Source organism: Cohnella cellulosilytica, from assembly GCF_042431195.1.
Classification (GTDB): domain Bacteria; phylum Bacillota; class Bacilli; order Paenibacillales; family Paenibacillaceae; genus Cohnella; species Cohnella cellulosilytica.
The window spans coordinates 1-46,409 of the sequence record NZ_JBHMDN010000069.1 but is presented as its reverse complement, the minus strand read 5'-3'; the positions used below and the strand labels follow the sequence as shown (position 1 = coordinate 46,409).

The 46,409-nt window shown below is 58.6% G+C and carries 42 protein-coding genes; 13 read left to right on the top strand and 29 right to left on the bottom strand.

Annotated elements, in window-relative coordinates; all coding sequences use genetic code 11:
- The 10 genes from ACFFT4_RS30475 to ACFFT4_RS30430 all read right to left on the bottom strand — a co-directional run.
- On the bottom strand, positions 1-509 hold a 509-nt coding region (locus tag ACFFT4_RS30475), incomplete at its 3' end, for an RpnC/YadD family protein (protein WP_512699944.1).
- Between the two features lie 199 nt (positions 510-708).
- Complete coding sequence (locus tag ACFFT4_RS30470; protein ID WP_378052901.1) at positions 709-1,998, bottom strand: adenylosuccinate synthase; 1,290 nt, start codon at positions 1,996-1,998, stop codon at positions 709-711.
- Positions 1,999-2,178: 180 nt separating this feature from the next.
- The gene (gene dnaB, locus ACFFT4_RS30465; RefSeq protein ID WP_378052900.1) at positions 2,179-3,555 is read right to left on the bottom strand and encodes a replicative DNA helicase; all 1,377 of its coding nucleotides are present in this window, start codon (positions 3,553-3,555) and stop codon (positions 2,179-2,181) included.
- Between the two features lie 4 nt (positions 3,556-3,559).
- The gene (rplI, locus tag ACFFT4_RS30460; RefSeq protein ID WP_378052899.1) at positions 3,560-4,003 is read right to left on the bottom strand and encodes a 50S ribosomal protein L9; all 444 of its coding nucleotides are present in this window, start codon (positions 4,001-4,003) and stop codon (positions 3,560-3,562) included.
- Positions 4,000-5,964, bottom strand: a complete 1,965-nt coding sequence (locus ACFFT4_RS30455; protein WP_378052898.1) for a DHH family phosphoesterase — start codon at positions 5,962-5,964, stop codon at positions 4,000-4,002. Before ACFFT4_RS30455 ends, rplI begins: the two co-directional genes overlap by 4 nt.
- A 70-nt stretch (positions 5,965-6,034) precedes the next feature.
- Positions 6,035-7,012 (bottom strand): DUF2232 domain-containing protein, encoded by a 978-nt coding sequence (locus tag ACFFT4_RS30450; RefSeq protein ID WP_378053058.1) that lies wholly within the window; start codon positions 7,010-7,012, stop codon positions 6,035-6,037.
- Positions 7,013-7,023: 11 nt separating this feature from the next.
- A complete protein-coding gene (locus tag ACFFT4_RS30445; protein WP_378052897.1) occupies positions 7,024-7,326 on the bottom strand; it encodes a MazG-like family protein in 303 nt (100 codons plus the stop codon).
- 159 nt (positions 7,327-7,485) lie between these two features.
- A complete protein-coding gene (locus ACFFT4_RS30440; protein WP_378052896.1) occupies positions 7,486-9,480 on the bottom strand; it encodes an amidohydrolase family protein in 1,995 nt (664 codons plus the stop codon).
- 191 nt (positions 9,481-9,671) lie between these two features.
- Positions 9,672-10,112: a CBS domain-containing protein gene (locus tag ACFFT4_RS30435; protein WP_378052895.1), complete on the bottom strand. Its 441-nt coding sequence runs from the start codon at positions 10,110-10,112 to the stop codon at positions 9,672-9,674.
- 109 nt (positions 10,113-10,221) lie between these two features.
- Positions 10,222-11,256 (bottom strand): LCP family protein, encoded by a 1,035-nt coding sequence (locus ACFFT4_RS30430; RefSeq protein WP_378052894.1) that lies wholly within the window; start codon positions 11,254-11,256, stop codon positions 10,222-10,224.
- A 292-nt stretch (positions 11,257-11,548) separates the two neighbouring features.
- Here ACFFT4_RS30430 and ACFFT4_RS30425 point away from each other — a divergent pair, with 292 nt between their 5' ends.
- Together ACFFT4_RS30425 and ACFFT4_RS30420 are read left to right on the top strand one after the other, a co-directional pair.
- Entirely contained in the window at positions 11,549-12,469 is a 921-nt protein-coding gene (locus ACFFT4_RS30425) for an ABC transporter ATP-binding protein (RefSeq protein ID WP_378052893.1), read from the top strand.
- Complete coding sequence (locus ACFFT4_RS30420) at positions 12,462-13,418, top strand: ABC transporter permease (protein ID WP_378052892.1); 957 nt, start codon at positions 12,462-12,464, stop codon at positions 13,416-13,418. The genes ACFFT4_RS30425 and ACFFT4_RS30420 overlap by 8 nt, the downstream gene beginning before the upstream one ends.
- Before the next feature lie 294 nt (positions 13,419-13,712).
- On the opposite strand, the gene ACFFT4_RS30415 is transcribed toward ACFFT4_RS30420, so the two are convergent.
- The 4 genes from ACFFT4_RS30415 to ACFFT4_RS30400 all read right to left on the bottom strand — a co-directional run bounded on the left by ACFFT4_RS30415 (position 13,713) and on the right by ACFFT4_RS30400 (position 19,088).
- Positions 13,713-15,905: an exo-alpha-sialidase gene (locus ACFFT4_RS30415; protein WP_378052891.1), complete on the bottom strand. Its 2,193-nt coding sequence runs from the start codon at positions 15,903-15,905 to the stop codon at positions 13,713-13,715.
- A gap of 18 nt (positions 15,906-15,923) precedes the next feature.
- Positions 15,924-16,766: a carbohydrate ABC transporter permease gene (locus ACFFT4_RS30410; RefSeq protein WP_378052890.1), complete on the bottom strand. Its 843-nt coding sequence runs from the start codon at positions 16,764-16,766 to the stop codon at positions 15,924-15,926.
- A 19-nt stretch (positions 16,767-16,785) separates the two neighbouring features.
- Positions 16,786-17,673 (bottom strand): carbohydrate ABC transporter permease, encoded by an 888-nt coding sequence (locus tag ACFFT4_RS30405; protein WP_378052889.1) that lies wholly within the window; start codon positions 17,671-17,673, stop codon positions 16,786-16,788.
- Between the two features lie 77 nt (positions 17,674-17,750).
- Positions 17,751-19,088 carry an ABC transporter substrate-binding protein gene (locus ACFFT4_RS30400; protein ID WP_378052888.1) on the bottom strand — a complete coding sequence of 446 codons (1,338 nt, stop codon included), beginning with the start codon at positions 19,086-19,088 and terminating at the stop codon, positions 17,751-17,753.
- 202 nt (positions 19,089-19,290) lie between these two features.
- Between ACFFT4_RS30400 and ACFFT4_RS30395 the strand changes: the two genes are divergently transcribed.
- Positions 19,291-20,394: a GntR family transcriptional regulator gene (locus ACFFT4_RS30395; RefSeq protein ID WP_378052887.1), complete on the top strand. Its 1,104-nt coding sequence runs from the start codon at positions 19,291-19,293 to the stop codon at positions 20,392-20,394.
- A 103-nt stretch (positions 20,395-20,497) separates the two neighbouring features.
- Here the strand turns inward: ACFFT4_RS30395 and ACFFT4_RS30390 are convergent, their stop codons facing one another.
- Positions 20,498-22,264: a glycoside hydrolase family 2 protein gene (locus tag ACFFT4_RS30390; RefSeq protein ID WP_378052886.1), complete on the bottom strand. Its 1,767-nt coding sequence runs from the start codon at positions 22,262-22,264 to the stop codon at positions 20,498-20,500.
- Positions 22,265-22,491: 227 nt separating this feature from the next.
- Here ACFFT4_RS30390 and ACFFT4_RS30385 point away from each other — a divergent pair, with 227 nt between their 5' ends.
- Entirely contained in the window at positions 22,492-23,610 is a 1,119-nt protein-coding gene (locus ACFFT4_RS30385; RefSeq protein WP_378052885.1) for a GntR family transcriptional regulator, read from the top strand.
- 159 nt (positions 23,611-23,769) lie between these two features.
- Here the strand turns inward: ACFFT4_RS30385 and ACFFT4_RS30380 are convergent, their stop codons facing one another.
- From ACFFT4_RS30380 to ACFFT4_RS30360, 5 genes are all read right to left on the bottom strand, one after another.
- Complete coding sequence (locus tag ACFFT4_RS30380) at positions 23,770-24,363, bottom strand: glutathione peroxidase (protein ID WP_378052884.1); 594 nt, start codon at positions 24,361-24,363, stop codon at positions 23,770-23,772.
- Positions 24,364-24,456: 93 nt separating this feature from the next.
- The gene (gene rpsR, locus ACFFT4_RS30375; RefSeq protein ID WP_378052883.1) at positions 24,457-24,798 is read right to left on the bottom strand and encodes a 30S ribosomal protein S18; all 342 of its coding nucleotides are present in this window, start codon (positions 24,796-24,798) and stop codon (positions 24,457-24,459) included.
- A 20-nt stretch (positions 24,799-24,818) separates the two neighbouring features.
- Positions 24,819-25,337, bottom strand: a complete 519-nt coding sequence (gene ssb / locus ACFFT4_RS30370) for a single-stranded DNA-binding protein (protein ID WP_378052882.1) — start codon at positions 25,335-25,337, stop codon at positions 24,819-24,821.
- Between the two features lie 69 nt (positions 25,338-25,406).
- Positions 25,407-25,694 carry a 30S ribosomal protein S6 gene (gene rpsF, locus ACFFT4_RS30365; protein ID WP_378052881.1) on the bottom strand — a complete coding sequence of 96 codons (288 nt, stop codon included), beginning with the start codon at positions 25,692-25,694 and terminating at the stop codon, positions 25,407-25,409.
- Between the two features lie 201 nt (positions 25,695-25,895).
- Complete coding sequence (locus tag ACFFT4_RS30360; RefSeq protein ID WP_378052880.1) at positions 25,896-26,783, bottom strand: LysR family transcriptional regulator; 888 nt, start codon at positions 26,781-26,783, stop codon at positions 25,896-25,898.
- Between the two features lie 267 nt (positions 26,784-27,050).
- Here ACFFT4_RS30360 and ACFFT4_RS30355 point away from each other — a divergent pair, with 267 nt between their 5' ends.
- The 9 genes from ACFFT4_RS30355 to ACFFT4_RS30315 all read left to right on the top strand — a co-directional run bounded on the left by ACFFT4_RS30355 (position 27,051) and on the right by ACFFT4_RS30315 (position 36,963).
- Positions 27,051-28,646: an ABC transporter substrate-binding protein gene (locus ACFFT4_RS30355; RefSeq protein WP_378052879.1), complete on the top strand. Its 1,596-nt coding sequence runs from the start codon at positions 27,051-27,053 to the stop codon at positions 28,644-28,646.
- A 93-nt stretch (positions 28,647-28,739) separates the two neighbouring features.
- Complete coding sequence (locus ACFFT4_RS30350) at positions 28,740-29,687, top strand: ABC transporter permease (RefSeq protein ID WP_378052878.1); 948 nt, start codon at positions 28,740-28,742, stop codon at positions 29,685-29,687.
- 15 nt (positions 29,688-29,702) lie between these two features.
- Positions 29,703-30,593, top strand: a complete 891-nt coding sequence (locus ACFFT4_RS30345; protein ID WP_378052877.1) for an ABC transporter permease — start codon at positions 29,703-29,705, stop codon at positions 30,591-30,593.
- An 88-nt stretch (positions 30,594-30,681) separates the two neighbouring features.
- A complete protein-coding gene (locus tag ACFFT4_RS30340; protein ID WP_378052876.1) occupies positions 30,682-32,730 on the top strand; it encodes an ABC transporter ATP-binding protein in 2,049 nt (682 codons plus the stop codon).
- Positions 32,731-32,747: 17 nt separating this feature from the next.
- Positions 32,748-34,007: an MFS transporter gene (locus ACFFT4_RS30335; RefSeq protein ID WP_378052875.1), complete on the top strand. Its 1,260-nt coding sequence runs from the start codon at positions 32,748-32,750 to the stop codon at positions 34,005-34,007.
- Entirely contained in the window at positions 34,004-34,711 is a 708-nt protein-coding gene (locus ACFFT4_RS30330) for an isochorismatase family protein (RefSeq protein WP_378052874.1), read from the top strand. The genes ACFFT4_RS30335 and ACFFT4_RS30330 overlap by 4 nt, the downstream gene beginning before the upstream one ends.
- A gap of 30 nt (positions 34,712-34,741) precedes the next feature.
- On the top strand, positions 34,742-35,470 hold the full coding sequence (locus tag ACFFT4_RS30325; RefSeq protein WP_378052873.1) for an isochorismatase family protein: 729 nt from the start codon (positions 34,742-34,744) through the stop codon (positions 35,468-35,470).
- A 5-nt stretch (positions 35,471-35,475) separates the two neighbouring features.
- Complete coding sequence (locus ACFFT4_RS30320; RefSeq protein WP_378052872.1) at positions 35,476-36,708, top strand: MFS transporter; 1,233 nt, start codon at positions 35,476-35,478, stop codon at positions 36,706-36,708.
- Between the two features lie 66 nt (positions 36,709-36,774).
- Positions 36,775-36,963, top strand: coding sequence for a YjzC family protein (locus ACFFT4_RS30315; protein ID WP_378052871.1), 189 nt, complete (start codon positions 36,775-36,777; stop codon positions 36,961-36,963).
- A gap of 286 nt (positions 36,964-37,249) precedes the next feature.
- Here ACFFT4_RS30315 and ACFFT4_RS30310 read toward each other — a convergent pair whose 3' ends face one another.
- The 9 genes from ACFFT4_RS30310 to ACFFT4_RS30270 form a co-directional block, all read right to left on the bottom strand.
- On the bottom strand, positions 37,250-38,875 hold the full coding sequence (locus ACFFT4_RS30310) for a PucR family transcriptional regulator (protein ID WP_378052870.1): 1,626 nt from the start codon (positions 38,873-38,875) through the stop codon (positions 37,250-37,252).
- Positions 38,876-38,914: 39 nt separating this feature from the next.
- Positions 38,915-39,586 (bottom strand): cysteine hydrolase family protein, encoded by a 672-nt coding sequence (locus tag ACFFT4_RS30305; RefSeq protein WP_378052869.1) that lies wholly within the window; start codon positions 39,584-39,586, stop codon positions 38,915-38,917.
- A 17-nt stretch (positions 39,587-39,603) separates the two neighbouring features.
- Positions 39,604-40,035, bottom strand: coding sequence for a cupin domain-containing protein (locus ACFFT4_RS30300; protein ID WP_378052868.1), 432 nt, complete (start codon positions 40,033-40,035; stop codon positions 39,604-39,606).
- Complete coding sequence (locus ACFFT4_RS30295) at positions 40,032-41,039, bottom strand: formamidase (RefSeq protein WP_378052867.1); 1,008 nt, start codon at positions 41,037-41,039, stop codon at positions 40,032-40,034. Before ACFFT4_RS30295 ends, ACFFT4_RS30300 begins: the two co-directional genes overlap by 4 nt.
- Before the next feature lie 27 nt (positions 41,040-41,066).
- Positions 41,067-42,239, bottom strand: a complete 1,173-nt coding sequence (locus ACFFT4_RS30290) for a BMP family ABC transporter substrate-binding protein (RefSeq protein ID WP_378052866.1) — start codon at positions 42,237-42,239, stop codon at positions 41,067-41,069.
- 70 nt (positions 42,240-42,309) lie between these two features.
- Positions 42,310-43,224 carry an ABC transporter permease gene (locus tag ACFFT4_RS30285; protein ID WP_378052865.1) on the bottom strand — a complete coding sequence of 305 codons (915 nt, stop codon included), beginning with the start codon at positions 43,222-43,224 and terminating at the stop codon, positions 42,310-42,312.
- A complete protein-coding gene (locus tag ACFFT4_RS30280; protein WP_378052864.1) occupies positions 43,221-44,279 on the bottom strand; it encodes an ABC transporter permease in 1,059 nt (352 codons plus the stop codon). The genes ACFFT4_RS30285 and ACFFT4_RS30280 overlap by 4 nt, the downstream gene beginning before the upstream one ends.
- Positions 44,276-45,379, bottom strand: coding sequence for an ATP-binding cassette domain-containing protein (locus ACFFT4_RS30275; RefSeq protein WP_378052863.1), 1,104 nt, complete (start codon positions 45,377-45,379; stop codon positions 44,276-44,278). The genes ACFFT4_RS30280 and ACFFT4_RS30275 overlap by 4 nt, the downstream gene beginning before the upstream one ends.
- Entirely contained in the window at positions 45,333-45,788 is a 456-nt protein-coding gene (locus ACFFT4_RS30270; RefSeq protein WP_378052862.1) for an ATP-binding cassette domain-containing protein, read from the bottom strand. The genes ACFFT4_RS30275 and ACFFT4_RS30270 overlap by 47 nt, the downstream gene beginning before the upstream one ends.
- Positions 45,789-46,409 lie beyond the last annotated feature (621 nt).

Genomic DNA, 46,409 nt, shown 5'->3' with positions numbered 1-46,409 from the left:
GCAGCTACCGGGTTGTCGCGGCTCGCATATTCACGCCACTGCAGCTTGCGCAGCTCAAGCGAATAATAACGAAAACGCAGCACATCGAGAAAAGGCAGCGTGACCTTGAACTCCTCCGGCTCGGTCACCCGCGGATAACCGTCATAGCTGAAGATGGCGATGGGCACAATACGACGGCGATACTTCTCGTACAAGCGGCTGAAATACACAAACAACCGTTCCGGAAACTCCGTCTGCCGCTTCGCTTGCGATTCCGGGTGGATAATGATCAGCCCTTCTTCGCCCGTATCTTCACCCCGCAGCTTCGTCTCCACGAGCAGATCGACTTTCCGCTTTTCCCCGGCAGTCACATCGGTGAATACTTCCTGCTGCAGGAACTTGACGTGACCAAAATCGATCGCGGCCGCAACTTGCGGGAAGAACAGCTCGATAAAATCCTGAAAAAAGGTAGCGAGCAATTCCTTAAATAATCGATCATGATCGATTGGCGGAAGAGCCTGTTCCTTCATCTTTCCCTCGACTCCCTTCAGAACGCAAAAAAACGCAAATCCGCGGCGGTATTCCGCCAACCAGATTTGCGTGCTTCGCAAATAGATTCGTTTATGGCTCAATTGTATCGGAAGATTCGGCTGAACTCAAGTATATTGCAGCAAGCAAAACCGCCAAAGAGCAAAATCCGCTCCCGACGGTTTTTGTAGGATTCGCCTTTTATTCTCCGTAAATCTGGGCGACCTGGTTCGTCTGCTCGCGATTGCGGCCGACCGAGAAGATAGCGATCGGAATGCCGGTCAGCTCGGTAATGCGCTGGATGAAGCGCTGGGTCGTCTCCGGCAAGTCGCCGATCCGCTTCGCGCCGGAAATGTCCTCATGCCAGCCCGGAAGCTCCTCGTATACCGCCTCGCACTCCTCCAGCAGCTTGAGGTTGGCCGGGTAGTGTTCCATCAGATCGCCGCGGAATTTGTAGGCCGTGCAGATTTTCACCGTATCCAGCCCGGTCAGCACGTCCAGCGAGTTCAGGCTTAAGCCGGTGATGCCGCTGACGCGGCGGGCATGGCGGACGACAACCGAGTCGAACCAGCCGACGCGGCGAGGACGTCCCGTGACGGTGCCGTACTCGTGCCCCTTGTCGCGAATCCATTGGCCAATCTCGTTGTCCAGCTCGGTCGGGAACGGGCCGTCGCCGACGCGAGTCGTATAAGCTTTCGCGACGCCGATGACTTCCTTGATCTTCGAAGGACCGACGCCGGAGCCGATGCACACTCCGCCTGCGGAAGGATTCGAGCTGGTCACGTACGGATACGTGCCCTGGTCGATATCGAGCATGACGCCTTGCGCGCCTTCGAACAGCACCTTCTTGCCGCCGTCGATGGCGTCGTTCAAGACAACAGACGTATCGGTGACGTAAGGGCGAAGCTGCTCGGCCAGCGCCAAGTAATCGCCGATGATGCCGTCCGCGTCGAGGGCTTCTCCGCCGTACATTTGGGTAATGACTTGATTTTTGTCCGCGATAATGGCGCGGGCCTTCTCCTCGAACGCCTCCGGCACCATCAGGTCGGCGATGCGAATGCCGTTGCGCGCCGCTTTATCCATATAGCAAGGACCGATGCCTTTGCGCGTCGTGCCGATCTTGTTGTCCGCCTTGCGGTCTTCCTCCAGGGCGTCGAGCACCAAATGATACGGCATAATGACGTGAGCGCGGTCGCTGATCTTCAAATTGTCGGTGGAAAACCCGTTATCCTGAATGTACTGAATCTCTTCCACGAGAGCGGCCGGATTGATGACCATCCCGTTTCCGATGACGCAGAGCTTGTTCTGATTAAAGATGCCGGATGGAACCATTGTTAACTTGTACTTCTTGTTATCTATAAGGATAGTATGTCCGGCGTTATTGCCGCCTTGATAACGAGCGACGACATCCGCCTTCTCGGCCAGATAGTCGGTGATCTTCCCTTTGCCCTCGTCTCCCCATTGCGTACCTACGACAACGACTGTTGACAATGCAATCCCTCCATCCGAATGCGCCATGCGCACATCGGCATGATAATGCCGCCCGATATCGCAAATCGCGATCAGGCAGCATGATTAGTTTATCAACTGTACCGGGGGAAGTCAACGGAAAAGCGAACAATACCGCAACCGCCTAAATGAATGTTCGGAATTCGATCATACAAGACGACGTTATGCGCTGCCGGCATAGGCTTCGCCATGCGATCGGTCCAGACTGACGAACTTGTTGAAATTCTTCAGGAACACCAGCTCGACCGTCCCGACCGGTCCGTTCCGCTGCTTGGCGATGATGATCTCGATAATGTTCTTCTTCTCGGACTCCTTATCGTAATAGTCGTCCCGATACAGGAACGCGACGATATCGGCATCCTGCTCGATCGAGCCCGACTCCCGGAGGTCGGACATCATCGGACGTTTGTCCTGACGCTGCTCGACGCCGCGGGAAAGCTGGGACAGCGCGATAACCGGCACTTCCAGCTCGCGCGCGATCTGCTTCAGCGTCCGAGAAATTTCGGAGACCTCCTGCTGCCGGTTCTCGCCGGCTTTGCCCCGGCCCTGAATCAACTGCAGGTAGTCGATCAGAATCATTCCCAGTCCTTTTTCCTTCTTCAGGCGGCGGCATTTCGCCCGAATGTCGGACACGGTAATGCCCGGCGTATCGTCGATGTAGATTTGCGCTTCCGATAGCGAGCCGATCGCCATCGACAGCTTCTCCCAATCGTCGCCTTCGAGATGCCCCGTTCTCATGCGCTGCGCGTCCACATTCGATTCGGCGCAGATAATCCGCTGCACGAGCTGCGCGGCGGACATCTCGAGACTGAAGATCGCCACCGTCTCCGAGGCGCGAACGGCAACGTTCTGCGCGACATTCAGCGCGAAGGCCGTTTTCCCTACGGACGGACGGGCGGCGACGATAATCAAGTCGTTCTTCTGAAATCCGGCGGTCATCCGGTCGAGATCGACGAATCCGGAAGGAATGCCGGTTACGCCTCCCCGGTTGTTAAACAGAAACTCGACGCGCTCGAACACTTCCATCAGCACGTCGCGAATGCTGATGAACCCGGTGGAGGTGCGCCTGCTGGAGATTTCCATAATGCGCGTCTCGGCGTCGTTCAGCAGCACGCTTACGTCGTCTTCGGTCGCGTAGCCGTTGGAGACGATCTGCGTCGCCGTGCGGATCAGACGGCGCAGAATCGACTTCTCCTCGACGATCGTTGCATAGTATTCCACATTCGCCGCCGTGGGAACCGCGTTGGCGAGCTTCGTCAAATAAATAATTCCCCCGACCTCTTCCATCTGCCCCAGGTCTTGAAGCCGGGAGGCCAGCGTAACGAGGTCGATCGGTTGATTGTCGTCGTTCAAGGAGACCATCGCATCGAAGATGCGCTGGTGAGCCACGCTGTAGAAATCCTCCGATTTTACGCGTTCCATGGCGGAGACGAGAGCTTCGGCTTCCAACAGAATCGCGCCGAGCACGGCCTGCTCCGCTTCCATATTTTGCGGCGGGACGCGGTCGTACAGCATCTGCTGCTCCACGTTTCCGTTCATCGGATCATTCCTCCACGACTTGTACGCTTAATGTGCCCTTTACGTCAGGATACAGCTTAACCGTCACTTGCGTAACGCCCAGCATTCGAATCGGATCGTCCAGCTCGATTTTCCTTTTGTCGACCGAAATCTTTTCCTTCTCCAGCGCCTCGGAGATCTGCTTGCTCGTAATCGCGCCGAACAGACGGCCGCCCTCTCCCGCTTTCGCTTTGATGACGACTTTCATTTCGCTAAGACGGGCGGCAAGCTCCTGCGCGGACTTCTTCTCGTTATCCTTCTTCTTCTGGGCGGACGCGGTCTGCTGGTCCAGCGCCTTCTTCGCGCCTTCGGTGGCGATCTGAACGACGCCCTTCGGCAGCAGGAAATTGCGCGCGTAGCCTTCCGACACTTCCTTGATTTCGCCTTTTTTCCCCTGGCCCTTCACGTCTTGCAAGAAGATGACTTTCATTCGAATAACCCCTCTTCCTTCTCAAGTTCTTGTAACACTTGCTTAAGCTTGCCCGAGACTTCCGCAATGGTGCCTTGCAGCTGAGTCGCGGCGTTCGTGAAATGCCCGCCGCCGCCCAGCCGCTCCATCACGATCTGCACGTTGATCTGGCCCAGGGATCGGGCGCTGACGCCAATCAGCCCGTCCGGCCGCGCGCCGATGACGAAGGACGCCTTGATTCCCGTCATATTGAGCAGCGTATCCGCGGCCTGCGCGATCAGCAGCTGCGGCACCTGCTTGCCGGGCTCGGCCGCCGCGATCGCGATGCAATTGCGGAACGTCTCCGCGTGCCGGATCAGTTCCGCCTTGCGAATGTATTCGTCCAGGTCCTCCTTCAGCATCCGCTGAATCAGGGCCGAATCGGCGCCGTTGCGGCGCAGGAAGGAAGCGGCCTCGAAGGTGCGGGAACCTGTGCGGAAAGCGAAGCTTTTCGTATCGACGGTAATGCCCGCCAACAGCGCCGTCGCCTCCCGCATATCGAGCACGACGCGCTCGTGTATATATTGCAGCAGTTCGGTTACCAGCTCGCAGGTTGACGAAGCGTAAGGTTCCATGTAGACGAGCACCGCTTCGTCGATAAACTCCTCGCTGCGCCGATGATGGTCGACGATAACGATCCGCTCCGTCGCCTGCAGCAGCCGCGGCTCGGCGACCATCGTCGCCCTGTGCGTGTCCACGACGACGGCCAGGGAGCGCTTGCCCATCAGGCCGAGCGCATGATCCGGGGAGATGAACCTTTTCGTCAGCTTCTCGTCTTCCTTCAGCATATCCATCATCCGCTGGATCGAAGGATTGACGCCTTCGAGCACGATGTAGGCTTCCCTGCCGTACAGCTGCGCCGCCTTCAGAACTCCGATCGCCGCGCCGATGGCGTCCATATCCGGCTGCTTGTGGCCCATGACGATAATGTTGTCGCTTTCCTTCATCAGATCCCGCAGCGCGTGCGCAATGACCCGGGCGCGAACCCTCGTCCGCTTCTCCACCGCGTTGCTCTTGCCGCCGTAGAAGCTCTGGCGCTGTCCGAACTTGACGACCGCCTGATCGCCTCCTCGTCCGAGCGCGATATCCAGGCTGCCTTGAACGAGATGGCCGAGCTCGATCACGTCGTCAGAACCCGACGCGAAGCCGATGCTCAGCGTCATCGGCAGCTTCTGGTCGACCGTAATCTCCCGCACGTCGTCCAACAGCTCGAACCGGGATTGCTCCAGCGCCTTCAAGGTACCCTGCTTCGTGACCACCATATAGCGGTCCGAAGACAGCCGCCGCAGCATCAGGCCGTATTTTAACGCCCATTCGTTGATCTCTCCGGTCACCTTGGACAGCATCAACGCGCGCTGCTGCTCGTCCATGCCTTGGGCCACCTCTTCGAGATTGTCCATCATCACGATGCCCAGCGCCAGCTTCTCTTCCTCGTACCGCTTCTTCAGCATCGAGCGTTCGGTAATGTCCACGACGTACAGAACGCGCTCGCTCTGCCGCAGCTGAAGCTCGAATATTTTGCCGCCGATCGTAATCTCGCTGCCCGGCTCCTTGTCCTTGCCCGCCGGCTGCAGCACCGGAAAAGTCGTAAACAACGACTCCCCGACAATCGAGGATTTGCCGGTCATTGACGCGATCAGGCCGTTGTGCCACTGAATCTCGTTATCCTCGTCGAAAATGACGATGCCGATAGGAAGATTGCCGACGACGTCGTTGCCCACGCTCTTGATCCGATAGGACAGCGTCAGCACGTAATCGTCCAGATCCCGCCGGAACGCCTTCTCCGCGAAAATACCGTACACGGCGACGATCCCGCCCAGCACCAGGCCCAGCAATCCCAGCAGCCACTGATACCAAGCGAGAGCGACCGTCATCATAAATATAAGCACCAGCGCCCAGACAATATGCATGCCGTGCCAGCGCTGCACGAGAAACTTGGGCATATCCGCTCCGCTCCCGTCTAATGTTTATCGGAACGGGCTCCCCTTAAGAGCCCCCGATCCGATGAACGCCTTATTTCTCGAAAGATTTCCGTATTGGAAACGCCGTGTCCAATAGTCCGATGATAAACATGGAAGGAATCAACAATATCGGCAAACACAGCAGCAGAGAAATCGCCCTCGGCCATTTCTTGAGGTCCGATAGGAAGAAGACGAAACCGATCGCCTGAATCGTGAACGCAAGCTCCAGAATCGGAACGAGGTTCGAGATCGCAATCCGCCAATAGCCGCTGGATTCCTCCGACATGGCGGCAACCGCGATGAGCGCGATTACGAAATAAAGCACCAGGCTCTTCGGCAGCCTCCACGTCTTCGCCTGCGGCAGCGCCGGGGCATCGAAGGGGACGCTGCGGAGCGCAAGCCGCGATAGCGCGTGCGAAATAACGACGAACAGAAAAATAAAGACAAACAGCAGCGTGGGAAGGATCGACACCCCGAAGCCGATGTAGGTCGAAGCGGCCTCTGCGGCCCATCCCGTTTCAGGCAGCTGGTTCATCATGAGCAGCGACTTGAACAGACTGCTGAATCCGGCCGCCGACTCCGCGGTCCAGCCCGCTTCGATCAGCCGGGCCGTGTCGAATTGCTGGAAATAATCCGCAAGCTTTGCTGTCAATTGAGCTTTTATATCGATGTCGAGCATCAAGGAGAACAGAACGAGCACAAACAAGATCTGGGCCAACACAATGACGAACCCGGCCGTAACCGCGGACTTGGCCAAGCTGCCCCGCTTGTACAAATGCCCCATGGCGATAGCCGGCACGAGGAAGTACAAAGCCGCCGTAACCAATAGCGGCCCGAGCGCCCCGGACAGCAAGAATGCGATCAGCCCGATCGGAAGAAGATGCAGTACGAACGATTTCCAATCCAACATCGCGTATAGAACGACGAAGGGGGTCATGACGAGGAATACCGTAATGAAATTCAAGGGCGTTGCCAACGTCAGCAACAAAACAATCGCCGCCGCGCTCCACGCCAGCGACTTCCAGCTCACCTTCAACCGATTCACCTCTTGCGGATATGTTCGGACAGTTCGGACAGATCCTTGTAGAGATCCTCCAGCTGATGTCCCTCTTGTCTAAGTTTGGCTAGCTTGTCCGCAATGGCGCCGTCCAAATCCCGATAGGAGATGCCGAGCCGCCGGCCCAAAATATAAGCGCTGGCGACCAGCCCCGCCAGGCTGTCGATGACCCGCGACGTGCTTCCGTCCCAGATCGCCTTGAACAATCGGGACATCTGATCCACGACTTCGGTTTTCAGCCACTCGATCATACGCGTTCGAGTCGCAACGTCCAAATCTCGTTCCATCGCTATTCCTCCTATGCTTCGACTGTACCTGGATGCATAAGCCCGGAAAGCTGCAAATTCCATTATATCATAACTCCCGCTTCTCGCCGCAAGCAATCGCAGAGAACCCGGCTGCGGCAATCGCAACCGGGTTCCCGATATTTCCGCTCGGCTTGGCTGCTAGGATTTCGTCAGCTCGAAGGCCTGTCCGTTCTTCGTCAGCTTCCAGCCGCGACTCTCCAGCGCCGACAGCGGCACGTAATTCCGCTCGCCGACGGACAGCAGCTCGGTGCGGCTGCCGTCCTCCCAGACGAGCCGATGGCCCCGCTCCAGAATCAGCTCTCCGACAGCAGGTCCGGGCACGGACGCTTGCGACAGAGCCGCCCCCGCCGAGACCGAAGCGGTCCGCCGGTCCTTGTCCCACTGCATCGCATAGCCTTGCCCCTCCAGCGCCGCCAGATCGACGTAATCGGAGCCGCGATATTCCAGCAGCGTCAGCTTGCTTCCGCCCCAAGCGAGGGACGGGCCGCCTTGCTTCACGCGCACGAACTCGCTCTTGATCGGCTGGCCGGCGCGGATATCCCGATGGAGGCCTTCCTCGTCCAGGGCGACCTGGCCGTTAATGAGCACGTACTTGATGCCGGCAGAGACGAGCTCCGGATGGGCTACCGTGGAGAGATCGCTGATCTCGTCGAAGTCGAAGACGACGATGTCGGCGTCCATGCCCTTGGCGAGCCGCCCCTTCTTCTTCAGGGCGGGCGCCTGCTTCTCCAGCCGCTGCGCCGGCAGAAGAGACATCTTGGCGATCGCGTCGGACAGCGAGACGACCTGCTGCTCGCGAACGTAGAGGCCGATCGTTCTGGCGAACGTTCCGGAGGCGCGAGGATGATTGTTGAACCCCGGCTCCAGAATCGCGTCGCTGCCGATCATGACGAACGGCGCTTTCAGCGAGTCGACCACGTCTTCCTTCGGAATCGCATAGGCGACCGCCAGCTTGCCTTCCTTCTGATACTTCCGGAACGTGTATTCCGTCAGCCGCTCTTCCGTGCCGGCGATCTGCAGGTCCTCATAGGAGATGCGGAAGCGCTCCTGCCAGCCCTCGTCGAAGCGCGCCGAGTTGAGATACGTGCCCCAGTAGTCGTAAGGATAGATACAGGCGGTAATGTCCAGCCCTTCCTCGATCGCGTCGGCTACCATCTGCAGCGACTGCCGCATCGAGAATGTGCCTCCGGTGCTGTTGATGTGGTCGATATGTACGGCCGCGCCCGAAGCGCGGGCGTAGCCGATCAATTCGTTGAGCGCGTCGATGTTCGTGCCCGGCTCTTCCATGTCCGAATATCTGGCGTGAAAATAAACCGGGACGTTGTACCGTTGCGCCAGCTTCATCAAGGGCAAAATTTCCTTCTCGTTCACGCCCGGAACGTATTCCAGGCTGAACGAAATGCCGAGAGCGCCGTCGTTCAGCGCTTGCTCGGCTTGTTCCGCAAGCTGCTGCGTCTGCTCCGGCTTGGCCGTGTCGTACCGGCTCAGCTTGAACGGATTGCGCGCCTGCGTGTAAAAGAACGATGCCCCGAAGTGCAGGGGGGTCTTGTTGCGTTCATAGTAGGGATACCATTTCTCCGGATTGGCGGTTCCGCCGTGCATGGCGATGTTCGCCGTTACGCCGTCGGCGATCTTGTTCCAGACGCCGACCGGGTTGGGATCGTAGGACAGGTTGTCGATAAAGCCCGGAGCTACGATGAGCCCCTTCGCGTCGATGACCCGCTTACCCTTAAGAGCCTTGTCCGTCACGAGCGCAACTCGACCGTCCTGGACGGCCACGTTTAAACCTTCCCGGTCCAGCTTCGTCTCGGGATTGATGACACGGCCGCCGGCAATCACCAGCTCGTACGTCGCGTCGAGCTCCGCGGCGGTCGGCGTATCGAGGGCGCCTTCAGGCTCTTCCGCCGCGATCGGCGGGGAAGCCTGGGGACTCTCGCCGTCCTCCGGACCTGCCGAGCTCCCTTCCGCTCTATAACCGTTCCCGTTCGACGGAGCAGCCGGCAATTCACCGCCGCCTCCGTCCTTGAACAGCGAGGAAGCCGCCCATATGCCGCCCGCAATCACCAGCATGGAGATCGCGATCAGGATAGGATAGATCGTTCGAATGCGTGAATTGTCCCGACGATTGGTCATCGTTCCTCCGCCATTGTCCAGTATCTTCTTAGGGCGTGTATGCAAACCCGCTCAGGGGCATCTATCACCGCCTTTTCGCCCCCTGCTGCGTCACTTTTGCTTGACGTACCCCCGGTACGCCTTCACAAAAGTTCCTGGCATGGAACGAAAATTCGGCAATATCTGCTGTCCTCGGAGGTTGCATACACGCCCTAGGCTTCCCGTATCAGTCCTTTTTCATTCGGTCCGGCGTTCGGGAGCAGCTTCTCGGTATAATCGATTATGTCGCTGCGCCGCACGATGCCGATAAAATGGTTCATGTCGTCCACGACCGGGACAAAGTTTTGCGTCTTCGCCAAAGAGATCAGATCGACCATATTCGCATCGATGCGAACCGGCAAATTTTTCAGTCTAAGCGGTACTTCGCCGAGCCGTACACGGTGAAGCTGGTCAAAGCTCAAATCCGGATTCGCCTTCAAGTACCAGAGCAAATCCCCTTCCGTGACCGTCGCCTTGTACTCGCCCTTCTCGCTGATGACGGGGACGGCCGTATAGCGGTGCCGCTCCATCCGCTCCAGCGTCTGGCGCAACGTCGCCTCTTCGCTGACGCTCACGACTTCCTGCTTGGGCAGTAGAAAAAAAGCGATATTCATAAAATCCTCCTTCGCAATAACGAAAGACCCGCAAATTCCGAGCGCGGCACTTCCATTATAGCACGGCAAGCCGATGCTTCACCATGGAGCATTGCTGCTTTTTGTCTTCCTACAGCGAACGGTCGGGGGACGACCCGGCCGGCTCTTCGTTCTCCTGGCCGGGCACCGTCAGCAGGCTTTCCGGAGTATCCGCGTCGAGCCACGTCGAGATCGTCGCGCGAACTTCGGCCAGATCCTCTTCGTCGCCGACGAAATACCACAGGTTCTGGGCGCCCATCCGCTTGCCCTCGCCCTTCAGCGTGTAGCTCTGGATTTCATGCCCCGCCTGCAGGAACTTCTTGGCCAGCTCGTTGATCGAGGACGGAAGCAGGTCCGTCTGAAAATTGTCGCCCACGATGTCCAGCACTTCGGGAATTTTGTTCCATTGCTGCAGCGACGACGCTTTGTGGATCAGCTCCTCCAGGAACACGCGGTTGCGGTCCGCCCGGGCCATATCGCCTCCGGCGTCTTCGCGGTACCGGACATAGTTCAGCGCCTCGACTCCCGTGTAGCTGTCCTTGTTCGCTTTGACCGTGAATTTTTCGTGATCCGCGCCTTTGTTCACGATATCCTTGCCGATCGGCAGATGAATGCCCCCCAGCGTATCGATGACCTGCACGAAGCCTTGAAAATTGATGGAAGCATAATGATCGATCTTCGCGTCGAGCAGCTTCTCCACGCTGTTGACGGCCATCTCCGGCCCTCCGAATGCGTAAGCGTGGGTGATTTTATCCTTCGTATCCCTGCCCACAATATCGGCATACGTATCCCGCGGGATCGACACCATCAGAACGTTGCCGTCCTCGGGACGAATGACCGTATAGATCAGCGTGTCCGAGCGGCCGCGCTCCTTCGCTCTCGCGTCGACCCCCATCAACAGCATGCTGAACGGTTTTTCGACCTTGGCTTCCGGCTCCTCCACGATCGGCCGGTCGGTGAGCGGCTGATAGGAATTGGCGAAGCTCGATTCTACTTTATCCGACAGGAAAATATCGTACCCGAGCGCCGACAGGGCTCCCCGGTTCGCATAGCCGATGCCCGCCAAGACGAGCAGCAGCGCAACCGAGAGGGCGACGACTTTGTGCCAACGTTGCAGCTTGCGCATACCATCTCTCTCCTTCTTCTATCCGATGTTCGGTCTATTTTGAATGTTCTCTCTCTATCGCCAGACCTTTAATATACGATCCTCAAAACAGGATTGTTACATAAAAACCTTAAAGTTTCATGAAAACGACTGAATCCTTTCCAACCGAACCAGCATCCTCCTCTCTTTCCGGCGAGTGCCGACCCCGACTAAAGTACGGGGGCCGGACTCATCCGAAGGCCGTTATGGGAATCGGTCTTCGCAGGTATACTTCAATTCATGCGCAGCCACTTAGAAGGAGGAATGAACGAGAATGAAAGAAGCCGTTCTGCAGCTTCGCAACGTAACGAAAACCATCGGCAGACGCACGATCGTAAGCGATCTGTCGTTCGATATTCCCGCCGGAGAGGTGTTCGGATTCCTCGGGCCCAATGGCGCGGGCAAAACCACGACGATCCGCATGATCGTCGGCCTCATCTCGATGACCAAAGGCGAAATTACCGTGAAGGGCGTGTCCGTGCGCAAGCAATTCGAGCAGGCCATGACGCACATCGGGGCCATCGTCGAAAATCCGGAAATGTACAAATTTCTGACCGGCTACCAGAACCTCGTGCATTTCGCGCGGCGCCACTCCGGCGTCACCAAGCAGCGGATCGACGAGGTCGTTCAACTGCTCGGCCTGCAAAACCGCATCCACGAGAAAGTGAAACGCTACTCTCTGGGCATGCGTCAGCGGCTGGGCGTGGCGCAGGCCATTCTGCACAAGCCTTCCGTGCTCATTCTCGACGAGCCGACGAACGGACTCGACCCCGCCGGCATTCGCGAGCTTCGCGACTACCTGCGCAAGCTGACGCAGGAGGAAGGCCTGTCCGTCATCGTCTCCTCCCACCTGCTGTCGGAGATGGAACTGATGTGCGACCGGGTGGCGATTATTCAAAGCGGCAAGCTGATCGACGTCCGTTCCCTGCAGGAAACGAAAAATTCGGTGCAGACCAAAATCGTAGTGGAAGCGAGCGATCTCGAATCCGCCCATCGGCTGCTGTCAGGAGCGTTTAACAATCAAGGCGTCGAGGTGGTCGGGGAGCGGATCGAGATTACGGCCGACCGCAGCCTCATTCCGGACGTGGCGAGATTGCTGGTAAAGGCGGGGCTGGATATCTACGGCATTCATGCCGCGCAGCGTTCGCTGGAGGATCAGTTCTTGGAGATTACCGGAGGTGAGATGGTTGTCTAGCTTGGGAAATTTGATACGGAACGAAAATATGAAAATTTACCGCCGTCCCCGCACATGGCTTATGGTGGCCTTTCTCGTGCTCGCGCTGGGGCTGATGAGCGGATTGATGAAGTGGGACGAGAGCCGCAGCAATCCGGCCGACTGGCAGCAAAATCTGACCCAGCAGAACGCCCATTACCAGCAGCAGCTGGCGGATAATAAAGACCTGGATTCCGACTACAAGGATTACCTGACGAACGAAATCAAAATCAACGAATATTACTTGGCCCACGATCTGAATCCCGCCGCGTTGTCGCTCTGGGATTACGTCAACAATTCGGCCGCGCTGATTATGCTGATTACGATTCTGACCGTTATCGTCGCGGCCGACATGATCGCCGCGGAATTCACGTGGGGAACGATCAAGCTGCTGCTTGTCGGCCCGGCCTCCCGCTCAAAGATTATGCTGAGCAAATATATCTCGACGATGACGTTCGCCCTGCTGCTGCTTATCCTGTCGTTCGTCCTCGCCTTCGCCGCTGGAGGCGTGCTGCAAGGCTTCGACGGGCTCAGCCTGCCGCATCTGGCCGTGGGAGCCGACGGCCTCGTTCACGAGAGCTCCATGATCGCCGATTCGCTGCAAAAGTACGGCTACGCCGTCGTCTCGCTGTTCATGTACGTCACGCTCGCGTTCATGATCTCCGCCGCCTTCCGCAGCTCGTCGATGGCCATCGCCTTCTCGCTGCTGTTCATGCTCGTTGGCAACACGATCACGATGCTGCTGAGCGGCTACGAATGGTCGAAATACCTGCTGTTCGCCAACATCGACCTGACGCAATATTTGCCGGGCAACAGCCCGCTTCGGCCGGACATGACGCTCGGCTTCTCGATCATGATGCTCGCCGCTTATTACGTCGTCTTTCAGATCGTCGCCTGGACCTTGTTCACCAAGCGCGATGTGGCGGCCTAGATCTGACAAAACCCGTCGGCACGTTTGTGTCCGACGGGTTTTCTTATGCCTTCCGCTTGCAAAGGGACTGTCCTGTAAGTAAAAGTGTACAAAGATAATCGATGAAAAAGAAGAAGCATCTATCTCCTGGAGACTGCCTCATACGTTCCTGAAATGACCCATTCACGGGTTAACCAGTTCAAAATTTCAGGATCGTATAGCATCGGAAGGAGATAGATGCGACTTACAACATTCTATCGATTATCGTTAGGTACGCCTTTGTTTACTTATTGGGCTGCCCCTTGCACTGCCGTCTTACTTGAGCTGCCCGATGCACATCTGGATATTGTGCCCGCCTTCCGGCCGGGCCGCCGAGTTCAGCAGCAGGAACCTGCTGCCGTCCAACGCGTACAGGCTGGGCCAGAGATGGCTTGCAAAGGGCAAGGAGGCAATCGTTTGCCAGGAAGCTCCGCTATCCCGGCTGACCGAGATTTGTCCGGAATTCGATGTGACCATCCATGTGCCGTCCTGCAACTGTTCGACATACGGGCCTCCATGCTGCGCGGGAATGGGCGTGCCGTTCCCCGCTTCCCAGTGGACGCCGTCGTTCGAAATTTTATAAGTGATGGCCGCGGACACGCATTGATACATCACCAGATGAACCACCTCGAGGACAACGATGTAACGGCCGTCCTGCAGCCTGGTCCATACGGGCATTCCGGGACGAAGATGCGGACTCGCCGGGTCCCAGGCGACCCAGATTTCTTCTCCCCAGGTTCTGCCGTCGTCTTCGGATATTTTCTGCGAGATGATCTGGCTGTAGTAGGGCGGCTCGATGACGTGTTTCTCGTTGGCGTACATGACGGATAAACGGCCGTCGGCCAAGCGATAGAAATGCGGCTCGTATACGCCTTTATCCGGATTGCCGAGGCTGCCGGGCGAGCCGTTCAGCTCGTCGATCGTCGACCAGAACGCCCAAGTGCGGCCTCCGTCGGTACTCTTGTACACGTGCAATTGGTAGGATTCGTGCCAGCGGACGGAACGGCAGCTCAGCAGCAGGTCTCCGTTGTCCAATTCGATCAGCTGCCCGTTGTCCATGTCCCTGGACGGGTGGCCGAGCTGGGACAGGCGCTCCCACGTCTGTCCTTCATCCCGGCTGATCGCGAACTCCAGCTTATTGCCGCCGCTCGCTTCGTACGTGTACCCGTTGTTGTCATAGATCGTATAGACGGTTAACCATGTTCCGTTTTTCAGAAAAACCATTCGCCCGTATTGGGAACCGTACTTGCCGGGGTGCGAATAGCGCGCGTCCACGCCCAAATCCTCGAAGGCCGGAATGTCGTGGATGAGAACGGGCGGCTCCCAGCTTACGGAAATCTGTCCTGCCGAGTTCATGCTGTCATCTCCGTTCCTTGGGGCGTCTTTGCCCGTTAATTTGCGAAACGTCTCGATCTCGTCATGCCTGTAGGGGCTTCCGTCCCGATTGTAAAGATCGTGCTGCCACGAGCTGAAGTCCAGATCCATATTCTGAATCCAGTCCCACGGCTCGTGGGTTTGCGTTTTGCCGTTGACCAGTCCCCAATGGAAGCACGCGATGCCTTCCTTCCGATAGAGCGGCAAATGGTCATGAACATGATTCGCAAACGGGCGATGCAGCCACTCCGTGATGAACAGAGGCCGCCCATAGGCTTGGAACGCCTCGATGAGCTGCTCGGATCGCTCGATCGGCCCGTAATAATGAAAGGATACGACATCGGACAAGGCAACGGCCCGCTCTTCGATGGGAGTCAGCTCGCCCGGTCGGCAGCGCTCAAAGTAGTCGTGGTAGAAATCCCACGGCGCTGCCGTCAGGGGCTGGACGGGGTCCATTTCGCGGGCCCAGGCGAACGCGGCCTCCATCGCTTCGAGGCTCTTGTTGACGTTGCCGTAACCCCCCGCTCCGGAATTGCCCGGCTCGTTCCAGATGTCCCACGCGAGAATGCGCTTGTCCTCCCGATACTTGCCTACCATCTCTTTGACAAACCGCTCCATCTCGGGCCAATTGTTCCGATTATCCGCCATATGGTAGCTCGGATCGGCCGAATGCTCGCGGCTTCTCGACGGGAATCCCCCGTGATGTCCGGGCACCGGCTCGGGCTGCTTCCCGAACCGCGGCTTGCCGGAAGCCTGCTCGATCGGCCCTCTTCCGCAGTCGTCGAAGAAAATCGGCATCAGCGTCATGCCGTACGCTTCGATCAGATCCAGGAAAGCGTCGAAACGCTGCATAAAACCGTCGTGCTCGTGCTGCCATACCCCGTACGGAAGCAGCATGCGCAAGCTGTTGATGCCCGTGTAGGCGGCCAGCGCCAGCTCCTTCTCCATCGTTTTCCGAACTTCATTATGGTTGTATGCCTGCCAAATCTCCAGCGTTCCCGAGCAATCGCTCGGAATAAAGTTGCACCCTACGACCCAATCGCGTTCCCGATACCATCTCCAAGCTTGCTCCTTGGACCAAATGCGGCTTGCCAATCCAATCCCTCCGATATTCTACTTGATGCCTGTCATTGCAATTCCGCTTACGAAGAAGCGCTGAGCGAATAAATAAGCCAAAATCGTCGGAACGGACGCGATCAGCAGACCGGTCAGCACAAAGCTGTAATCCGTCCCGTATTTGCCGGCGAACAGAGCGATCGCCGCCTGAATCGGTCTGAACTGCTCGGAGTTCGTCATCAACAGCGGGTACAGCAGATCGTTCCAATTCCCCATGAACGTAAATACGCCGAGCGTAACGAAAGCCGGCTTGCAAAGCGGCAGCATAATTTTGAAGAAGATCCTAAATTCGCTTGCTCCGTCGATTCTTCCGGACTCCTCCAGGTCTCTGGGCAGCGTAAGGAAGAACTGACGCATCATGAAAATTCCGAACGCGTCCGCCGCTCTTGGAATAATCAGTCCCTGGTACGTATCGATCATCCCCAGCTTATAAATAATGAGAAACAGGGGTGTCATCGTAACCTGGAACGGGATCATCATCGTGCACAGAATCAGGACAAACAGCAGATTCCTGCCCTTGAATTGCAGTCTGGCAAACGCGTAACCGGCCATTGAATTCAGGAAGAGGGAGATGGCCACCACGGAGCATGCGAACACCAGAGAATTCACAAAATAGCGGGCAAAAGGAACCTCCGACCAGATTTTACTGTACGTGCTGAAGTCGTACGTGATCGGCAGCAAGCGCTCCGGCGAGCCCAGCACTTCCCCCATCGGCTTGACGGAGGTGCTGGCCATCCACAGAAAAGGAAATACGGTGGCCGCCGCAAGCAGGATCAAGAGCAGCAAAATGATCCAACGGCCAAAATCGACGCCTTGTCGACGGTTCATCGCGGTATCCATTTCATCGTCACCTCCGTCGTCAGAAATTTTGCTCGGACCTCTGTCCTATTCGCATGTTTATCAACGTGACAATAAGGATAACCATGAACAGCAGAATGGCGCTTGCGATGGCCGGTCCCATTTCGTTCGTGACGAACGCTTTATCGAAAATATACTGCACGATCGTTTCCGTCTTGAACATGGGACCTCCCTTGGTCGTCACGTAAACCTGGTCGAACACTTGAAAAGAGCCGATGATGGACGTAATGACGACGAAGACAAGGGTCGGCGCGATGGACGGGAGCGTAATTCCGAAGAACATGGCCCTTCTGCCCGCTCCGTCGAGCTCGGCCGCCTCGTACAAGCTCTCGGGAATTCCCTGCAGCGCGGCCAGCAGAATCACCATCGTGAACCCGAAGCTCTTGTATACGCTGATCAGAATAATGGCCGGCATGGCCCACGTCGGATCGTTGAACACGTCGACGACCGGAATGCCGAGCCCGCGCAGAAGCGCCGGAACAATGCCGATGTTGAAGTCGAACATCATCGCGATGGCCATGGCGACGATTGTCATCGAGCAGACCACGGGAAGAAAATAGACGGTACGGAAAACGAGATTCAAACGGGATCTCTTGTTGATCGCCACGGCGACCAGAATGCTGACGACAATCTGCAGCGGAACGTTCCCGCCGACGAAATAGATCGTATTCTTCAAGCTGTTCCAGAACCGCTCGTCGCCGATGACGGCATGGTAGTTGTCCAAGCCGATAAACTTGAAATTGCGCAGCATGATATCGAAGCTGAACACGCTCGAAAACAAGGAAAAGAACAGCGGAACGATGACGAAAATCGTCATGACGATCATGCTGGGCAGGATAAACAAATAACCGACGGCAGACTTATTCCAAGCCAATGACTTCCATCTCATAGGGGCCCCCTTCCCAACCAAAAGGGATCGGGAAATCCGGACCTTCCCGGATTTCCCTGCTTTTAGTTGCGGCTCGATTATCGTTCGGTAGCCAGAATCTTGTCGAGATCGGCCGATGCCTGATCCAGCGTGCTCTGAACATCCGCGTTCTTCATCAGAATCAGCTCGAACGATTTCTGCGTAACCTCGGACACGATTTTATTGGAATTGACGATGCCGACGAACCACGGTTGACCGATGTTGGCCGATTCCATGAAGACCTCCAGATCCGGGTTCTCGGCGATAATTTCGGGATCGCCCGCGAGATCCGTCCGAACCGGCGGGAAGCCGATCTTGATCGCCCATTCCTTCTGCGTATCCTTCTCGAACCACCACTGCGCGAACCTGTAGACGGCCTTTTTGATCTTCTCGTCCTGCGCGCCCTTGGCTGTCAGATGCATCGACAAGCCGGAACCGAATGTCACCTGCTTTTGCGGACCGGCCGGCATCAGGGCGACGCCGTAATTGATCTTGGCCTCCTTGAACTGGGGAGACATCCATGGGCCGTCGAACATCATGCCCAATTTTCCGGAAGCGAACATCTTCAGGTTGTCGCTGTTGGGCGCGGGAGCGACCTTCTTGCTCAGCACAAGATCCGTCCAATATTTAACGGCTTCTACCGCCTCCGGCTTGTTGATCAAGGAGGTTTTGTTGCTGTAATCAATCACGTCGCCTCCGTTGGCCCATATCAACTGGGGAATGTACACCCATCCGGCCGGAAGCGTCATGCCGTACTGGCCTTTCTTCGAATCCGTCATCTTCACGGCCCAATCGGCCATCTCGTCCCAGGTGGTCGGCGGCTTTTCCGGATCGAGTCCCGCATTCTTCGCCAAATCCTTGTTATAATAAAGCGCATGGGCAAAATAGTTCATCGGGAAGCCGATGAAATGGTCTTTATAGTGCAGCAGCGAATCGTAATTTTTCGGCAGCAGCGACGTATCGATCATGCTGTTCTCGTAAAAGTCGTCTACCGGAGCGATGACGCCGAGATCGGCGTACTTGGCGATATTCTCCGGACCGAACGCGATAAAATCCGGGCCTTGCCCGGTGGCGGACGCAGTCGTCAGCTTCTGGTAGAGAACGTCCCAGTTCATGATCTCCATCTTGACTTCAATCTGGTCCTGCGAGCTGTTGAACTTCTTCACAAGCGCTTCCAGAACCGGGCGATCCGAACCGGAAAATCCGTTCCAGTACGTGATGGTAACCTTGCCTTCGGACGCCTCTTTCGAACTGCCCGGCGAACTCGATTCCGCGCTCCCGGCCGGTTGACTCGGGCTCGGGCTGCCGCTCGAATTGCCGCCGCCCCCGCATGCGGATGCCAGCAGCAGCATGGCGCACATCGCAGCGAGTCCGCTTCCCCGTTTCCACTTGTTCATGATAAGAACCCTCCTGTTTCTGAATTGTAATCGCTTACTTACATCTTCAGTATAAGGGCCGGGAAAAACCTATTCTATATTAAGCTTAGTATTAAAATTAACCATCATCCATTAAAAAAGGCTTAACCAGGCCTAGCTACCGTCCTATCTATGATCCTATAATTAGTATAACTTAGTACATCCAATTGGAGGAAAAGCCCGCATGAGCGCCAAGCCCTTGTACAGACAAATCCAGCATTATCTTCAGGAGCAAATCTTATCCGGCAAGCTTCGTCCGGGCGACAGGGTTCCTTCGGAAAAAGAGCTGTCCGCCTATTTCAAGGTTAGCCAAATGACCTCCAAGCAGGCGTTGGCCGCTCTGGCCGACGCCCAATTGGTCACCCGGATCAAAGGGAAAGGAAGCTTCGTAGCCGGTCGTCACGACACGGATCTCATTCACTCCGCGCATACCGGGCTTAAAGGCACCGTCGGCATCGTTTTCCCGTCGATCCATATGCCGGTGGAGAGCTTGATGTTTTACTTCATTCAGACTCTGCTCCATACCAAAGGGTATCAAACGCTCATACGCGTAACGGACGACAACATGCAGAAGGAAATGGAAGCCATTCGAATGTTCCGGCTTTTCGGCATAAGAGGTTATCTGATTTTTCCGGCCATCGACGAGAGTTACAACGAGGAAATTCTGAGGCTGTCGCTGGAGAGATTCCCGCACGTGCTCGTGGACCGCTTCCTGCCGAATATAACCAGCAGCAGCGTCGCTTCGGACAATATCGAGGGAACGGTGAAGACGGTTCACCGTTTGCTGGACGAAGGATATAGGAACATCGGGTTTCTGACTCGGCAGATCGCCAATTCGAACGCGCAGGAGCGAATAGCGGGGTTCGAGAAAGCTTTCACGGATCGCGAGCTCCCGATCGACAAGAAGTATTGGTTTTTCGTAGACAAGGGCAGAAGAAACGATCGGGAGACGAGGATGCAGCTGCGGCGGTTCTTCGAGGCGCATCCCGAGATCGACGCCGTTGTCGCTATCGATACCATTATCGCCACCCTTGCTTACGGCGTGCTGCAGGAGATGGGCCGCACAATCCCGGACAAAATCAAGCTCGTCTCCTACGACGATCCGAAATTGCCGTTCGTCCCCTTCATCAAGCAGAACATCGAAAGCATCGCCAACCATGCGGCCGACATTCTGATCGACCAGATGGAGTCGGCGTACCGGGTGGAGCGCGTCACTGTGCCGGTTCGTTTCGTCGAGGACGTCGCATACCCTCTGCCTAGCGACCTGTTCGATTCGGATCACGTCTAGTAGCTGTCGCATAAGTAGAATAAGGCGTACCGAACGATGAGCGATGGAAGGAGGCAATTCGCATCGATCTCCTTTTTCCATCGATCATCTTGTACGCCCTTGCTTAGGAGACAGCCCCCTGTCCAAGGACGATCGAGCGAATCGTCTCCAGAGGAAGCTTCGGCTTGCGGTCGTAGGTGAGCAGACCGTTAATCTCTTGCTCTACGTCCGTGATCTGCGTATAGCAGAACCCTTGCACCAGGGGCGAGCTTTGCAGAGCTCCGAAGACGACCCTCAGCCGCCGCTCGAAATCCTCCTCGTTGGACGCGCCGGAATATCCCCAGCCTTCCCATTCGCTCTGCCGGAAAGCGATGCCTCCGAATTCCGTCACAAGCACCGGTTCGCCGTCGTACTTGTAGCCTCCGACATGCATTTCCCTTTTCTGGGGAGCGTCCGTCGCTCCTTCGATAGTCGAATAACGCTGCCGGAGAACGTCGTCTCTCCACTCGTAATCGTGGACCGTGTACAGATCGGATTTGACATGCTCCCAGCCATCGTTGGAGATGACGGGTCTGCTGGCGTCCAGCGATTTGGTCAAGTGATAGAGCGCCATCGCATGGTGCTGCTGCCGTTCGTCCACCAAAATATTGGGAACGCCCCAGCTCTCGTTGATCGGCACCCAAACGACGACGCAAGGATGGTTGTAATCGCGCCGGATGGCCTCCTGCCATTCCTGCGTTATCCGCTCCACATACTGCTCGGAATATGCGCAGGCGTTGGCCATTTCCCCCCACACGAGCAGGCCCAGCTTGTCGCACAGGTGCAGGAAGAGCGGGTCCTCGATTTTCTGATGCTTGCGCGTGCCGTTAAAGCCCATCGCTTTGGTCAGCTCCACGTCCGCCTGCAGCGCTTCGAGGCTGGGCGCCGTCAATATCCCCTCCGGAAAATAGCCCTGGTCCAGCACAAGCCTCATATAATACGGCCGGTTGTTCAGACAGAGCTTGCCGTGCTCGACGGACACTTTGCGCATGCCGAAATAGCTGCCGACCCGATCGTCGGCCTGCCCGTCCGCCGTTAACGTAAATTCCACGTTATACAGATTGGGACGTTCGGGCGACCACCAGCGGCCAAGACCGTGGTCGTTAAAATCGTGCAGGGCGATCGTTCTCGTCAGGTTAGCGTGCGTGACCCGGAATTCCTCTTCCGCAACCAGCTCGTTGCCGAACGTAATTCGCGTGCGCAGCGCCGACCCGCCCTTCATCCGATCGAAGCCCGCGATGAAATATTGAATTTTAATTTCGTTGCGGTCGATGTCCGGATCGAACTTCACCCTATCCAAATACACGGCCGGCACCGGCTCCAGCCAGACCGATTGCCAGATGCCCGTCGTTCGCGTATAGAAAATAATATCGCTTTTTTCCTTCCAATACTGCTTTCCGCGAGGCAGCGTGACCTCCCGGCTGTAATCCTCGGCGCGAACGACAATCTCGTTAACTCCCGTCCGCAGCGCCGGTCCAATATCCGCCGAGAACGGAGTATGGCCCCCTTCGTGCTTGACGACCAGCATGCCGTTCACCCATACGGAAGCGCTGTAATCCACCGCCCCGAAATGCAAGAGAAGCCGCTGCCCCTCCCAGGCATAAGAATATTCGAACGTTCGGCGATACCAGACGATATCGTGGAAGGCGCTGTCGCCTATTCCGCTCAGCTTGCTTTGATAGCAGAACGGGACCGCGATTTTCTTGGTGAAAGTCGGATTGTCAAACCAGCCTTCTTCGATCCCCGCGTTCTCGTCGTCGAACTCGAAATCCCATTCCCCGTTTAAGCTTAACCAGTCCGCTCGCACGAATTGCGGCCTGGGATATTCCGTTCTGATTCCCGTTGGATTCAATGTCCCTACCTCCACCCAAGATGATGTATGCGCATCAGGCTTAACCTCGCATGAATGCGTTTTCTGTCTACCCTTCATCATAAGGAGATAGGTTGAATTATTATATACTATACTTAGTATATTTTAGACAAATCCCGAAAATTAATGCTTTGACAACGGCTATATCGGGCCGATATGATGATAGTGACTCCATTTACCTTAGTATACTAATGCGGGAGCTGGCGACTATGAGCGAGAAGAAATCCTCATTGGCAAACGACAAGTCGATCCCTCTGTACAAGCAGATCGCGAATCATCTGCGGGAACAGATTATGTCGGGCAAGCTTCGTCCCGGCGATCGCGTCCCCTCCGAGAAGGAAATCGCCAGCTATTTTAACGTCAGTCAGATCACTTCCAAACAGGCTTTAGCCTTGATGAGCGACGAGAATCTGGTCATTCGTCTTAAAGGCAAAGGCACGTTCGTGGCGGGGAGGAACGGGACGGATATTCTGCACTCGATCCATTCCGGCTTTAACGGCATCGTAGGCATCGTATTCCCCTCCATCATGATGCCGATTGAGAGCATGCTGTTTTTCCAGGTGCAATCCCGCCTTCACGAGAGAGGATACCAGACGCTAATTCGGGTAACCGAGGATATTATGGAAAAAGAGGTCGAAGCGATTCGAATGTTCCAGTTGTTCGGCGTGCGGGGGTTCATCATCTTCCCGGTGATGGAGGATAACTATAACGAGGAAATTTTGAAATTGTCCCTGGACCGATTTCCGCATGTCCTGGTCGACCGCTACCTGCCCAGCATTACCAACAGCAGCGTCACCTCGGACAACCTGACCGGAACAATGAGCGTGGTCGATTATTTGCTCGGAGCCGGACATGAGCATATCGCGCTCATTACGCAAGAGGATTCCAACTCCAACACCCGGGAACGCGAAGCGGGCTTCGAGAGAGTGTTTCTTGAACGTTCGCTGCCGATCGACAAAAAGTATTGGCTCTATCTCAAACGGCATACCAAGGAGGACGATGCAGGACTCAAGGAAAAAATAAAAGCGTTCTTCCATACGTATCCCCGGATTACCGCGGTCATTACAATCGATACCGTGCTCGCCCGTCTGGTGTACGCCTCCGTCTACGAGATCGGCAAGCGGATTCCCGATGAGCTGACCCTCGTGTCTTTTGACGATCCCAAGCTGCCCTTCGTTCCGTACATCGAGCAGAACATTCCGGCCATCGCGGAGAAGGCCGTCGAAATGATCATCCATCAAATGGAGGGCGCGTATGCGCCCCGGCGCGAGATCGTCCCCGTCACCTTCGTCCGCGACGTGACCTATCCCGCTCCGGAAGGCTTATAATTTCGACAGTGTTGATAGACAAAGAAGGGGATGTACCTCCCGGAGAATGCCTCCTACGCTCCTGAAATCACCCTTTCACGGGTTTATCAGTCCCTTTTCGGGAGCGTATAGCATCGGAAGGAGGTACATCCCCCTCACACTTTTATCATCGTTTATTTTTCAAAGCAGCTCGGCTGGCTTAGAGAACAGCCCGGATTCCTCGGCAGCCTGCAACAGCTGTTCGATACTCGGAGCGATCTCCTCGGGAACGACGGGAGGCTCGAACCGCGCGACGACTTGGCCTTCGCGATTGATAAGAAACTTGGTGAAGTTCCATTTGATCTCGTTGTCCAGCAGCTTGTCCGGCATATTGTCGGCGAACATCTTGTGGAACCGCTCCCCCGACGGCTGGCTCCGGTCGAAGCCCTCGAAAGGCCGCTGCTCGGTCAAATAGGCATACAGCGGATGCTTCGCTTCCCCGTTCACGTCGATCTTCTCGAACAGAGGGAACGACACGCCGTAGTTCACTTGGCAGAACTCCTCCACCTCCGTATTGGAGCCGGGCTCCTGACCGCCGAACTGATTGCACGGAAAACCCAGAATGACGAAATCCCGGTCCTTGTAGGTCCGGTACAGCTTCTCCAACGCTTCGTACTGCGGCGTCAAGCCGCACTTGCTGGCCGTATTGACGATAAGAACGACTTTCCCCTTGTACGCGTCCAGCCCGGTATCCTCGCCTCTAATCGTTTTCGCTGCGTAATCGTAAATCGTCATTGCTCCGTCTCCTCCCGATAATGAAAGTGGAATGGAAGAAAGCCCCTCAGTCTAATTTCGTAGAATGAGAGGCTTCCTTTGATTCGCTTTATCTTACTCCGTCGTGTATGGCAGAAGAGCCATTTGACGAGCGCGCTTGATCGCAACCGTCAGCATGCGTTGGTATTTCGCTTTTGTGCCCGTCACGCGGCGAGGCAGAATTTTGCCGCGTTCGCTGATGAACTTGCGAAGAAGATCCAACTCTTTGTAGTCGACGTGAGTGATTTTATTTACGGTGAAGTAGCAAACCTTCTTGCGCTTGTTGCGTCCGCCGCGGCGGAACTTACGAGGCTCGCGTTGCTCCCCGCCTTCGCGAGGGCCGCGTGGTCCGCGCTCTTCACGTGCTTGTGCCGGTGCTTGTGCTTGTGCTTGGGGTTGTGCTTGTTGTTCGCTCATTTGTTCTCCGTCCTTTCCAGTTAAAATGGCAGATCATCGTCCGATATGTCTATCGGTCGCCCGTCATCCGCGAAGGGATCGTTATTGTTGCCGCCGCTGCTGCGCGATCCGGAGCCGCTGCGATTGCTGCTGCCGCCGCCACCGCCGTATCCGCCTCCCGCGCTTGCCGCCGGAGCGCTGCCGTAAGCATCGTCTCTTCCCTGCCCGCCGCCTTCGCGGTTGGGCGATTCCAGGAATCGAACGTTGTCGGCGATCACTTCGGTCACATAGACGCGTCGGCCTTCGTTATTCTCGTAGTTGCGCACTTGAATTCGGCCTTCGACTGCGGCCAGACGACCTTTGCGAAGGTAATTCGCGCAAGTCTCGGCAAGCTGTCGCCAAGTGACGATCGGGATAAAATCCGCCTCGCGTTCCTCCCGATTGCCGGAGAACGAGCGGTCTACCGCCAGCGTAAATTGGGTAACGGCTACTCCTGCAGGCGTATAGCGCAGTTCAGGATCCCTGGTCAAGCGTCCTATGAGAATAACTCGGTTCAGCATCGCGGTTTCCCTCCACTAGACATGACATTGTAAAGCTAACGGCGGTTGTCCGCCCGGGTTGTGCGGTTATTAAGCGGTCTGCTCTCTGACGACGATATGACGAATGATCTCGTCCGTAATCTTCAGAACGCGCTCGAGTTCCGTCACGACTTCCGACGTACCCTTGAAATGAACCAACACATACGTCCCTTCGCGGTGCTTGTTGATCTCGTAAGCAAGACGACGTTTGCCCATGATGTCGTGCTTAACGATCTCTCCGCCGTTCCCGATGATGCCCTGGAATTTTTCCGTGACAGCTTGAACGGTTTCTTGTTCCACGTCCGGACGGATGATGTACATCAACTCATAGTTGCGCATCTTCCGTTCACCTCCTTAAGGTCTTGTGGCCCCCCACTTGATATACCGACAGCTTGGCTATCGGCTGGGAAGCAAGGAGTATGCAATCTACAGCATACCCAAATACTTTATCACAACGGGCTTCATACCGCAAGGAGATTTATGCCTCGCCCCGCCGCGCTTCGGCTCGCCGCGTCTTCCGCGGGCGGCCGTTTTTTATTTTCAGAGCGCGGGAGAAGCGAAGAGGTAATCGTAGAACATCTGGTCGACCGGATTCAGTTTCTCCTTATTATAAATCAAAAAAGTCTGCCGCATCGGGAACGGATTGTTCTCGATCGGCAGAGCGACCAGCGTGCCGTCGAGCACTTCGTTGCCCATATAGGAAGGCGCGAACAGCGTGGCGCCATAGCCGCCGGCCACCATCTGCTTGATCAGCTCCAGATTGTTCATCTCGTATTTGGCGTTCAGGCTCAAGTTCATCTTCTCGAACACGAACGCGATCGTCTCGCGGTACTGCTTGCCCTCCTGGTACAGCACAAGCTGATGGCGGGCGATATCCTGCAGCGTCACCGAGTCTCGCGACGCCCACGGATGGCGGTTCGATACGATGAAGTAAATGTGCTCGCTGTTCATCAGCTTGAACGACAGCTCGGTATCTTCCATTGAATAACGGATGACGCCGAGATTGAACATTCCTCTGCGGATCGCTAGGATCACCTCGGTCGTCGAATAGGAATGCACCTTGATGTTCGTCTGCGGGAACAGCGCGATAAAGTTTTGCAGCTTCTGATACAGAAACAGATTGCTCAACGAGTTCGTGCAGCCGAGCTCCAACCGGAACTGCTCCTCCCGGGAAGCTTTCTCGACGGCGGCCTTCCCCTGTTCGAGCACTTCCAGGAGCTGCAGCGCATACGGGTAGAACGCCCTTCCTTCCAGCGTAAGCTGGTTGCCGCTCTTGCGTCGGGCAATCAGCGGCTTGCCGACGGCTTTCTCCAATTGATTCATGCGATGGGAAACCGTCGGCTGCGGCAGGAACAGCTGCTCGGCCGCTTTCTGGAAGCTGCCGGCCCGATGCACCGCCAGGAACGTCTGGATCAGCTCGAGATTCATTTTACCCACCTCACGTTATATACACGTTAATTATATGTCATTATAATGATAGTTTCTCCATGAAATAAATGTAATGTAAGCAATTGCATTCATTTTATGAATGGTTTTATTCGAATTTGACCATTTACTTGTCATTTTATCTAACATAAGATAGCCGTAAGCCAATTGTCAAGGGTGGGGCTGGCTTCTATGTAACCTTCTGTTACAAAGTCCTGATCGATGCATGAACGACATGCGATCTACAAAAAAATGGGAGGCTGGAGAGAGATGGGAGATTCGACAACGAGAAAAAGAAGATTGGGCTGGACGGGCTTGGCGCTCGCGTTCGCGGTGATGCTGGCTGCTTGCAGCGGAGGCAGCAACGGGAACGGCGCCTCTTCGTCCGGAGAGGCCGCCGTCAGCAGTCCTCCCGCTTCCGCAAGCGGCGAAGAGAAGACGCTTCGCATCCGATTCTACGACGATCCTGCCGGCTTCGACCCGGCCACGATCTTCCGGACCGAGAACGAAAGCATCGCCTTTAATATTTATAGCGGACTGATGACTTACAATTCGCAGGGAGAGCTCGTACCCGATCTGGCGGAAAGCTGGGAGACGCCGGACAACCGGACGTGGACGTTCCGGCTTCGGCAAGGCGTGCAATGGCAGCAGGATTACGGGGAGTTCACCTCCGCCGATGTGCTGTACAGCTACCAGCGCATTATCGATCCGGCCGTCGCTTCCCCTTACGCCAACGAATTCGGCAACGTCGAAGCGTTCGAGGCTCCCGATCCGTACACGGTCGTCATCAAGCTGAAGTCGCCGGACGGCAACTTCCTGCACCAGGTCGCCAACTATCATCAAGGTCAGATCGTAAAGAAGGAAGCCGTCGAGAAATACGGCGACCAATATATGTGGAACCCGGTCGGAACCGGCCCCTACTTCATCGAGAGCATCACGACGAACTCCCAGATCGTGATGGCGCGCCACGACGGCTACTACAAAGGGCCGGCTCCGATCGGGAAGCTCGTATTCAGCATTATCAAGGACGACGACACCGCCGCCATCGCCCTGCAGAACGGCGAAGTGGACGTAGCGATGCGAATCGAGAAGACGGAGCTGCTGCAGCGGCTCGAGCAAGCCGGCTTTAAGCTGAACAAGCTGAGCGACCGTGCCGTCAACGTCCGGATGTTCAACGAAAGCGTCAAGCCGCTCGAAGACGTCCGCGTCCGTCAAGCCTGGGCGCATGCCGTCGACTGGGCCGGCAACATCGAGGCGACCAATCCGCTCGGCCAGTCGCCGACCTTTAACATTTTGCCGAAATGGATGGACGTCTATACCGACGATGTGCCGAGATACGAATACAATCCGGAGAAGGCCAAGGAGCTGCTCGCGGAAGCCGGCTACCCGAACGGCTTTACCGTCACCGAGCATATCCGCCAGGTGGAGGAAAGCGATCAGCTGGAGCAGGAAAACCTGCGCGCCGTCGGCATCAACCTGCAATTCGAGATCGTCGAGGCGGCGCAGTACAACAAAATTCGCAACGACGGCACGTTCGAAGTCTCCGGACGGCTGCTGCCGGCGGTGAACCCCGACACAATCCTGTTCAGCTATCTGCATCCGAACAACATCGCGCCGAAGGGCATGAACGGCGCCCGTTACGACAATCCGGAGCTGACGGCCAAGCTGGAAGCGGCCAGAGCCGAGATCGATCCGGAGCAGCGCAAGGCGCTGTACGCCGAAGTGCAGAAAATCGCGATGACCGACCTGCCGTACATTCCGATGCTGTCGGCCAACGGCTACTGGCCGAGCGCCAACTACGTGCTGAATCTCGCGCTCACCCCGCTGTCCCAGGTGAACTATTACGAGGTCGACATCGCGAAGTAATCGGCGCGGCGCCATTTTTCGGATTCCCGGGTATCGCCGGTTCGGCAATTCGTACGAAAATTCACGCTTTCGCGTCGGAGAGGAGATCTGTCCATGGCATCCTACTTGTTGAAAAAAATCGGGCAGCTCGTTCCAACCCTACTCGGGGTCATTACGCTTGTCTTCATCGTCATCCGCCTGATCCCGGGCGACGCGACTTCCGCCATGGCCGGCGACAGCCTGTCGGGAGACGCGCTGAACGCGCTGCGAACGCGGCTTGGGCTCGATACGCCGATGTGGCAGCAATACCTCAATTACTGGGGCGACCTGCTGCGGCTGGATCTTGGCAAGACGATGGTGACCGGACAATCGATTCTCGGCTTGATCGGAGACGCGCTGCCGATCACCTTCGTCATCGCGCTGCTGACGATCGCCATTGCCTGCGTCATTGCCGTCGCGCTCGGCACGATCGCCGCTTTCACGGCGCATAAGGGCAAGAAAGTCGTCGACAACGTCCTGACCTGGATCGCGATGCTCGTCGACCTGATGCCTTCCTTCTGGGTGGCGCTGCTGCTCATGCTGCTGTTCACGCTGACGCTCGGCTGGCTGCCGGCCACGGGCCCCGTCGACTTCGGAGATCCGGCCGCACTGCTGAAGCGAATCGCGCTGCCGCTTATCGTCCTCTGCCTCGGGCAAATATCGACGATCGCCCGCATTACGCGCACCTCTGTGCTCGAAGTGCTGAACGAGGATTATATTCGCACCGCGCGGGCGTTCGGCATGCCGCAGCTCAGAGTCGTGTTCCGCCACGCCCTCAAGAACGCCGCGATGCCGATCATCACCGTGGCGGGGCTGGCCTTCGGCGGACTAATGAACGGCACCGTCATTACCGAATTCATCTTTTCGATTCCCGGCATCGGCTCGCTGCTGATCGGCGGCATCAAGATGCGCGACTACACGCTTGTGCAGAACGTCATTCTCGTCTACTCGCTGCTGTTTATCATCGTCAACATGCTGACCGACATCTTGTATCGCTATATGGACCCTCGCGTCAAGTACTAGAAAGGGGTTGTGGACATGGACAACAGTATGGAAGGCACGCTCAGGCAGTCGGCATCCGTCACTCTGAAGCTGCCCCGATTCCGGTCCCTGCTGCGCTTGCTGCGCGGCAGGCAAAGCCTGATCGGGCTGGCGATTCTGCTTCCGCTCGTCGCGGTCGCGCTGCTGGCGCCGCTGCTGCCGCTGGCCGATCCGCTGCAGACGAACGTCAAGGCGGGCATGCACGCGCCGTCCGCGGAATACTGGTTCGGCACCGACAAGATCGGCCGCGACCAGCTTAGCCGGACGATATCGGGCTTGCAAACGTCGCTGATCGTCGGTTTTACGGTCGCGCTCATTACGCTGGCCGGCGGACTGATCGTCGGCACGATATCGGGCTTCTTCGGAGGACGGGTCGACCGGCTCATCATGGCGATCTCCGACATCTTCCTGTCGTTCCCGTCGCTGCTGCTCGCCATCGCCCTTGTCGCCATCTTCGGCGCCGGCATTCTGCCCGTCATCGCGGCGATCGCGGTCGCCGACCTGCCGCGGGCGATCCGGCTGCAGCGCTCGCTCGTGCTCGGTATCAAATCGCGCACGTTCATCGACGCCGCCCGCATGGTGTCGGCGCCGACCCGCTGGCTGATGTTCCGCCACATCGTGCCGAACACGCTCGCGCCGATGCTCGTATCGGCCAGCATCGTCGCCGCCAGCGCCATTCTGACGGAAGCGAGCCTGAGCTTCCTCGGGCTCGGCATTACGCCGCCGGAGCCGTCGCTCGGCAACATCATCAAGGACGGCCAGCCGTACCTGCGCGAAGGCTGGTGGATCTCCACGCTGCCCGGCCTGATGATCTTCGTCATCGCCATCTCGCTGCATCTGCTGTCCGACGGCATCCGGGAAGCGCTCGATCCGCGTTCCAAGCGCTGATCCGGCCGCCCGTGGCGCAAGGACGGCTCCGCGCGGCGATCTCCGCCTGCCGCACACGCAAGCAAGCATCACGAAAGGAGGAAGCGGCATGTCCAACGATGAAGTGCTGCTGTCCGTCGAAGACCTTCACACTCATTTTCTAACAGAACGAGGAACGGTGCGCGCGGTGAACGGCGTCTCGTTCCAGCTCCGGCAGGGCGAGCGGCTCGCCATCGTCGGCGAGAGCGGCTCGGGCAAGAGCGCGATGGCGATGTCGCTCCTGCAGCTCGTCTCCCATCCGGGCAAAATCGTCTCCGGCTCCGTCCGGCTGGAAGGCCGCGATCTGCTCCGGCTGTCGGAGCGGCAGCTCAACGAGCTGCGCGGCGGAACGATCGGCACGGTGTTCCAGGACCCAATGACCTCGCTGGACCCGGTCATGACGATCGAGGATCAGCTCGTGAGCACGATCCGCCGCCATCTGCGCCTTGACCGGCGGCAGGCGTCGCGCCGCGCCGTCGAGCTGCTGCGCCAGGTCGGCATCCCGGACCCGGAGCTGCGGGTGCGCAGCTATCCGTTCGAGCTGAGCGGCGGGATGCGTCAGCGGGTGCTGATCGCCATGGCGCTGTCCTGCGATCCGAAGCTCATTCTCGCCGACGAGCCAACAACCGCGCTCGACGTCACGATCCAGGCGCAGATTATCGAGCTGCTCCAGCAAATCTCGGTCACAACCGGCTGCGCCATGCTGTTCATTACCCACGATCTGGGCCTCGTCGCCCGCTTCGCCCAGAAGGTCGCCGTCATGTATGCCGGCAGGATCGTCGAATTCGGCACGGTCGAGGAGATTTTCGCCAGTCCGCAGCATCCGTACACGCAAAGCCTGCTCCGCACGATTCCGAGCGCGGACGGCGTTCGAATGAAGCGGCTGCTGCAAATTGACGGCTTCCCGCCCGATATGCGGCTGCCGATCCCCGGCTGCTCGTTCGCGAAGCGCTGCCCGGCGGCAACGTCCGCCTGCGAGGCCGGCAGCCCGGAGCTGACGCCGCGCTCCGCGACGCACAGCGCCGCCTGCTTCGTCTCCGGCGGAATGGCGCAATTGAATGCGCTCGAGACAGCCTCGTCCCGGGAGCCGGAACCGGCGCCGGTCGCGGCAGCCGCGGCGGGCCCGGAGCGGCCGGACAGCGGCGAGCCTGTCCGTCCGGTGCTGGAGCTGCGCTCGCTCAAGAAGCATTTCGCGTCGGCGCCGTCCTTCCTGAAGAAGCGCCGCGTCGTTCGCGCCGTCGACGGCATCGATATTTCGCTGCACCCCGGCGAGACGCTCGGCGTCGTCGGCGAATCCGGCTGCGGCAAGAGCACGATGGCTCGGCTGCTGCTGCGGCTCGAGGAGCCGAGCGACGGCAGCATCATCGTCGAAGGCGTCGACATCGCCCATCTCAAGGGCGAGCAGCTTCGCGCCTTCCGCAGCAAGGTACAGATGGTTTTCCAGGATCCGTACTCTTCGTTTAATCCGAAGATGACGATTCGCAGCATCATCGGCGAGCCGCTTCATGTAATGAAAGTCGGTACGCCCGAAGAGCGAGAGAAGCGCATCCGCGAGCTGATCATGACGGTCGGCCTGGACATCTCCTATCTCGACCGTTATCCGAACCAGCTCAGCGGCGGCCAGCGCCAGCGGATCGGCATCGCCCGCGCGCTCGCCCTGTCGCCGTCGATCATCGTCGCCGACGAGCCGACGTCCGCGCTCGACGTATCCGTGCGGGCCCAGGTCATCAACCTGCTCGTCGAGCTGCGCGACCGGCTGGGGATCAGCATCGTCTTCATCTCGCACGACCTGTCCGTCGTGCGCCATATTTCCGACAAGATCGCGGTTATGTACCTGGGCAAGGTCGTCGAATTCGGCTTGTCGGAGGAGGTGTTCCGGCATCCGAAGCATCCGTATACGAAGGCGCTGCTCGACGCGGCTCCGATCCCGGACCCGCAGTTGGAGAAACAACGCGGCATCGAGCTGCTCAAGGGCGAGCTCCCGAGCCCGGCCAACCCGCCGCAAGGCTGCCGGTTCAGCACGAGATGCCCGCTGGCTTCGGACCGCTGCCGGGAGGAGATGCCGCCGCTCGATCCGGTCGGCGACTCCCGCCAGGTTGCCTGCTTCTACGCATCCTAGTTGAAGGAGACTTGCAATTGAAAACACTCGGTATCGTCGGCGGAGGGGTATCCTTCGGCATCAACGCCGTCACTCAACCGTTCTTCGCCCTGTATGCCGTCGAATTGGGCGCTTCCACCGCCACGGTCGGCTTCCTGCTGATGGTGCGGGCCATCCTGCCGCTCATCATCGCGATGCCGGCCGGCGAGCTGATCGACCGGCTGGGCGCTCCGCATATGCTGCGGGCCGGCAACCTGCTGACGATCGTCTCGCTCGCCATGATGGGGTTCAGCGACAATCTGACCGTCATCACCCTGGCGCAGCTGCTGATCGGCGCGGCGACGATGGTCGTCGCCTCCTCGCTGCAGGTCATCGTCTCCGAAGGAGACAAAGCCGCCCGCGAACGGAACATTACACGCTATTCCGCCTGGTCCTCGGGCGGCACGATGATCGGCCCGCTGATCGGCGGAGGCGTCGTCACCCTCGTGACCGGGATGAGCGCCGCAACCTATTTCACCGGTTCCGCGGCTGCCGGTTACCGTTCGGCGTTCCTGTTCTCGTTGGTCGTCGCCATTCTGTACGGCATCGCCTTCCATTTCGCCAGCCGCGAGTTCCGCAGCCGGAGCAAGCTGGGCAAGGAGCTGAAGAGCGTGCTTCGTCCCAAGGAAATGGCCGGCAGCTACATGCAAGGCGTTCATCTGATCAAGCACCCCGGCATCCAATTCGGACTTGTCGGCACGTTCCTGATTCATTTTATCCAATCCATCTGGCAGGGCTTCTTCCCGCTGTATCTCAATACGCTCGGCTTCGGCGCCTTCGTCATCTCCGTGCTGATCTCGCTGCGCGGGCTGGCCGGCATGCTGTCCCGTCTGTTCGTCGGACAGCTCGTCAAGCGCTGGAGCCACCAGACGCTGCTCATCGCCGCCGGCTGCGGCGCCGCCATCTGCCTGAGCGCGCTGCCGTTCTCGAACTGGAACGCGTATACGATCGGGGCGGTCGCTTTCCTGCTCGGCTCGGCGGTCGGCATCAACATGCCGGTCAGCACGATGATTATGGTCGACGAGGATTCGATGGCGGATCGCGGCAAAATTATGGGGCTGCGCCTGCTCGTCAACCGAGGCTCGCAGATCGCGGCGCCGGCGCTGTTCGGATTTTTCGGCCAGCTGATCGGTCTGTCGGCGGCTTTCGTCGCCAGCGGGGGCCTGCTGCTTGTGTCCATGCTGGGGTTCAGCCTGTATCGGAAAACCCGGTTCAGGCCTCAAATACCTATTAATCATGCGGAGGTCGAAAAACTATGAAGTACGGATTCGAGGATCATTGCTGGAAAGACATCGTATCGGACGATCTGCTGGAAATCTACAAGGCTTACGAGCGCGAGACTTACATCGGCAAGCGCCCGGCGCTGCTCGCGATCGACCTCTACAACGCCGCCTACAAGGGCGGAGCGAAGCCGGTCATCGAGCTGCAGGGAGAGTATCCGAGCTCCTGCGGCATCCATGCCTGGGACGCGATTGAGCCGACCAAGCTGCTGTTCGCCAAAGCGCGCGAGCTCGGCATTCCGATCATTCACACGACCCGCGACACGCATACGAAATCGCCGACGAAAATCCGTTCCACGAAACGCAAGCTGAAAAATATTACCGACGACGCCTACGAGATTTTCGAAGCGTTCGCCCCCCAGTCCGAGGATATGATCATCTACAAGAGCCGAGCCAGCGCCTTCTTCGGCACGCCGCTGACCGCCTACCTGAACATGATGGATATCGACAGCCTGATCGTCGTCGGCGAATCGACCAGCGGCTGCGTGCGGGCCAGCGTCGTTGAGGGTTATTCCAACGGCTTCCACATTACAATGGTCGAGGAATGCTGCTTCGATCGCAGCCCGCTGTCTCATAAGGTCAACCTGTTCGACCTGCATCACAAATATGCCGACGTCATGCACATCGACGAAGCGCTGGAGCATCTGAACGCCCGCCGGCCCGCCATTACGAACGCAGGCTGAGTCTATCAACGAATCGAGGAGGAATTATCCATGACAGCAGGATGGGAAAAATTCATGACGGAACGAGACAAGGAACATGACGAGGCGCGGGGCAAAAAAGCCCCCTTCGGCTTCGGCGACAAGCCGGCGCTGCTACTGATCGACATCTATTACGGCGTGCTCGGCTTTAAGCGCGAGCCGCTGATGGAGCAGATCAAGACGATTCCCGGCGGCATGGGGCTGGAAGGCTGGGAAGCGGTCGACAAGACGGCGGTGCTGCTCGCGGCCGCGCGCCGCAACCGCATCCCGGTCATCCACGTCACGAAGCTGGACGCCGACAACGTCGTCGGCTGGGCGGCCCGGGCGCGCGGCAAGGGACTGTTCGGCGGCGGCCAGCAATCCGACGAGCTGAAGCGGCGCTCCTCCGAGATCGTCGCCGAGGTCGCCCCGCTGCCGGGCGAGCTCGTCATCCGCAAAGCCGCTCCAAGCGCCTTCCAGGGCACGGTGCTGCCGTACATGCTGCAGAGCTGGGGCATCGACACGCTGATCGCCTGCGGCGAATCGACGAGCGGTTGCGTGCGCGCCACCGTCGTGGACGGCACGACGCACAGCTTCAAGATGGGCGTTGTCGAGGAATGCACGTTCGACCGCACCGAGATGTCGCACTGGGTCAACCTGTACGACCTGCACGCCAAATACGCCGACGTCGTCAAGCTGGACGGCGCAATCGCCTACTTCGACCAAATCGGCAGCAGAACGCAAGCGGCCGCGGGCGTCTGAGCGAAATGCCGTCGGGCGAATCCACCAGCCCCCGAGCGGGAGGAGACCGGCTGAAGAGGAGCGCCGGTCTCCTCCTTCTGTTTCTGCTGGCGGTGCTGTACTGGCTCGGCTTCAGCATGCTGCGGCCGATGCTGTCTCTCTACTTCAACGACGCCGGTTACGCGATGGGAGCCATCGGCGCGCTGATGGCGCTGCACGCCTTGATTCCCGTGCTGCTGGCGATGCCGGCCGGCCAGCTCATCGACCGGATCGGCCCGCGCCGCTCCTCCGTCATCGGCGGCTTGATCATGGCCTTCAGCGGAATCTGCTACATCGCCGGCGGCCTGACCTCGACGCTGTTCCCGATGATCGTGGGCCAGCTCAGCAACGGCATCGGCAGCCTGCTTCTGTGGGGCGCGCTCCAGGCTTCGGTCGGCCGGATCGCCCGCGGCGGTCCGGAGGCGAGCGGCAACCGGATGCTGTCCCAATTCGCCTTCGCGAACGCTCTGGCGCAATTCGGCGGACCGGTCGCCGGCGGCTGGCTGGCCGATCTCGGCGGCTTCCTCTGGGTGTTCGTCTATTTCGCCCTCCTGTCGCTCATCTGCGGTCTGCTGGCGTTCCGGGTCCCGGACGCCGCGCGTCCCCGGCCCGACGGCGGCGCGACCGCCGATCTGTCGCTTAGCCTGCGAAGCAGCTACGGAAGCGGCATCGAGCTGCTCCGCCACAACCGCCGGTTCGCCAAGGCGATGCTGTATAACGGCATGCTGTTTATTCTCGTCGACATCCAGGGAACGTTCCTGCCGGTGCTGCTCGCCGACCGCGGCTACACGAATACCGAGATCGGCACGCTGCTGTCGGTCGGGGGCATCGCCTCGATCGCCATCCGGCCGATTGCCGGGCTGCTGATCAACCGGCTCGGCCAGCACGGCATCATGATGGGAAGCTTGTGGTCCGGATGCGGCTGCATGATCGCCCTGACGCTCGATCCGGGCTACTGGGGAATCGCCGCGATTCTGTTCGTATGGGGACTGGGGGCGGGGCTGAACCAGCCGATTGCCCTGATCATCGTCGCCAGCACCGTGACCGCCGACCGTCAAGGGATGGGCATGAGTCTGCGCACGATGGTCAACAGGCTGGTCCAGATCGTCAACCCGGTAGCGATCGGGGGCATCTCGGCCCTGATCGGCCTGTCCTACAGCTTTGGCGTCATCGCCGCGGCGCTGATGGCGTTCGGAATGTCCGTGAAAAAGGCGTCCTGAACGGCGGAGTCCGAATACCGCACCGGATTTCGCGCTACACTAACCCTTACGACAGGGGGTGAAGCCATGGGCGAGCAGACGCAATTCGAACCGGGACAGCGCGCTCCGAACGACGGGGAGTACATGGAGATCGGCGAAGACGCCTTCCATATGGGAATTAACGATCCGCAGAAAGTGCACTTGAACAAAGGCGAGAAATTTCCGGAAACGTCGAACCACAACCGCAAGTGGAAAAAAGTAAAGCAGCAGCGCTGATCGATTTCTCCGCTGCATAGTGCGAGGACGAACCGGGCATTCTATATTTCGGCGACGGTAAACGAGAGGTGTGGTTCCGTTGGACGAAATCGGGCAACAACCAAGTGAGGCGTTCCTGTCGGAGTAGGGAAAGCGAGGGGTTGTGCTAAAGACACCATCGGCAAGATGAAGTTGGAAGCCGTTCCTGATGTCCCGAAGGGCTGATACGAATCAGCAACGTAGGTTACGAAACTCGAGCAGCTCACTAAACGTCGCCCGAAGAACCCCTTGCGGGGTTCTTCGTCGTTTACGCGATATCCCCGGATTTGATCGCCATATGGAGCAGCAGCTTCGTCTCCGGATCGTCCAGCCGAAGCCCCAGCTCGCTCTTGATCCGCTCCAGCCGGTAATTGATCGTGTTGTAGTGGACGAACATGCGCTCGGCCGTTTCCTTGGCGTTGCAGTTGCATTCGAAATAATTGCGCAGCGTGTTCAGCAGCGAGCCCTGCTGCTTGCGATCCAGCTCCAGCAGCGGATGCAGGTACATCCGCTGATACTCCTCCAGCTCCTCCGTGCCGAGCAGCCGGTAGAGCAGCAGATAGACGCCAAGCTCCCCGTAACGGACCGTCTCCTCCTGCAAGCCGCACACCGTTCTGATCTCGGCGGCCCGTTTCGCGTCGCGGTAGCTGGTCGACACCTCGTTCTGCTTTCCCGCTTCCTTGCCGAGGCACAGCGAAGCGGATTGCTCCTGCAGAAGCGCCCGCAAGCCGGCCCAGACCCGCTCCGGCTCGCGGTCCTTGACCTGCGGCCCGTTGTTCAAGTCCTGCCGCATCGTGAACAGGACGACCAGTTCCCCTTCAAGCACCGTCCATTTGGCTCCCGACTTGCGCGAATCGCTCTCCCAGTTCAGCCGTTTCGCCAGCTCCTGCAGTTCTCTGACGCCCGATTGGCGATCGTGGAACGATACGACGCCCGCGACGTAGCGATCCGCCTCGTCCAAAGGCCAGCCGCACGCTTCGGCACGCAGGCGCAGATCGTCGGTCGAGACGATTCGTCCCGCCAGCCAATCCTGCAGAAACTGGTCGAAATACTTCGCCTCGATATTTTTGCGCGCCAGCAGGTTGCTGATCTCGAAGCCGAGCAGCCGGCCCGCCCAATTGATCGTCAGCGTGTCGACCGTCCCGTAATCGGCGGAATATTCCAGGATGAGCATCAAGTACGGACGCACCTGTCCGTCCGGCACGGCCGCCACATGGACGCGCACGCTCCGCTCCCCGATCTGGAGAACGTTCGTCTCCAGCGTCTGCTCGGTGCGGAACTTGGCCCATTCTTCCTCCGCGATGTCCCGGCACAGGGGCTCCGCCTCCGACGAAGCCGCAATCCGGTTGTGCGGATCGAGCAGCACGACCGGGTTGCGGATCATCGTCTGCAGATGGTTCAAATACGCATGAAGCCCGTCCCCGTGCAGCAGCACGTGGGACAGGCGTTGAACGCGGCCTTGCAGAACGGTCAAATCCTTGGAGTCCGACACCAGCACCCGCTCCATCACTTCGCGGACGACGTCGGAGAATGTCGTGCTGGGCGGCAGCTCGACGAGCGGCAGGCCGTGCCGGTTCGCCGCCTCGACGGCCGACTTCGGCACCTCGTCGAAAAACCGCTTCGTCTTCACGCCCAGCGCGACGACGCCTTTGCCCGCCAACTGGGCGATCAGCGTCACCAGAATTTCCGGGTCGTGCTTAAACGGATAACCCGTCGTCATCAGCAGCTCTCCCGGCCGAACCCAATCGACGACGTCGGGCACCTCCATCACGTTGATCCGGCTGATCGGCCGGTCCAAGCCCGTTTCGCCGCCGAGAAGAACGGCTTCCTTCAGCTGCGGGAGGTCGAACAGCGCCCTGACCGTAAACCCTTCCTCCGTTATCGTTTCCTTCACCGCCGTCTCCCCCTTCCGTTGTTGCCCGGCGCTCCCGGCTCAGCCGCCCAGCGCCGCGACGATCTCGTCCGTCAGCGCCGTCCACCCGAAGATGCCGCCCTGCTGCCGAATCATGCGGATCGCCGCCTCCTGGTCGGCCGGATCGAACGCGGCCGTCGCGTCCTCTGGCACGAGACAGCGGTAGCCGCGGTCGTTGGCCTCCCGCACGGTCGTATGCACGCAGACATGGGTCGTCACGCCGCATACGATCAGCCATTCGATGCCTTTGTCCTTCAGCAGATCCTCCAGCTCCGTCCGGTAAAACGCGCCCTTCCCGGGCTTGTCGACGATCGTCTCGCCTTGCAACGGCGTCAGCTCGGGAACGATCGCATGACCCGGCTCTCCCCGGACGAGCAGCCGGCCCATCGGCCCCACGTCGCCGATACCCGCTCCTTGCCGACGGCTGCGCTCCAGCTTCGCGGGCGGGCAATCGGACAGGTCCGGCAGATGGCCTTCCCGCGTATGCACGATCGTTAATCCCGCTGTCCGCGCAGCCCGGAGCAATTCCTGAATGGTCGGGATAATCGCGCGAGTCGGCGAAATGTCGTTGCCGAGCCTCTCACCGAACCCGCCCGTCGAACAGAAATCGTTCTGCATGTCGATCACGACCAGCGCCGTGCGGCCGGGGTCGAACTCGTACAGGTACGGCAGCGCCCTCTCCACTTTTTTCACCGCGCGATTCCTCCCTTCTATTCCCGCTCCGGCGCAAGCGGCATCGTTACCTTCGTCGTTTCGAAAAACCGGTTGCCCGGAGCCCCTTCCTCGACCGGAAGAAAAATGCTGATCTGCTCCGTGGGAGCCGTATCGTCGTTCTCCACCGAATGCACGACGCCCGCCGGGACGTGGAACGTGTCCCCGGCTTTGAACGATTGCCACTCCCCGTTGCAGAGCAGACGAACCTGGCCGACCGTAATATGAATGATTTCCGCCACGTCATGATAGTGGGGCAGAACGGCGCCGCCGACGCCGATCTTCTCCCACAGCACCGAGCTGGCTCTTACGCCCAAGGCGTCGGCTTCGGCGGCCGTTACGATCTCCCGATGATAGAGCTCGATGTGATCGGGCATCAGCCCCCACTCCATCCCGTCCGCCGTTTTCACCGTCGTCCGCTTCTCCGTCATCGGCCCGCCGCCTTTCCCGGATAGCTTCGCGTCGGCTTCGGAAAGCCCTCGGACGTCCCGTCCTTGACGACGACCTCGTCCTCCCAAGGCAAGCGGTAGCGTCCGTTCACGAGATCCTCCATATACGTGTAAGGACAATCTCCGGCTCCTCCGTCCACCGCCACGTAACCCCGATGCCCGAACTGGTAGATGTTGTTCTCCACGCCCCAGAGGCGGCGCGCCTCGCGAACGAGCGACGGCCGAATCTCTCCGGCGACGATCTCGTCCGGACGCCCGCCTCCGACGACGAGAGGAACGCCGTCGAAGCCGACGATCATCGCCTCTCCCATCGAATCGAACGTGCCGTCGCTTCCGCACATACACACGGACGCGGTATACATCAGGTTGCAGAACGCGTTGGCCTGATTCGTCACCTGCCACGCATGGCGGATCGGAGCGGTATACCCCGCTGTGCGGATCATGACGTCCGCGCCGAGGTACGCGCATTCCCTGGCCATCTCCGGGAACATCCCGTCGTGGCAAATGATGAGCGCCAGCTTGCTCCCGTTCGGGCCGTCGCATACCGGAATGCCGAGATTGCCCGGCTCCCACGGCTCGACGGGAACCCACGGATGCAGCTTGCGATAGTTCAACCGAATTTCGCCTTGATCGTCGATGATCAGCCCGGTATTGTACGGGTATCCGTCTGGGTTCGCCTCCATGATCGAGAAGCAGCCCCAGATTCGGTTGTCCCGGCAGGCCTTCTTGAACGCCTCGACCTCCGGTCCGTCGATCCGGCACATGAGCGCCGGATCGGTATTCATCGACAAGCCGTGAAGCGAATATTCGGGAAAGACGACCAGATCCATTCCCCGCAGCCCGTTGCGTGCTTTCGCCGTCAGCCCGACGATGCGGCCGACCTGCTCCCGAAGCTGCTCTGGCGTATCCACGACGGGCAGCTGCATTTGCACCAGCCCGATGACGACGCCGTCCGGACTTTTATTTAATCCGCCCAATCCGCTCATTTGCCCGTCTCCTCTCTTATGCCCAAGTTACTTCGGAATGCTGCCGACGACGCCTTCGACCAGATAATCGGAGCCTTCGAGCTGCTCGACCGTCGGCGTCTCGCCTTCCGCAATGCGAACCTCGCCCGACTGATCCTTGACCGGTCCCGCGAACGGAAGCAGCGTTCCTTCCAGCAGCGCCTTCTTCTGATCCTCGACGTATTGCACGACGTCGGCCGGTACGTTCGCGCCGAACGAACCGAGCTGCACAACGTTGTCGGCGAGCGTGCCGCGATACTTGCCGTCGAACTTGCTGCCCTTGAACTGGCCGTCCTGCGCCGTCTTAACCATCTCGACGAACAGCTCGGGCCAATTCCACAGAGAACCGGTAATCCAGCCGTTCGGGGCCAGGGAAGAAGCGTCGGCATGGTAGCCGACCGTCATGACATCGCGCCGCTCCGCCGTCTCGATGACCGTCTTCATGCAGTCCTGATGAAGGCTGATGACGTCTGCGCCGCTATCGATCAGCGAATTCGTTGCGTTCGCCTGCTGGCCGGGATCGCACCAGCTTCCCGTGAAGACAACGGAAGTCGTCGCGTCGGGATTAACGGAGCGCGCGCCGAGCGTAAACGCGTTGACGTTAAGCAGCACCTGCGGAATCGGCACGGAGACGATGTAACCGAGCTTGCCGGTCGGGGACATTTTGCCGGCCGCTACGCCCGCCAGATACACAGGCTCCCAGATCGTGCCGAAATAGGTTCCGACGTTGTTAGCGGTCTTCAAGCCCCCTTGGTGGAAAAAGACGACGTCCGGGTGACGCTTGGCCACGTTAAGCGCCGGTTCCAGATGTCCGTAGGAGGTGGGGAAAATGATTTTCGCTCCGTCCTTGATCATCTGTTCCATGACGCGCTCCGCCTCCGCCGTCTCCGGCACGTTCTCGGCGCGCAGCACCTTCAGGTCGGGGTATGCCTCTTCCACCGCCACGCTGCCCAGGTAAGCCGCCTGGTTGTAACCGTAGTCGTCCTTCGTCCCGACGAAAATAAATCCGACCGCGCTGCCTCCCGTTCCCATCGTCACATCCGCGCTTGAGGAGGATGTCTCCGGGGAATCGCCCGACGAGCTGCTCCCGGAATTGTTTCCCGGCTGGCTGCACCCGGTAATCAGCATAAGGAGCGCCAACGCTCCCAACAGGACACTGCTTGCTTTTCTTTTCGTTTTCATACGGTTTCCCTCCACTTTGTATGGTTCTAGGTTTGGATTGCTCTTACTGCCTTTGTCTTGAAGCAAAGCTTTATCCGCCGCCTTCCCCGGCAAACACTCTCCCCAGTGCCTCCGGCGTTCGGCTCGACTTCCTCCGTTCCACGATCAGCAGCGCCAGCAGCGTGAGCAGATACGGCACCATGAACAGGAAGAAGGGCGAGATCGCGTAGCCTTGCTGCTGCACGGTAAGCTGAAGCGCCTGCGCCGCCCCGAACAGATAAGCTCCAAGCATCGCTCTGGACGGTTTCCATGAGGCGAAAATAACGAGCGCCACGGCGACGACGCCCCTGCCCGCGGTCATGTTCTCCACCCAGGCATGCGTGTAGGCGATGGAGAGCTGCGCTCCGCCGACTCCTGCGAGGAATCCGCCGGCAAGTACCGCCAGATAGCGAACCAGCTTCGGATTGATGCCGCTGGCGAACAGCACTTCCTCCCGCTCCCCCGCCGTTCGGAGCATAATGCCGATTCGGGTTCGGAAGATGACGAACCAGAGCAGCGGAACGAGCAGAATCGACAGGTACGTCAGCGGGTCGTGGTTGAACAGAATCGGCCCGAGGAACGGGATGTCGGACAGCAGCGGGATGGGCGTCGGATTAAATCCGACAATCTGCTCGCTGACGAAATCCCGTCCGAAGAACGCCGTCACCCCCATGCCGAAGAACATGATCGTCAAGCCCGTAGCGAGTTGATTGGCTCCGCAGCTTAGGACGAGAAAGGCGTGGATCGAAGCGATCAGCAGTCCGCACAGCCCTCCCGCCAGCGCGCCCAGCCACGGATTGCCGGTCCATACCGTGACCGCGAAGCCGCCAAGCGCGCCGCCGAGCATCGAGCCTTCGGTGCCGAGGTTGATCACCCCGGCTCTCTCGGACACCAGCTCCCCTTGGCTGGCCAGCATGACCGACGTTCCGGAGCGGACCGCTCCGGTCAGAATGTCCGCGAGCATCATCGGCTCCACCTCCTGCCGCCGAGAATGAAGAACAAGACAAGCGCCATCAAAATGTTAACGGAAGAGGACGGAAGCCCCGAGCCGATCTCCAGCGTATTGCCGGCGACGCTGATCATGCCGAGCAGGAACGCCGTCACGACCAGCCTCAGCGGATGATTCCACGCCATCATCGCGGCCAGGAAGCCCAAGTAGCCGAAGTTGGCGCCCGTCGTGGCGCGCAGGCGGCCTTCGATGCCGGCGATCTCGATCATACCCGCAATGCCGGCCAGCATCCCGGCGGCGACCAGCACCCAGAAGTACGTTTTGTTGATGTTGAAGCCGGCGCGCTCCGCCGCCAGCCGATTGCTGCCGAGCACGCGGATGCGGAAGCCGAGCCTTGTTTTCGCCAATACAAACCAGACGAGCGCCGCCAGCGCGAGCGCAATGACAAAACCGACGTGCAGCCGCGTGCCGTTAATGATCGGAAGTCTTAGCGACGAAGAAATTTCCGGCGAAAACGGCCAGTTGAACGATTCGGGGTCCTTCAGCATGCCGTGAACGAAGAACCCTACGGTGAACGTGGCGACGTAATTGAGCAGCACGCTCGCAATCGTCTCGTTCAACCGTCCCTTCACCTTCAGAACGGCGACCAGTCCGCCCCATAGCGCTCCCCCGAGCGCCCCGGCGATTAGCATCAGCGGAATGCCGAGCCAGGCGGGCATGGCGTTCAAGTAAAATACGGCGAACCAGGTGGCGAACAACGCGCCGATGACGAGCTGGCCTTCCCCTCCGACGTTCACCAGTCCCGCCTTGGCCGGGAGCGCCGCGGCGAGTCCGGTCAGCACGAACGGAGTCGCCTTCAACAGCACTTCCCCGAAGCCGTATAGATCGCCGAACGCCGACTTGACCATCGAGACGTACAGGCCGACCGGATTCACTCCGTAACAGAGCAGGAAAATGCCGTACAAAACAAAGGGAGCGACAAAGATTAACGTCTGGATGCCCCGCTTCTTCCACCGCGCGAAAGAGGGCCATCTCCCCGCGGGCAGAACGATCGTTCCGGTTTGTGTCTTCACGCGGATTCTCCTTTCAGCATGCGATAGCCGATCTGCGTCGCATCCGTTTCTGCGGTTTTATAGGGACCGAGCAGCCGCTTGCCGCTAAGCACGACCAGCTCGTCGGACAGCTTGAACAATTCGTCGAGATCCTCGGAGAACAGCAGAATCGCCGTTCCTTGCTCTGCCAATTCGATGAGCTGCTGCTGAATCGTGCGCGTCGTTCCGATGTCCAGGCCTCGGCTCGGATAGCTGATGATCAGAATATCCGGTCTGCGAATGAGCGCCCGCGACAGCACCATCCGCTGCACATTGCCTCCCGAGAGCGTATCTGCCCTTCGGCTTCCCTCCGCCAAGGAGAGCAGCTTTGCCTCCTCGCAGTGCTCCAGCTGCTCTTTGAGCATTTTCCAGTCGATCCCCGATCCCTTCGTTCTCATCGGCATGCCGTCCAGCACCATGTGCTCCAAAATGCTGAAGCCCGGGATGACCGACTCCTTGATCGGATCCTCCGAGACGAAGCTGACGCCCGCGTCCATGAACGCCCGCGGTCCGTCCTTCATCTCCGTTCCGCCGATCGAGACTTTGCCCGCAGCCAGCTTCCTTAATCCGAAGAGCGTCTCCGCCAGCTCCCGCTGACCGCTTCCCGAGATGCCCGCGACGCCGACGATGCGCCCTTTCGACAGAGACAGCCGAATATCCGTCAGCACCGCCTCTCCGTGGTCTCCGTGAATGCGGCCGTCGTCGATGCGCAGGGCTTCCTCTTCGTCCGCCGACGGACTCGCGGGCTTCACGACCGGCTTTAACGTCTTGTCTCCCATCATCGCCGAGATCAGGGTCTCGCCGTCCAGCCCATCCTCCTTGGCCGCCGCATAGGTCATCTGTCCGTTTCTTAGCACGCTGACCCGGTCGGCTACGGCAAGCACTTCGTTGATCTTGTGCGTGATCAGCAGAATGCCGTAGCCGTCCTGACGAAGCAGGCCGAGCATGCTCAGGAACGATTCGACCTCTTGAGGAACGAGAACGCTGGTCGGCTCGTCGAAGATAATGATGCGCGTGCCCGGAGCAAGCAGCACCTTAACGATCTCCAGCCGCTGCCGCTGCCCGAGGTCCAGCTGCCACACTTGCGCGTCCGGCTCCACCTGCAACCCGTACTTCGAGGAAATTTCGACGATCCGCTCGCGCAGCTTCTTCCGGTTGAACCGCCAGCGCGATGTTGTCCAGCACCGTCAGCGCGGGAACGACCCTGAAGTCCTGGAACACCATTCCGATGCCTCTCGCCCGCGCTTTCATCGGCGGATGAAGCTCGGCTTGCTCTCCGTCCATCCATACCGCGCCTTCATCCGGCTCGTATACGCCGTAGAGCATTTTCATCAGCGTGCTCTTGCCCGCGCCGTTCTCGCCCAGTATGGCGTGAACCTCCCCCGCCCGAACGACCAGATCGATGTCCCGATTGGCGACCAGCGATCCGAAGCGCTTGGTCAGCCCTTCGGCTTTGAGGAGATAAGGAAACGTATCGTTGTCGACGGACATTTCTTCACCCTCCTTGTTTATGTCAGGTTATATGACTTTTATGAGCTGATTTAATTTATGTTTTTGATTATAACTCAATTTCACGTCATATTCCTTATGCTATTTGATTAAAAATTTAGGCATTTTTTTGTATTCCGATCATAAACATTACATGTACATAACATTAAAATTGTCACTTACTGTACCATTCCACCCTCGCCAAAATGACAAATGACCCATTCGCACACATCAGCACAACCGCCTTGGGTGGGAGCTTTCGCAAGGAGATTGTCTCGAAAGCCCCGTCCCGTGTACGTCACTCTCTCATCGTCTCTAACAGTCTGGCAGACCGGTAATCGAGCGAATCCTGGCGGGCGGGTGCCTTTAACGGTCTAGCGGACCGTTAACCGGGCGAATCCTGGCGGGTGGGTGCCTCTAACGGTCTGGTGGACCGTTAACCGGGCGAATCCTGGCGGGCGGGTGCCTTTAACGGTCTGGCGGACCGTTAACCGGGCGAATCCGAGCGGGTGGGTGCCTTTAACGGTCTGGCAGACCGTCCCTCGGGTTTAGGGGGTTTTCTCACGAATGCTCACTCATTCGCAGGATTTCACAGGGTTTAGATGTCAGATCATATGAGGGGAT

What these genes read in the sequence shown, in the direction of transcription:
- dnaB (WP_378052900.1), bottom strand. Translation starts at nt 3,555, where the DNA reads ATGAACGGAAACGTGGAGCAGCAGATGCTGTACGACCGCGTCCCGCCG.
- rplI (WP_378052899.1), bottom strand. Translation starts at nt 4,003, where the DNA reads ATGAAAGTCATCTTCTTGCAAGACGTGAAGGGCCAGGGGAAAAAAGGC.
- ACFFT4_RS30455 (WP_378052898.1), bottom strand. Translation starts at nt 5,964, where the DNA reads ATGCCCAAGTTTCTCGTGCAGCGCTGGCACGGCATGCATATTGTCTGG.
- ACFFT4_RS30445 (WP_378052897.1), bottom strand. Translation starts at nt 7,326, where the DNA reads ATGGAACGAGATTTGGACGTTGCGACTCGAACGCGTATGATCGAGTGG.
- ACFFT4_RS30440 (WP_378052896.1), bottom strand. Translation starts at nt 9,480, where the DNA reads ATGACCAATCGTCGGGACAATTCACGCATTCGAACGATCTATCCTATC.
- ACFFT4_RS30435 (WP_378052895.1), bottom strand. Translation starts at nt 10,112, where the DNA reads ATGAATATCGCTTTTTTTCTACTGCCCAAGCAGGAAGTCGTGAGCGTC.
- ACFFT4_RS30430 (WP_378052894.1), bottom strand. Translation starts at nt 11,256, where the DNA reads ATGCGCAAGCTGCAACGTTGGCACAAAGTCGTCGCCCTCTCGGTTGCG.
- ACFFT4_RS30425 (WP_378052893.1), top strand. Translation starts at nt 11,549, where the DNA reads ATGAAAGAAGCCGTTCTGCAGCTTCGCAACGTAACGAAAACCATCGGC.
- ACFFT4_RS30410 (WP_378052890.1), bottom strand. Translation starts at nt 16,766, where the DNA reads ATGGATACCGCGATGAACCGTCGACAAGGCGTCGATTTTGGCCGTTGG.
- ACFFT4_RS30405 (WP_378052889.1), bottom strand. Translation starts at nt 17,673, where the DNA reads ATGAGATGGAAGTCATTGGCTTGGAATAAGTCTGCCGTCGGTTATTTG.
- ACFFT4_RS30400 (WP_378052888.1), bottom strand. Translation starts at nt 19,088, where the DNA reads ATGAACAAGTGGAAACGGGGAAGCGGACTCGCTGCGATGTGCGCCATG.
- ACFFT4_RS30395 (WP_378052887.1), top strand. Translation starts at nt 19,291, where the DNA reads ATGAGCGCCAAGCCCTTGTACAGACAAATCCAGCATTATCTTCAGGAG.
- ACFFT4_RS30385 (WP_378052885.1), top strand. Translation starts at nt 22,492, where the DNA reads ATGAGCGAGAAGAAATCCTCATTGGCAAACGACAAGTCGATCCCTCTG.
- ACFFT4_RS30380 (WP_378052884.1), bottom strand. Translation starts at nt 24,363, where the DNA reads ATGACGATTTACGATTACGCAGCGAAAACGATTAGAGGCGAGGATACC.
- rpsR (WP_378052883.1), bottom strand. Translation starts at nt 24,798, where the DNA reads ATGAGCGAACAACAAGCACAACCCCAAGCACAAGCACAAGCACCGGCA.
- ssb (WP_378052882.1), bottom strand. Translation starts at nt 25,337, where the DNA reads ATGCTGAACCGAGTTATTCTCATAGGACGCTTGACCAGGGATCCTGAA.
- rpsF (WP_378052881.1), bottom strand. Translation starts at nt 25,694, where the DNA reads ATGCGCAACTATGAGTTGATGTACATCATCCGTCCGGACGTGGAACAA.
- ACFFT4_RS30360 (WP_378052880.1), bottom strand. Translation starts at nt 26,783, where the DNA reads ATGAATCTCGAGCTGATCCAGACGTTCCTGGCGGTGCATCGGGCCGGC.
- ACFFT4_RS30355 (WP_378052879.1), top strand. Translation starts at nt 27,051, where the DNA reads ATGGGAGATTCGACAACGAGAAAAAGAAGATTGGGCTGGACGGGCTTG.
- ACFFT4_RS30350 (WP_378052878.1), top strand. Translation starts at nt 28,740, where the DNA reads ATGGCATCCTACTTGTTGAAAAAAATCGGGCAGCTCGTTCCAACCCTA.
- ACFFT4_RS30345 (WP_378052877.1), top strand. Translation starts at nt 29,703, where the DNA reads ATGGACAACAGTATGGAAGGCACGCTCAGGCAGTCGGCATCCGTCACT.
- ACFFT4_RS30340 (WP_378052876.1), top strand. Translation starts at nt 30,682, where the DNA reads ATGTCCAACGATGAAGTGCTGCTGTCCGTCGAAGACCTTCACACTCAT.
- ACFFT4_RS30330 (WP_378052874.1), top strand. Translation starts at nt 34,004, where the DNA reads ATGAAGTACGGATTCGAGGATCATTGCTGGAAAGACATCGTATCGGAC.
- ACFFT4_RS30325 (WP_378052873.1), top strand. Translation starts at nt 34,742, where the DNA reads ATGACAGCAGGATGGGAAAAATTCATGACGGAACGAGACAAGGAACAT.
- ACFFT4_RS30320 (WP_378052872.1), top strand. Translation starts at nt 35,476, where the DNA reads ATGCCGTCGGGCGAATCCACCAGCCCCCGAGCGGGAGGAGACCGGCTG.
- ACFFT4_RS30315 (WP_378052871.1), top strand. Translation starts at nt 36,775, where the DNA reads ATGGGCGAGCAGACGCAATTCGAACCGGGACAGCGCGCTCCGAACGAC.
- ACFFT4_RS30300 (WP_378052868.1), bottom strand. Translation starts at nt 40,035, where the DNA reads ATGACGGAGAAGCGGACGACGGTGAAAACGGCGGACGGGATGGAGTGG.
- ACFFT4_RS30295 (WP_378052867.1), bottom strand. Translation starts at nt 41,039, where the DNA reads ATGAGCGGATTGGGCGGATTAAATAAAAGTCCGGACGGCGTCGTCATC.
- ACFFT4_RS30290 (WP_378052866.1), bottom strand. Translation starts at nt 42,239, where the DNA reads ATGAAAACGAAAAGAAAAGCAAGCAGTGTCCTGTTGGGAGCGTTGGCG.
- ACFFT4_RS30285 (WP_378052865.1), bottom strand. Translation starts at nt 43,224, where the DNA reads ATGATGCTCGCGGACATTCTGACCGGAGCGGTCCGCTCCGGAACGTCG.
- ACFFT4_RS30270 (WP_378052862.1), bottom strand. Translation starts at nt 45,788, where the DNA reads ATGTCCGTCGACAACGATACGTTTCCTTATCTCCTCAAAGCCGAAGGG.